Source organism: Methylobacterium aquaticum (assembly GCF_016804325.1).
Lineage (GTDB): Bacteria > Pseudomonadota > Alphaproteobacteria > Rhizobiales > Beijerinckiaceae > Methylobacterium > Methylobacterium aquaticum_C.
In genome coordinates this window covers 4781951-4839621 of sequence record NZ_CP043627.1, presented here as the reverse complement: position 1 = coordinate 4839621, position 57671 = coordinate 4781951, and the positions used below count along the sequence as shown (strand labels likewise).

The following is a 57671-nucleotide window of genomic DNA, read 5'->3' as shown; positions in this document are numbered from 1 at the left end:
CCTGCGCGGCCTGCGACAGCCTCTCGCTGCGCGGCTGGATCTGGCGGCCGGAAGCCGGCCGGCCGGTCGGCACCTGGCTGCGGCTGCGCTCAGGCAGCGCCACGCTTTTCGTCGCTGCCCTCCCCGAGCGCCGCCCGGACCTCGCCGGCCGCTTCGGCACCGGCCGGGCCGAGCAGGCGGGCTTCGCGGCGCAGCTGCGCATGGCGGACCTGCCGGGCGGTCCCTATGCGATCGACCTGCTCCAGGTCTTCTCCGATCACCTCGCGGTGGCCCGGGAGATCGCCTACGTCACCGCCCCGGGTTTCCCCGCGCCGGGACCGGTCACGCCGTGGCGGGTCGGCCTGCCGATGCCGGAGGGCGCGATCCGCCGCGGCGCCGGGCCTGCGCGCGTTGCAGCCCACGGCTTGCCGGTCATCGCGGGCGTGCCGGTGGCGCGCCAGGGCGGTATCACCCGCCTCGTGGTGGAATTGCCCGGCGGCATGCATCGCGGGCCGGCCGTCCTCGTCCTGGAGGGCGAGGCGGGCACGGCCTGGACCCGGGCGGTGTGGCACGACGCGGACGGGACGGATCGAATCGGTGTCGAGGGGCAGATCCGCGACATCCCGCCCGGCTCCTACCGCGTCGGCGTCCTGATCGGCGACGAGACCGGGGCCGACCTTCATGAGACCGGCACGACGCTGTTCGTCGCTCCCACCGCCCGGCCCTGCCTGGTCGCGGCCGAGCCGCCGCCCGCCTTGCGCCGACCCTGGATCAAACGGGTGCGCAGCCGCCCGAGCCTCGACGCCGTCACGGTCGGCGAGGCCTCGCCGCTCCTCGGCACTCCGGTCACCGTGTCGGGCTGGGCCTTCACGCCCGGGCGCGGCCGGCCGCTCGCCTGGATCGCCCGCTGGGGCACGGGGCACGGGCGCCGGTTCATGATCGCCGAGAGCTTCGCCCGCCAGGACGTGGCGGCCCATCTCGAGGATGACGACGCGCTGACCGCCGGCTTCGAGATCCAGCTGCCGCTGGCCGCCCTGCGGGACGGGAGCTTGCGGGTGTTCCAGGTCTACGAGCGCGGCGCCGTCGCCCTGCCGGACTTTCCGCGGCACGTCCTCGGGATGGTCCCGGGGTGACGGGCGGGGCGCAATGTCCCCGCCCCTCCTCTCACCACTTGTAGCTCAGGCTCGCGGTGATGCGGCGCTGCTCGCCGTAGAAGCAGGCGGTGACCGACTGGCACGACGACACGAAGCGCTTGTCGGCGAGGTTGGCGGCGTTGATGGCGAAGCGCCAGTTGTCGCGGCTGTAATGCACCACCGCGTCGAACAGGGCGCGCTCTGGCACCGTCAGGGTGTTGTTCACGTCGGCGAAGGAGCGGCCGACATAGCGCACGCCCGCCCCGAAGCCGAACCCGGCCCAGTCGCCGGTCGGGATGGTGTAGTCGGCGAAGACCGAGGCCAGGGTCTCGGGGGTGTTGGTCGGGGTCCGGCCGATCGCGCCGACATCGCCCTTGGTGATCTCGAGGTTGTAGCTCGTGAACGACGCGACGACGTTGAAGTCCTTGGTGATGTTGGCCACCAGCTGCGCCTCGAAGCCGCGCGAGCGGGTCTCGCCGAGCTGGAGTTGGTTGAGCGGGTTGGTCGGGTCGGCGGTCAGGGTGTTGGCGAGCGCCAGGTCGAAGGCGGCGAGCGTCAGGAAGGCGTTCGCGCCCGGGATCTCGTACTTGACGCCAGCCTCGACCTGGTCGCCGGTCGTCGGCTTGAACGGCTGGCTGAAGAAGTTGGTGCCGACCTGCGGGTTGAAGAAGGTCGAATAGCTGACATACGGCGCCAGGCCGAAATCGAAATTGTAGATCAGCCCGTAGCGCTGGGTGTAGGCATTGGCCGATTGCCGCGTCTGCGTGCTGGCGAGACGGTTGTTGACCTCGTTCGAGGTGAAGTCGCCGCGGCCGGACACGACCAGGGTCAGTTCGGGGGTGAGCTTGACCTGATCCTGGAAATAGAGGCCGAGCTGCTGGAACACGTCGTAATTGACGAGATAGGGCGCGACCGGGACGCTCGGGCTGCCGTAATTCGGCGTGATGATGTTGAAGTTCGCGACCGGCGTGCCGGCAAAGCCCCCGGTGGCCTGGTTGTCATTGAGCTGGAAGTTCTTGTAGTCGAGGCCCATCAGGAATGTGTGCTTGAACAGGCCGTCGTCGAACCGGGCCACCGCCTGGTTGTCGACGTTGAACAGGCGCGCCCGCGATGCCGCACGGAAGCGGTAGCGGGCGATTTCCGTCTGGTTCGCGTCGGCATAGCCGAGCCCGCCCAGGAACGCGTCGTCGAGCGAGTCGCTGAAGGCGTAGCGCAGGTTCTGCCGGAAGGTCCAGGTGTCGTCAAAGACGTGCTCGAACTCGTAGCCGACGCTGGCCTGGGTGCGCCGGTAGGTGTTGTTGAACGGATCCGAGACGTTGTAGTTCTGGGGAATGCGCAGGCCGAGCACCGTCGGCCGCACCGTGCCGTAATAGGGCAGGAACGCATTGAGCCGGCCGGTATCGTCGTACTGGACGCTCGACAGCAGCGTGAAGGTGGTGGCGCCGTCCGGCCGGTAGGTGAAGGTCGGGGCGATGTAGCCGCGGTTCTCGTCTAGCCCGTCGACCTGGGTGCCGCCCTGCCGGCCGATGCCGGTCAGGCGGTAGAACCACTTGCCCTCCGCATCGGCCGGCCCGCCGAGATCGAAGGCGAGGTATTTCTGGCCGAACGAGCCGCCGCCGACCTCGACGTAGCGCAGGGGCTCCAGGGGCGGCTTCTTGCTGACCATGTTGATCAGGCCGCCGGGCCCGCCCTGGCCGAACAGAACCGCGGCCGGCCCGCGCAGCACGTCGATGCGTTCGAGGCCGAACGGATCGACCTTGTAGGCGGCGAAGCCGTAGTTGAAGAGCTGCAGGCCGTCCCGGTACAGGCCGGTATCGTTCGCCGTGAAGCCGCGGATCAGGAAGAAGTCGACCCGCGGATCGGGCCCGAACACGTTGCCGAAGACGCCGGCCGAGTAGCTGATCGCCTCGCCGACCTGCTGCGGCTTGAGGGCGTCGAGCTGCTCGCGCCCGATCACGGTGATCGATTGCGGCGTCTCGATCAGCGGGGTGTCGGTCTTGGTCGAGGTCAGGGTCCGCTTAGCGACGTAGCCCTCGATCGGGCCGCGCGGGTCCTCCTTCGCGCGGGCCGCGACGACGCCCGCCCCGGCCGGCGCACCGTTGCCCGCGACGTCGATCTGTTCGAGTTGGATCGAGCCGCCGGCCGCCGCACCCTGCCGGGGCGGCGTCGCCTCCTGCGCCCTCGCATCCGCGACGACGAGGCCGAGCAGGGAGACGCCGCCGGCGAGCGCGGCGACCAGGCGGCGAGAGGAAGTGGGGAGGCGGGGATGGGAACGCATGGCGTGACCTTCGGGCAACGGCTCGCCTGTCCCGGGGGCTGTGCGCCGCCCAGGCTGGTGCCGCTCTTTAGAATGATACTAAGTTGTTGCATTAGCTCGCTTTTTCCCTAACACGGCCCTTCGGGACGCGAACTCCGAATCGCAGATCGGGCTGTGGATGTCAGGGCTTGTGTCATCCGCGCAACGCCGTCGATCCATGCGAGGCGGCTCGTCCGGCGCGCCGATCATAATCCCGCTTCAAGGCCGTGAAAGATGTCGCGCGTCTTTCGCGGCGGGCGGCGTTCATGCCGGTCGCCCCGCACAGAGCAAGAAGCATTGAATGCGGCCGCCCGGGCCGTTAAGGAACGACTAGACGATCGGGTCCCCGACCGAACGCCGCGACGCAGGTCAGTCCGGTCGGTACCGCCAGAAGCAAACGGCCACTGAGACAATGATTAAAAAACTCGCTCGCAATTTGATGCGTCATCGCGGAGTCGCAGGACTCTTCGATGCCGAGTTCTATCTCAGGATGAACCCCGACGTCGCTGCTGGCGGGCACGATCCGTTCGAGCACTACATGGCGAGCGGATGGCGCGAAGGTCGTGATCCGTCATCGGATTTTTCGACCCTGTACTACAAAGACAAGTATCTTGACCCGGTGCAGCCCGCGGTCAATCCGCTCTTGCATTACTTCGAATTGTCGCCCGATCGGCGCCGGGCCACGTCGACCGGTGCGATGGCGGATTTCATTGAGATCCAGCGGGCGGTCATCGGCGACTACTTCGACGCGGAATTCTACATCCGAACCTATGGTCTGACGGCCGGTATCGACCCGCTGCAGCATTACCTGTCCGGCGGCTGGCGCCAGGGCTGCGAGCCGAACGCGGACTTCGTGGGGTCCGATCACGTCAACCGCAACCTGCACCTGCGCTACAGCGGCCTGCCCCCGTTCTACCATTACGTCTCGACCCACACCCTGCTCGGCCTGACCCAGCCGCTCGTGACGACCGCGGAGCGCAAGGCGGCGGAGGCGGCGGCGCGCGTGGATCGGCCGCCGCCGGAGATCGAAGCCCTCGTCGCGGCGATCGAACCGGAATTCGACGAGAACTACTACCTGTCGAGCTACACCGACGTCCGTGAAGCCGGGGCCGACGCCCTCCTCCATTATGCCCAATACGGCTGGAAGGAAGGACGCAATCCGTCGGAGCTGTTCTGGAGCGAGTATTATCTCGGTCGATACGGCAAGGTCGTGCCGGCGAACGTCAACCCGCTCTACCACTACGTCACCGAAGGGCGGGCGCTCGGGCTGAAGCCGAACCCGTACGGCAAGGGATTGTGGCCGGCGCCGACCGCGCCGACGCAGGCCGAGTGGGCGGCGGCGAGCCCAGCGACGGACCTGGCTTCCGCCGAGGTCGTCGTGGTGATCCCGGTCTACAAGGGCTACGAGGAGACGCTGCGCGCCGTCCACGCCGTGCTCGCGACCCCGCAGGCGAGCCGCTTCGCGCTCCTGGTGGTCAACGATTGCGGCCCGCTGCCCGAACTGAACGACGCGCTGGCCGCGCTCGCCGAGCAGGGCCTGTTCCTCTACGCCGTGAACGAGACGAATCTCGGCTTCGTCGCCTCGGTCAACAAGGCGCTCGCCCTGTGCGAGACGAAGGACGTGATCCTCCTCAACTCGGATGCGATTCCCTACGGCGACTGGCTCGACCGGATGCTGTGGCACGCCCGGGCCAATCCCGACGCCGCGACCATCACGCCGCTGTCGAACAACGCGACGATCTGCAGCTATCCGCAATTCGACTTCAACAACCGCATCCAGCTCGAGCTCTCCCTGCCGGAGCTGGACGCCAGCGCCAGCGCCAGCAACCACCGGCTCTCCTCGGAGATCCCGACCGGCGTCGGCTTCTGCTTCTACATGCGGCGCTCGATCATCGACGCGATCGGCACCTTCGACGCCGAGACCTTCGGGCGCGGCTACGGTGAGGAGAACGATTTCTGCCTGAGGGCACGGAAGGCGGGCTTCCGCAACCTGCTCGCCCACGACATCTTCGTGTATCATTCCGGTGGCGCCTCGTTCGACAATACCTTCAGCAAGAACATGGTGGAGATCGAGAAGCGCCTGCTCGGCAAGCATCCGGACTACACCTCCCAGGTGCTGAGCTACGTGGCGGCCGATCCCGCCCGGGAGGCCCGCATCCGCCTCGATCTCTACCGCCTGGCCAAGAATCTCGGGCCGAACACGGTCGTGTTCGTCACGCATAACCGGATCGGGGGCATCGTCACCCATATCCGCAGCCTGGCGGATCGCCTGGCGGAGGAGGGCCACGAGGTCGTGATCCTGAAGGCCGCGGGCGAGCAGAGCATCGAGATCGAGTGCCTGCCCGATTCGTCGCGGGCGATCCCGCTCTCCTCGTGCGGCGCGCTGCGGATCGACCGGCAGGGCCACCTCATCGCCGCGTTCCTGGACTGGCTCAAGCCCGTGCTCACGCACGTGCATTCCTTCGTCGGGCTCGACTGGGCGTCGACGGAAGGGATGATGGAGATCGTGCGGGCCGCGGGTCCCTACGCCTTCACGCTGCACGACTACGCCGCCGTCTGCCACCGCAACGACCTCGTCACGCCGCTCAACCGTTTCTGCGGCCTGCCGGATGTCGGCGAATGCCGCCGCTGCATCGCCATCGATCACGGCAGCCGCGCGGTGGCCGATCCGGCCGCCCGGCGCGAGACCTATGCGCGCTTCCTCGCCGGCGCCACCTCGGTGCTGTCGCCCTCGCAGGACATCGCCCAGCGCCTCGCCCCGCACCTGCCCGGCAGCCGGATCGTGGTCCGGCCGCACGAGGAAACGCTGGTCGCCCGTCCGCGCCGGGTCGTGATGCGCGCCGGGCGGATGATGAACTCGCATACCTCCCTGCGCATCGCCGCGCTCGGCGGCGTCGGACCGCACAAGGGATCGAACGTCCTGCACGATCTGGCCACCGACGCCCGCCTGCGCGAGTTGCCGATCGAGTACAAGGTGGTGGGCTACAGCAACTTTCCCGACCGCCTGGCGGCCCTGGGCGTGGTCGAGACCGGCCCCTATGCCAGCGACGAGGAGGCGATCGACCTGCTGCACGAGCTCGGCATCGATCTGGTGCTGATCAGCTCGATCTGGCCGGAAACCTATTGCTACACCCTGTCGGTCGCGCTCGCCGCCGGCGTGCCGCCGGTGGTGTTCGATCTCGGCGCTCCGGCCGAGCGCCTGCGGGCCCGCGGCGACGGCGTGATCCTCGATCCCGCCCTGGCCCAGGATGCGGGCGCCCTCAACGACCTGCTGCTCGACCTGTCGCTGCCGGACCTGTATGCGCGGCGCGGCCCCTACGAGCCGCTCGCCTATTCCGACCTCCTGCAGAGCTATTACGGCCTGGCCGGGGACCGCGCCGAGGCGCCGGCCCTGCGCTCGGCCTGAGCCGTCGTCGCGTCGCGGGTCACCGCGACGCGAACGTATCCCGGATCGCCTTCGCGTTGCGGCGAAGCATCGGGCGGAGCCAGGCGCCCGAGGCGATGTAGGCGCCGGGCCGGACCGGAGCGAGGGCGGCGGCGAGGTCCTGCGCCAGGCCGGGTTCGGCGAGACCGGACCCGTCGGACGCGTCGGCCTGCCGGTACACCGCCGTCGTATCCTCGCGCCGATAGGCGGGGTGCGGCACCAATCCGGCGCGGCGTGCGGCGCGGTCGAGGGTCTGGCGGACGAAGCCGTGGACATGGGCGAAGTGGAAACGCTCGTGCGGCGGCTTGCCCGTCGCCGCCATGTTGGGCACCGCGGCATAGAGCACGCCGCCCGGCGCGAGCCGGCCGGCCAGGCGGACCAGGGTGTCGACCGGGTCGCGCAGGTGCTCGAGCACGTGGTGGACCGTCACGACGTCGAAGGTCTCGTCGGGCGCGAGCGCGTCGAGCCGGTGGAGTACCCGCGCGCCGTGCTTGGCGCGGGCATAGGCCGCGTAGGACCGGCCGGGCTCGACCCCGGTCACCTCGCAGCCCCGCCCCCGTGCGGCGGCCAGGAACTCGCCCGAGCCGGCACCGAAATCCAGTACCCGGGTGCCGGGCCGTAGGGCGGGGCTCAGCAGCTCGGCGCGAAACGCCGCCTCGCGCCGGGAGCGGTTGAGGTGGTGGCGCGGCGGGCGCCGGCCGAGGGCGAACTGGTAGGCGGCGCGATAGGCCGAGGCGTAATAGGCGTCGAGCTCGGCTTCCGTCGGCATCGGGTCGGTGCGGATCAGCCCGCATCCGGTGCAGGCGACGGAGCGCAGGCGCTTCAGCCGCCGGTCGGTCTCGGCCACGGTCAGGGTCTCGGAGCCGCCGCAGAGATTGCACGCCATCGCCTCGCCCCGGTACGGGTAGCGGGTGAAGGGGACGGCATGCCGGACAAGGTGGAGCGTCGAGGACATCGGCGGCCTGTCTCTACGTGAAGCGGCGGCCGGCGGATTGCCGGCCCTCGATCCGCGGAAACGGACTAGGCCTTCCGGCCTCGTCCCGCGGAGCGCGTGCGCGGAGTAGCCCGAATGTTCGAATTGAGCCAGTTGCGCTGCTTCGTGGCGGTGGCCGAGGAGCTGCATTTCGGCCGCGCCGCCGAGCGGCTGCACCTGACCCAGCCGCCGGTGAGCCGGCAGATCCAGGTGCTCGAGCGCGTCCTCGACGTGGCCCTGCTCAACCGGAGCAGCCGCGCCGTGCGCCTGACCCCGGCCGGCCGCCGCTTCCTCACCGAGGCCCGGAAAATCCTTCGTCTGGCGGACGAGGCGGCGGCGACCACGCGGCGGGTGGCGGCGGGACAGGCCGGCAGCGTCACCCTGGGCTTTACGGCGGCGGCCGCCTACCGCACCCTGCCCGATCTGGTGCGGGCGGCGCGCACCCGTCTGCCGGAGGCCGACATCCTGCTGAAGGAGATGGTCAGCGCCGCCCAGGCCGAGGCGTTGGGCGCGCACGGCATCGATCTCGGCCTGATGCGCCCGCCCCTGCCGCCCGCCGCCGACGGGAGCTTGCGCATCGCCCGCGAGACCCTGGTGGCGGCGGTTCCCGACGACCATCCCCTGGCGGCGGGCGAGAGCGTGACGGCGCGAGACCTCGCGGCCGAGCCGCTGATCGCCTACGCGCCGGACGAGGCGCGCTACTTCCACGACCTCGTCGGCGACTATTTCGCGGAGGCCGGCCTGCGCCCCCGGGCGGTGCAGCACCTGGCGCAGATCCACACCATCCTGTCGCTGGTGCGCTCCGGGCTCGGGCTTGCCCTGGTGCCGGATTCGGCGGCCTCGTTGCGGGTCGCCGGCGTGACGCTCCGTCCCCTGGTGCCGGCACCGCGCCGGCCGGTGGACCTCTACCTCGTCTGGCGCCGCGGCAACGACAACCCGCTGATCCCGATCCTGGCCGAGCTTGCCGGCACCCTCGACGGATCGATGCCGGAATTGGATTGAACCATGCCGACATGGTGCTGGAACGGCATCATGGGCGGGGGTAGACCTCGCGAAACGCGGGGTCTGCCCCGAGCCCGAGACAAGGTTCACGCTCCGATGGCCACCGCGCTCTCGCCCGTCGACGTCGCCCGGCGCCTCGGCGCCGGCCTGCTCTCCTTCCGGTCACCCCCTTCACCGCCGATCTCGCCTTCGACGAGGCGCAGTACCGCAGCAACCTCGATTGGCTGTGCGGCTACGACGTCGCCGGCCTGTTCGCGGCCGGCGGCACCGGCGAGTTCTTCTCCCTCACCCCGGCCGAGGTCGCCCGCGTCGTCGGCGTCGCGGTGGCCGAGACCCATGGCCGGGTGCCGGTGCTGGCGGGTGCGGGCTACGGCACCGCCATCGCCTGCGAGATGGCCCGCGCGGCGGAACAGGCCGGCGCCGACGGCCTGCTTCTGCTGCCGCCCTACCTCGTCGGCTCGGAGCAGGACGGCCTCTCGGCCCATATCGAGGCGGTGTGCCGGTCGACCGGCCTCGGCGTGATCGTCTACAACCGCGACAACGCGGTGATCGGCCCCGACGCCCTGGCGCGGCTGTGCGACCGCCTGCCGAACCTCGTCGGCTACAAGGACGGCATCGGCGACATCGAGCTGATGACCCGGATCTATTCGCGGCTCGGCGACCGGCTGACCTATATCGGCGGGCTGCCCACCGCCGAGACCTTCGCCCTGCCCTATCTCGAGATGGGCGTGACGACCTATTCCTCGGCGGTGTTCAACTTCGTGCCGGGCTTCGCACTCGATTTCTACGCCGCCGTGCGCCGCCGCGACCGGGCGGCGGTGGCGCAGGGCCTGCGCGACTTCATCCTGCCGCTGATCGAGATCCGCAACCGCCGCAAGGGCTACGCCGTCTCGATCATCAAGGCCGGGATGCGGGTGGTCGGGCGCGATTCCGGCCCGGTGCGTCACCCGCTCACCGACCTCACCGCGGCCGAGCAGGCGGAACTGGCCGCCCTCGTCGCCCGCATCGATCGCGGGCAGGCGCTGGCGGCCGAGTAGGCCTTGACAGACAAGACCGGGCGGCGCCGTCGTCTTTCGTCGAAGAACCGGTCGCGACGCCGGCAGGACCGGGAGGGAGCCGATGCCGGACGAGATGCGGACGCCCGAGGGACGGGCCACCCCGGAGGCCGAACCTGCACGGCGGGGCGACGTCGCCCGCACCATCCGCCTGCACGAGAGCGACAACGTCGCCATCGTGGTCAACGCCTTCGGGCTGCCGGCCGGCACGGTCTTCCCCGACGGCCTCACCCTTCGGGAATTCGTGCCGCAGGGCCACAAGGTGGCGCTCCAGGACATCCCGGAGGGCGGGGAGATCCGCCGCTACGGCGAGGTGATCGGCACGGCGCTCGAGGCGCTGCCCCGCGGCGCCTGGGTCGAGGAATCGCGGGTGCGCACGCCGCTCGCGCCCGCCCTCGACCGGTTGCCGCTCGCCACCCGCGTGCCGGCCCCCCTGCCGCCGCTGGACGGCTACACCTTCGAGGGCTACCGCAATCCGGACGGCTCGGTCGGCACCCGCAACATCCTGGCGATCTCGACCAGCGTGCAATGCGTTGCCGGCACCCTCGAGGTGGCGATCCGGCGGATCAAGCGGGAGCTGCTGCCGCGCTTTCCCAACGTCGACGACGTGATCGGGCTCACCCACGCGTATGGCTGCGGCGTCGCCATCAACGCCCCGCAGGCGGTGATCCCGATCCGCACCCTCCAGAGCCTGGCGCAGAACCCGAATTTCGGCGGCGAGGTGATGGTGGTCGGCCTCGGCTGCGAGAAGCTGGTCTCCGAGCGGCTGCTGCCCGAGGGCCGGGCCGACGGCGTGGTGCGGCTCCAGGACGAGGCGCACCAGGGCTTCGGGATGATGCTCGACAGCATCATGGCGATGGCGGAAGCCCGGCTGACGGTGCTCGACCGGCGCACCCGCGAGACCTGCCCGGCCGCCGATCTCGTGGTCGGGCTGCAATGCGGCGGCAGCGACGCCTTCTCGGGCGTCACCGCCAACCCGGCCCTCGGCTTTGCCGCCGATCTCCTGGTGCGGGCCGGCGGCACGGTGATGTTCTCGGAAGTGACCGAGGTGCGGGACGCGATCCACCTCCTTACGACCCGGGCCGAGACCGAGGAGGTGGCCCGCGCGCTCGTCCGGGAGATGGCCTGGTACGACGACTACCTCGCGCAAGGCGGAGCCGACCGCAGCGCCAATCCGTCCCCCGGCAACAAGAAGGGCGGGCTCAACAACATCGTCGAGAAGGCGCTGGGCTCGGTGGCGAAATCCGGCACCAGCGCGATCCGCGGCGTGCTCGCGCCGGGCGAGCGGGTGCGCCAGAAGGGCCTGATCTTCGCGGCCACCCCGGCGAGCGACTTCGTCTGCGGCACGCTGCAACTGGCCTCCGGCATCACCCTCCAGGTCTTCTCGACCGGGCGCGGCACGCCCTACGGGCTCGCCGAGGCGCCGGTGATCAAGGTCGCGACCCGCACCGAGCTCAGCCGGCGCTGGTCCGACCTGATCGACCTCGATGCGGGCAGGATCGCGACCGGCGAGGCGACGATCGAGGAGACCGGCTGGGAGCTGTTCCACCTGATCCTCGACGTGGCGAGCGGGCGCAAGAAGCCGTGGTCGGACCATTGGGGGCTCTACAACGACCTGACCTTGTTCAACCCGGCGCCGATCACCTGAGAGCCCAGCTCGCCCGACCGATGGAGGCGAATTCCCCCTCGCCGGTCCGGGCTCCGCCTTCGCGGCCCCGGAACGCCGACGCGGCTGCCGAACCGGCCATGCGCCTCGATCGACGATCGGCGAGGACGAACCGCCGCGCGATCAGCGTGCCACCACCACCGCGACCTCCGCCCCCTCCTCCACCGCCCAGGCGAACCGCGCCCCGTCCGGCAGCACCCGAGACGCCGCCCGCAGCGACAGCCCTGCCCGCGCCAGGCGCCAGCCCGCGCCGTCGGGGATCGGCCGGACGGAGCAGGGCTCGGCGACCAGGCCCTCGCCGGTCGCCTTCAGGCAGGCTTCCTTGACCGACCAGAGTTCCAGGGCCCGGCGCGGCCGCGCGCCCGCCGGCAGGCCGCGGTATTCGGCGAGCTCGGCCGGGTGCAGGAAGACCGGCGCGACGCGATCCCAATCCACCGGCCGGGCGGTGCCCTCGACGTCGACGCCGATCCGGCCCGACAGCGACAGCCCGACCGCGACCCAGCCGCCCCCATGGCTGAGATTCAGGTCCAGGCCCGGCATGCCGGGCAGGAACGGCCGGTCGCCGGCATCGCGCGCGAGGACGATTTCTTCTGGGCCACGGCCGAGCCAGGGGCCGAGCAGGTGGCGCAGCAGCCCGTGCGCGGCCGCCCGCTCGTGACGGTCCCGCGGCTGCCGGAAGCGGGCGATGCGCGCGGCTTCGTCCGGCGGCAGATCCAGGCGCCTCGCCGGCAGGGCCGCCACCGTATCGGCCGGTGCCGCCACCGCCAGGGCGCCGCCGGCGAACCTGAGTTCAGAGAGATCCGTCACGTCGCCGCTCCGCCCGTCACGCCCTAAAGCACGGGCGGGAGGGTCGCGTCACGCCTCCTGCAGGTCGTACAGGGCGGCGAGTTCGGCCTCGTCCAGGGTGACGCCGCGGGGCGCGAGCTGCTCGGCGAGCCGGCGCGACGCGAAGGCGATGAAGCTGCGGGTCTTGGCCGGCACGAGCCGCGAGGTCGTGACGATGTAGACCGGGTTCGGCGGGCTGCGCCACTCGGGCAGGACCCGCTCCAGGCGGCCCGCCTCCACGTCCTGTTCGACGTCGATGACCTGGAGAAGGCCGATCCCGTGCCCCGACGTGGCGAGGCGCCGGGCCATGCCCTGGCTGTTGCTGGAGACCGTGCGGGCGACCGAGGTCGAGACCGCCTCGTCGTCGCGCTCCAGCGACCAGATCCCCGGCGACGCGCTGCCCGATGCCGAGGGGGCCACCATGACCGCCTGGTGCCGCTCGAGATCGGCCGGGGTCTCGGGCCGGCCGGCCCGGTCGAGGTAGTCGGGCGCCGCGAACAGGCCGGTCTCCAGCTGCGCCACCTTGCGGGTGATCATCGAGGTTTCCCGCGGGGCGCCGACGGAGAGCGCCAGGTCGTAGCCCTCCTGGGCGAGGTCGACGAGATGCGGCCAGAGATCGAGATGCACCCGCACCTCGGCGTAGCGGAGCGCGTAATCGCCCGCCACGACCGACAGATGGTTCAGGACCCACGGATCGGGCGGCGCCGCGATCTTGAGGAGGCCGATCGGGCCCTTGGCCTGGGCGATCAGCTCGTCGAAGGTCCGCTGCGCTTCCTCCACCAGGCGGGTCGCCTGCTCGTAATAGACCTCGCCATGGGGGGTCAGCACGATCTTGCGGGTGGTCCGGTCCAGCAGGCGCAGGCCGATCGAGGTCTCGAACTGGGTGATGCGGCGGGAGAGGGACGAGATCGGCACGTCGAGCGCCACAGCGGCCTGGCTGAAGCTCTTCCGCTTCGCAACCTCGACGAAGAGCGCCATGTCGCGAAGGACTTGCGGGTGGGCCAAGCGGGAACCTCCGGGCGGCGGATGGGAGCGCGCGACGGCGCCTCCCGAGGCTGACCCTCTAGATAATAATCTGCAACTCTAGATAAGGGAACTCCATGCCGCCCTTGCGTCAGCCCCGCAGCGACAATCATTTTTGCGGCCCTCGCTCTCCTACGCGCGTGGGCCGGCGGGGCTTCGAGCGCCGCATCTCAACTCGAACATGCACAACCGGATATACAACCTGTGCCGCGGCCGCGGCTCCGGCCCGGTTGACGTCAGCCGGCTTCGCGGGGCAACACCGCGGCGCCGATGCGGACGACGAGGCGTCGGCGGACCGGAGCCCTGCATGTCTCACCCCGTCTCGCCGCTCGCGCCCAAGCACCAGCCCGCCCTGCCGCCGATCCCCGGCGTGCGCCTCGCCACTGCGCAGGCCGGCATCCGCTATCGCGGCCGCACCGACGTGCTGCTGGTCCTGCTCGATCCGGGCACCCGGGCGGCCGGCGTCTTCACCCGCTCGAAATGCCCCTCCGCCGCCGTCGACTGGTGCCGCGAGACCCTGCGGGCGGGGCAATCGGCGCGGGCGCTGGTGGTCAATTCCGGCAACGCCAACGCCTTCACCGGCCTCAAGGGCCGCGAATCGGTGCGCCTCACCGCCGAGATCGCCGGCAAGGCCGCGGATTGCGCGCCGGCCGAGGTCTTCATCGCCTCGACCGGGGTGATCGGCGAGCCTCTCGACGCCACGAAGTTCGACGGCGTGCTCGCCGACTGCGCCGGCCGCACCGGCCCGGATGCGGAGCGGTGGACCGAAGCCGCCAGCGCCATCATGACGACCGATACCTTCCCGAAGCTCGCCACCCGCCGGGTGCGGCTCGGCGGGGCAGACGTGACGATCAACGGCATCGCCAAGGGCGCCGGCATGATCGCCCCCGACATGGCGACGATGCTCTCCTTCGTGTTCACCGATGCCGACCTGCCGGCCGAGGTGCTGCAGGCGCTGCTCAGCCGCGGCGTCGCCCGGAGCTTCAACTGCTGCACGGTCGACGGCGACACCTCGACCTCCGACACCCTGATGCTGTTTGCCACCGCCAAGGCCGGCAACGCTCCCGTCACGTCGGCCGAGGATCCGGCCCTGGCCGCGTTCGCGCAGGCGCTCGACGAGCTGCTGGTCGAGCTCGCCCAGCTGGTGGCCCGCGACGGCGAGGGCGCGCGCAAGTTCGTCACCGTCGAGGTCGGGGGCGCGACCGACGACGCCTCGGCCCACCGGATCGCGATGTCGATCGCCAACTCCCCGCTGGTGAAGACCGCGGTGGCGGGCGAGGACGCCAATTGGGGCCGGGTGGTGATGGCGGTCGGCAAGGCCGGCGAGCCCGCCGACCGCGACCGCCTGGCGATCTGGTTCGGCGACGTGCGCGTCGCCGTCGAGGGCGCCCGCGATCCCGGCTACGACGAGGAGGCGGCCTCCGCGGCGATGCGCGGCGACGAGGTCCGGATTGGGGTCGATCTCGGTCTGGGCGCCGGCACCGCCCGGGTCTGGACCTGCGATCTCACCAAGGCCTATGTCGAGATCAACGGGGATTACCGCTCGTGAGGGCCGCCGCGGCGTTCCTCGTCGGCACGCTCCTGGCGGGGCCCGCTCTCGCCGAGGACGCGGCGCCCGGCCGGATCAGCGTCATTGGCCGGGCGAGCCGCGAGGTGGCCCCGGACTTCGCTACGGTGGAGGTCGCGGTGGAGAGCCGCGGCCCGAGCCCGGCGGCGGCCCTCGACCAGAACTCGGCCGCCGCCCGCAAGGTGGTGGAGCTTGCCGGCGAGTTCGGCATCTCCGGCCCCGACCTCGCCACGGCGGCGGTGTCCTTACGCCCGGCCAGCAAGACGGTGCGCGATCCCGGCGGCCAGGTGCGGGACGTGCCCGACGGTTACCAGGCGACCAACTCCGTCTCGGTGCGGGTGCGCGACCTCAAGCGCCTCGGCGCCCTGATGCGCCGCCTGCTCGACGGCGGGGCCGACCGGATCGGCGGCGTCGCCTTCGGTCTGTCGGAGCCGGGCCGGACCGAGGACACCGTCCGGGCCGAGGCGGTGCGGGATGCGCAGCGACAGGCCGAGATCCTGGCGGAGGCGGCGGGCACCCGCCTCGGCCGTCTCGACAGCATCGTCTCGCCGCCGCGGGCCGGCGCGCCGGCTCCGATGCTGGCCCGCGCCTACGCCGCCAAGGGCGCGCCCGGCGGCCTCGCCGTCCCGGTCGAACCCGGCACCCTCACGGTCGAGGCCGCCGTCGAGGTCACGTATCGGGTTGCGCCCTGACGGGCGCGACCTTCCCTCAAGCGAGCCGCCCGGATACCCGAGGACCTCATGGCAGATCCCCTCAAGCTCCTCCTCGTGGTGGCGGTGGCCCTCGTCGATCCGGACGGGCGCGTGCTCCTGGCGCAGCGCCCGCCCGGCAAGCAGCTCGCGGGGTTGTGGGAATTCCCGGGCGGCAAGATCGAGCCCGGGGAACGCCCGGAGGAGACGCTGATCCGCGAGCTGGCGGAAGAACTCGGCATCACCGTGAAGGCGGACTGCCTCGCGCCCCTGAGCTTCGCCAGCCACGCTTACGAGACCTTCCACCTCCTGATGCCGCTCTACGTCTGCCGGCGCTGGGAGGGCTTCGTGCAGTCGCGGGAGGGGCAGGCGCTCAAATGGGTGCGTCCGCGCGACCTCGCGAGCTACCCGATGCCGCCCGCGGACCTGCCGCTGCTGCCCGCGATCGTCGACCTGCTGGGGCCGTGAGAGAGGGTCTGTCTCCTCACCCGAACCGAAACCCTCCGGGTCATCCCGGGGCCGCGCAGCGGAACCCGGGATCCATAACCGCCGACGTTTCAGGATGAAGCGGAACGCTGGCCGCCCTTTCCTCTCCTGTCAGCGGTTATGGATCCCGGGTTCTCGCCTTCGGCGAGCCCCGGGATGACGCGGAGATTTGCATCGACGGGATTTTTGAACAACCGGACAGATCGACGGCCGCCGATTACTCTGTGAACTCCTCGATCGCGTCGACCTTGCTCGGGTAGAAGGCCAGGTGACCGGCAATCGCCGCCACCGCCGGGAACGGCGCCTCGTAGCTCCAGACCGCATTCGCCCGCTCGACCCCGCCGGCAGTGAGCGAATAGTAGCTCGCATCGCCCTTGTGCGGGCAATGGGTGCGGTGCTCGGTCCGCTCGAAGAGGTCCATCGCGGCATCCTCGCGCGGGATGTACTGCACCGGCGCCATGCCGCCCTCGCGCAAGGTGATCGCCCGGGTGCTCTCGGCGACGATCGTCCCGCCGAGCATCACCCGGATGCGGTGCGGGTTCGGGGTGATCGTGATCGGATGATCCGTCATGACGGCTCCTTGCGTTCGACGGTGCCGAGGGCGTCGGCCAGCCGCGCCTGGGCGCTGCCCGGCCGCAGCGGCTTCTGCTGGCTCTCGTGCGGCACCCAGCCCGACAGCCAGATCAGCTCGAAGGTCGCCCGCAGGCGCCCATCCGCGTCGGCGAAGCGCTCGGCATAGAGGCCGGCCGCCCGCATCAGGGTCTCGCGCCGCAAGGTCCCGCGGCGTTCCCGCAAGGCGTTGGAGAGCCCCATGGCGCGCAGGTCGCGCATCAGCCCGAACGGGTCGCCGTAGCGCACCGTGACGGTCTCGACATCGGTGACCGGCAGGGCGAAGCCGGCGCGCTGGAGCAGGCCGCCGAGGTCGCGCACCTCCGCGAAGGGCGCGACCCGCGGGCTCACTCCCCCCTCGATCTCGCTCTCGGCCTGGGTCAGCACCTGGCGCAGCTCCGTCAGGGTGCGCCCGCCGAGCAGGCAGCCAACGAACAGCCCGTCGGGCTTCAGCGCCCGGCGGACCTGCACCAGGGCGCCCGGGAGGTCGTTGGCGTGCTGGAGCGCCAGCAGCGACACCGCGAGGTCGAAGCGCCGATCCGCGAAGGGCAAGGCCTCCGGATCACCGACCGCGACCGAAACGCCGGGGCTGCCCGGCTCGGCCACGGGGGCGAGCCGCGTGACGGCCCCGGCCCGGCCGCTCCGCGCGAGCCAGGTCGCCGCCGCCGGCACCGGGGTCCCGAGGTCGAGGGCGTGGGGAAACTCCCGCAGCACCGCATCGAGGCGGTCCGACAGGTCGTCGACCGCCCGCGCGACCAGGAAATCGGCGAAGCCGGTGCGGCGGGCGCGCGCGAGGCGCTTGCGGATCAGGGCGGAGTCGAACAGGAGCGGCGAGGACATCGCCCGCTAGATGGCGCGCCCGCGCGCCCGGCGCCAGGGCCTCACGCCATGCGGGGACCCGAAACGCCGATCGAGCGACCGAATCCTCCCCCGCGACGATCGCAGCCTACCGAATCGTTCAGCAAATCGGGTTAAGGATGGGCCCGTGACCCGCACGCTCCTCCTCCTCGCGTCCCTCGCCCTCGCCGTCCCGGCGCTGGCCGCCCCCACGGCGCCCGCGCCCGCCGCCCGTGCGGCCGAGAGCAAGGAGGAGACGGTCGAGCAGGCCCTGTGCCGGCTGATCGAGGGCGCCGCACAATCCAAGGGGCTGCCCGTCGCCTTCCTCACCCGGCTGATCTGGCGCGAGAGCAGCTTCCGGCCCAGCGCCGTGAGCCGCGCCGGGGCGCAGGGCGTGGCGCAGTTCATGCCCGGCACGGCGCAGGAGCGGGGCCTCGTCGATCCGTTCGACCCCGAACAGGCGATCCCGGCGGCGGCGCGGTTCCTGATCGACCTGCGCGGCCGTTTCGGCAATCTCGGCCTCGCGGCGGCGGCCTATAACGGCGGGCCCGGCCGCGTCTCGGCTTGGCTGTCGGGCACCGGCGGCCTGCCGGCGGAGACCCGCGCCTACGTCGCGGCGATCACCGGGCGCAGCGCCGAGGATTGGGCCGCCGCCGCCAAGGCGGAGCCGAAGAGCGACCTGAGCGAGCCCGAGGGCACCCGCTGCCTGCAGGTCACGGCCGCCCTGCGCATCCGCGGCCGCACCGACACCTTCTTCGCCGAGACCGCCGCGGCGCTCGCCCCCTGGGGCGTCCAGCTCGCCGGCAATTTCTCGAAGTCGATCGCGCTCGCGAGTTTCGGCCGGGCCCGCGACCGCTACAGCGCGATCCTCGGCGACGTGCGCCCGATGGTCATCGGCACGCGGCTGCGCCACCGCGGCACGCGGGCCTTCTACCGCATCCGCGTGCCCTCCGAGACCCGCGCCAGCGCCGAGGCCCTGTGCAGCCGCATCCGCGGCGTCGGCGGCGCCTGCATCGTGCTGAAAACCTGAGGTTGGCGCAAGGTCACCCAAATGGGTGATGACAGGCGGGGATCGCCCCTGTTTCGTTCGTTTGGCGACATCCGTCGCAGGGTGGGCGAACAGGGAGGGAAGCCGCATGAAGTTCGGCGATGGCGTGCCCCGGTGGGCGCGGAGGCGGGTCGAGCGGCATCTGGCCCGGCACGGCGACGGCAGGATCGTCCGCTGGATGTCCTTCGCGGCGGGATCCCACCGCATCCGGCCCGAGGCGGAGCTGCCGGCGACCGCCGGAAACGTCCTGCCCTTCGTTCGCCGGGTTCCGGCACCGGACTTGGGCCTCGTCGCCCCGCCGCTCGACGCGACGGGGTCGTGATCGACACCTGGAGTTTCAGCCAGGTCCGGTGCCCGATGGCACCGGCTCCTCTCACCCGTGGCTCTGGCCGATGTCGTCCAGCAAGGCGGTGAACCACGGCGTCGACGGATCGAAGGTCTTGCCGCCGCGGATGCGCGGGAACTCGATCGCCCGCAGGCGGCCGCCCTGGTCCTCGTCGTGGCCGATCACGCCCGAGACGCCCTTCAGGCCGCACTCGACCGCGAGGTCGACCATGCCCTGGATCAGCCGCAGGTCGTCGGCATTCGGCGCGGCCGAACGGCAGAAATGGCCGGATTTCAGCACCAGGCTCTTCTCCGCCCCGATCATCGGCGCGAAGCGGTCGGCGAACCACTTGCCGACATTGACCATGTCGATCTTGACGTGGCCGAACGGGTCCCGGCCCAGCACTTCGCCGCGCGCCTCGATCTCGGCCACGATCTCGTCCAGGCCGGCCCCCTCGCTGAGGAAGACCGTGACGCAGTCCTTGGCATCGAGCCGCGCCCGCAGCCGCTCGGCCTCGCGTGCGATGTCGAAGGGCAGTTCCGGCAGGTAGACCGCATCCACCTCCTTGTGCGCCCGGTCGAGACCGAATTCCGGCAGGAAGGCGGTCCGGTCCAGGCGCTCGCGATAGGCCTTGGCCGTCGCGGCGGTGAGCCAGCCGCATTTGCGGCCCATGATCTCGTGGACGATCAGCATGCGCGGGTTGGCGCTCTGCTCGTTGACGATGTTCTCGGCGAAGATCGCCCCCTGCTCCGCCGCGCTCCAGGCGCCCAGGGTCTGGCGGATCGGCACCACGTCGTTGTCGATGGTCTTCGGCAGCCCGACCACGGTCAGGTGGTAGCCGTTCGCCTCGAGATAGGCCGCGAGATCGGCCGCCGTGGTGTTGGTGTCGTCGCCGCCGATCGTGTGCAGCACCGTGACCCGGTCGCGGGCGAGCTGCTCGGCCGCGACCTTCAGGGGATCCTGCCCCTCCTGGACGAGGCCGCGCTTCACGCAATCCTTGACGTTGGTGAGCTTGATCCGGCTGTTGCCGAGCGGCGAGCCGCCGTGGCGCAGGAGGATGTCGGCCTTCGCCCGCACCTCCGGGGTGACGGTGAGGGAATCGCCGAGGAGCACGCCCTTGTAGCCGCTGCGGTAGCCGATGATCTCGGCCTCCGGCGCGAGGTCGGTGTAGCGGGCGATCAGCCCGCCCACCGCCGCGGACAGGCAGGGGGCGAGGCCGCCGGCGGTGAGCATGGCGATCTTCTGCGTGGGCATGATGGGCTCCGCGTTGCGCGATCGGGCCCATCCGTGGGGCCCGCCTGGCGCCGAGGGGGCCGCCGGTCCGGCCCCTTCGTGTCGTCGGGGATCCCCGTTCCGCGCCGGACACGCCGTCGGGGAACGAGACCGGTCAGTCCTTGTCGAGGCTGAGATCCGGCGCCTCGGGGTTCTTCATGCCGACGACGTGGTAGCCGGCATCGACGTGCAGAACCTCGCCGGTCATGCCGCGGGACATGTCGGAGATCAGGTAGGCGGCGGTCTCGCCGACCTCCTCGATCGTCACGGTACGCCGCAGGGGGGCGTTGTACTCGTTCCACTTCAGGATGTAGCGGAAATCGCCGATGCCGGAGGCGGCGAGCGTCTTGATCGGCCCGGCCGAGATCGCGTTGACGCGGATCTTCTGCGGCCCGAGATCGGCCGCGAGGTAGCGCACCGACGCCTCGAGCGCCGCCTTGGCGACGCCCATCACGTTGTAGTGCGGCATCCACTTCTCGGCGCCGTAATAGGTCAGCGTGAGGAGCGAGCCGCCGTTGCGCATCAGCTTCTCGGCGCGCTGGGCGACCGCCGTGAACGAGTAGCAGGAGATCAGCAGCGACTTGGTAAAATTCGCCTCGCTGGTCTCGATGTAGCGCCCGGTCAGCTCGTCCTTGTCCGAGAAGGCGATGCAGTGGATGACGAAGTCGATCCCTTCCGGGAAATGCCGGCCGGTGGCCTCGAAGACCGCGTCGATCGAGGCCGGGTCGGTCACGTCGCAATGGCCGACGACGGCGGCATCGAGTTCGCGGGCGAGCGGCTCGACGCGCTTCTTCAGGGCCTCGCCCTGGTAGGTGAAGGCCAGCTCGGCGCCGTGCTGGTGGGCGCTCTTGGCGATGCCCCAGGCGATCGAGCGGTTGTTGGCGACGCCGAGCACGAGGCCGCGCTTGCCGGCGAGAAGCCCGGTGCGGGGCTGCCCGCCATCCTGTACCTGTGCCCGGTTCGAGTCAGCCATGAGTCACCCAAAGAACAGCCGCCACGGGGGCCGGCGGCAGCCGGTTGGACCCGGCCGTGCATGGCTCCCCAGCGGTTTCCTTAACCGACGCCTGCGGGCGACGGAAGTGCGCCGGCTCCGGTAATGCTGTGAACGTCCCCGTCCGCTCAGCTCGTCGCCGCGGCGGCGCGGCGCTTGCGGGCGAACTCGGTCAGGGCCTCGTCGGCATTCGCCGGCAGGGTCACGGCGACGGTGGCGAGCAGGTCGCCCTTCGTGCCGTCCTTCTTCGGCAGGCCCTTGCCGCGCAGGCGGAAGACCCGGCCCGAGCTGGTCATCGGCGGGATCTTCATCTCGACCGCGCCGGTCAGGGTCTGGATCCGGATCGGCCCGCCCAGGACCGCATCCTCGAGCGCGACCTCCGCCGTGGTGCGCAGGTCCGAGCCCTCGATCTGGAAGCGGGAATCGGGGGCGAACCGGATGGTCAGGAGCGCATCGCCCGGCTCGGCGCCGTGGGCGCCCGGATAGCCGAGGCCGCGCAGGCGGATCACCTGCCCGTCGACCACGCCCTTGGGCACCACCGCGTCGACCTCGCGGCCGCTCGGCAGGTTGAGCCGCAGCTTGGTCTCGTTGGCGACCTGGTCGAGGGTCACGGTCAGTTCGGCGGCGACGTCCTCGCCCTTCTGCGGCGCGGCGCGCCCGGCCCCGCCGGCGGAGCGGAACGCCTCGCCGAACAGGTGCGAGAAGATGTCCTCGCCGAAGCCGCCGGCCCCACCGCCGCCCGCCCCGGCACGGGCGCGGGCCATCGACTCGAAGTCGAATCCGCCGCCGCCGCGGCCGGCCCCGCCGCCGAAGCCCTCGAAGCCGGTGAAGCGGGGCTTGCCGTCGCCGTCGATGGCGCCGCGGTCGAACTGCTCGCGCTTCTTGGCGTCGCCCAGGATCTCGTAGGCCTGGTTGACCTCGGAGAAGCGATCCTGCGCCTTGGCGTCGTTCTTGTTGCGATCGGGGTGGTAGGCCTTGGCGAGCTTGCGGAAAGCCTTCTTGATCTCCGCCTCGTCGGCCGAGCGGCTCACGCCGAGTACGTCGTATGGGTTGCGCATGGCGATCCGATGGCGATTCGAGCGGCCCGGCTCCGGTGCGACGCGCCCGGGCGCGGGTCCGCCTGCGTGAATGGGTTGAGCCCTATCTGGCGACCGTGTTGCCGGATTGCAACGCAGGCGGAAGCGGCAGAGGTCGAAGGTACGTCACTTCCGGAGACGGCGCCATGGTGGGCGACCAGGCAGACACCCACGCCATTCCCGAAACGACGGACGCTCCGCCTCGACGCCGCCCTATCCCGGCTTCGTCGTGGTCTTGAGGCTCTTCAGTTCCCAGGCTCCCCCGACGGGCGGCAGCCGGTGCCGCGCACGAAGCGGTTGCTGCCCGGGCCGATCACCGAGGCCAGGAAGCCGCGGCAGATCTCGTCGTTCTTCACGAAAGGCAGCCCGGTCGGGTTGACCATGCCGCGCATGCCCGAATCGGGATTGTCCCATTTCACCGGCTGGCCGTTGCCCTGGGGGTCCAGGGCGACGGAGAGCGCCGCCTTGGCGCGGCGCCAATCCTCGCCCGAGAGGTCCGGGCCGAAGCTCTTCGGTGCCGCGGGCTCGATGCTGCCGGTGCTCTCCGGCTCCGGCGGCGCGGCATCGACCTGCGGCGCGAACATGATGAGCGGCTGGCTGCAGCCGCCGATCGCCAGGACGCTCGCCAGGGCGCCCGCCGCGACGACGAGCCCGAGCGTCACCGAACCGACTTTACACGCACCCGAACGCATTACACCTGTTCTCACGACCGGGCGGCCGCCGCGACGCACGAGGATGCGACGCCGGCCCGCCCCCGGCTCCGGTTGTCACATGGGCTGGGGGCCATTCGGGCACACAGCCACTTGGGTAAGGACGATGCCGTGGACGGGTTAACGAAAGATGATTTCACCCAGAACCCGGATCCCTGGGGACTGTTCCGGCAATGGTTTGCCGAGGCGCAAGGCGCCGAGCCGGAGGATCCGAACGCCATGGCGCTCGCCACCACCGACGCCGACGGGCTGCCGGACGTGCGCATCGTGCTCCTGAAGGATGCCGACGAGCGCGGATTCGTGTTCTACACCAACACCCTGTCGATGAAGGGGCTGGAGCTCTCGGCCAATCCGCGCGCCGCCCTGGTGCTGCACTGGAAGAGCCTGCGCCGCCAGGTGCGGGCGAGGGGAACCGTGACGAAGGTCGACGACGCCGAGGCCGACGCCTATTTCGCCACCCGCGCCCGCGACAGCCGCCTCGGCGCCTGGGCGAGCCGGCAGTCGCAACCCCTCGACAGCCGCGAGACCCTGATGCGGGCGGTCGAGGAGGTGGGCACGCGCTTTCCCGGCGAGACCGTGCCGCGCCCGCCCCACTGGACCGGCTACCGCATCGCCCCGGTCTCGATCGAGTTCTGGCAGGACGGCGCCTATCGCCTGCACGACCGGGTGCGCTTCACCCGGCGGGGCGACGCCTGGGAGGGCAACCGCCTGTATCCCTGACGCCAGCATCCCTGACGGACACGCTTTGCTGCGGCGCGGCGAACCCCGGCTTGCGAGCCCTGGATTTCCGGGGCCCGGAGCCCTACCCTGGGGCTCTTCGCGCCGCGCCACCTCGAGGCGGCGCCCCGCACCGGACATCCCTGAGGAACGGCCGTGGCCCAATCGAACGAACGCCGCCGCGTGATGCTGCTCACCGGCGCGAGCCGGGGCATCGGCCATGCCACCGTGAAGCGCTTCTCGGCGGCGGGCTGGCGCGTCATCACCTGCTCGCGCCATCCCTTCCCGGAGAACTGCCCGTGGGAGATGGGGCCCGAGGACCATCTTCAGGTCGACCTCGCCGATCCGGAGGACACGGTCCGCGCCGTCAAGGAGGTCGCCGGGCGGCTCGAGGCCGAGGGCGGGCTGCTGCACGCGCTCGTCAACAATGCCGGCATCTCGCCGAAGGGGGCCGGCGGCGCGCGGCTGGGCGCCATCGGCACCCCGTTCTCCGACTGGCAGCGGGTGTTCCAGGTCAATTTCTTCGCACCCATCCTGCTCGCCCGCGGCCTGTGCGACGAGCTGACCCGGGCGCGCGGCTCGATCGTCAACGTGACGTCGATCGCGGGCTCGCGGGTCCACCCCTTCGCGGGGGCGGCCTACGCCACCTCCAAGGCGGCGCTCGCCGGACTGACCCGCGAGATGGCGTCGGATTTCGGGCCGCTGGGCGTGCGGGTGAACGCGATCTCGCCGGGCGAGATCGACACCTCGATCCTGTCGCCGGGCACCGACAAGCTGGTGGCGCAGATCCCGCAGCGCCGCCTCGGCACGCCGGACGAGGTCGCCAAGGCGATCTACTTCCTCTGCACCGAGGCCTCGTCCTACGTGAACGGTGCGGAACTGCACATCAACGGCGGCCAGCATGTCTGAGCGGGCGGCCGTCGCGCTCGCGCTCCTGCTCCTTGCATCGCCCGCCGCCGCCGAGCCGCGCGTCACGCTCCTCGACCTGCCGTTCCGGGTGACGCAATTGCGCGATGCCGGCAGCGAGGCGGCGCTCGCCGTGACCACCGCCGGGCTGCCGCAGCTGCCGCGCAAGGCGGGTCCGGTCGCGGTGGCGTGGGGCGAGGCCGGTGCCGCAATCCTGATGCTGGCGGGGGACAAAGTCACGGCCGTCCCGCTGCCCCTGGACGCGATCGAGGGCCTGACCGCCGGAGAGACGCCGAAAGGCGCGCTGCCGGGCTCCCGCCGGGTGCTGGCGGGGCCGCTCAGCGCCTACCTGTCGGGCCCGAGCCGGGGGCCGGACGGGCGCCCCGGCGCCGCCGGGGTGACCCTGCGCGAGCGCCAGAAGGTGACGATGAGCGCCGATCCCAAGCCCGTGCCGGTGGCGACCGCCACGGTGCCGCCGGGCGTGGGCGCGGTCTTCTCCGCCGACACCCTGCGGCCGGTGGAGATCGACGGGTCGCTGAACCTGCTGGCGCTCAGCGAACGGCCGGAGGGCAACGGCCTTGCGGTGATCGGGCGCCAGGACGGCGTCTGGCGGGTGCGGGCCGAGACGCCCCCCGAGCCGGGTCCCCTGGCGCTCGCCGCCGAGCTGCCCGGGCCGGTGCCGGGCGCCGTGCTGGTGCGCGGCGAGGAGGGCCGGCTCGAACACTGGAGCCTCGCCGGCGGGACACCGGTCCGCACAGGCAAAAGCGCCGACGGCACGGGATTTTCCGCCCCCGGCGCCGTCCTCGGCAGCGAACTGGTGGTTGCGAGCCGCGACCGCGCCGCCCTCGCCTATGTCGCGCTGGGAGGATTGGCGGAGCGCGCCCGCGTCGCCCTGCCGGCACCGGTCGGGGCCGGCCTCGCGGTGCTCGGCGACCGGGTCGTGGTGGCCCTCGCCGATGGGCGGCTCGCCACGGTGCAGGATGGGGATGCACGGCCGTGAGTGCCGGATCAGAGGAGCCAGCCTGGCGCCGCCGCTATCCCGTCCGTCCCTTCATCGCCGCATCCGCGGCTGTAGTGCGTGACGGCCGGGTGCTTCTCGCCGCCCGCGGCCAGGAGCCGATGCGCGGGATCTACACCCTGCCGGGCGGCCAGGTCGAGGCGGGCGAGACCCTGGCCGAGGCGGCCCTGCGCGAGCTGCACGAGGAGGTCGGGGTGGTGGCCGAGGTGGCAGCCGGGCTGACGCCGCTGGAGGTGATCGAGCGCGATGCCGACGGCGTGGTTCTGCACCATTTCGTGATCCATCCCCACGCCGCCCGCTGGCTTTCCGGGGAGCCGACCACCGGGCCGGAAGCCCTGGACCTGCGCTGGGTCACGGCCGAGGAGGCGCACGCCCTGCCGACCACCAAGGGTCTGCACGGGGTGATCGCCCAAGCCCTCGCGGTCATCGGGGACGGGGCATGAGACGCGCCATCATCCTGGCCGCCTGCCTCGTCGCAGCGCTGCCGGCCCTCGCGCAGCAGGCCAAGCCGAAGGCGCCGGCAAAGCCGCCCGAGAAGGAGACCCCCGCCCCGCCCCCGCCCGTCGACACGCCGGCTCCCTACGATCGCGACCTCCTGCGCCTGTCGGAGATCATCGGCGCCCTGAGTTTCCTGCGCGAGCTGTGCGGCAATCCCGACGCGCCGGAATGGCCCGCCCGGATGAAGGCCCTGCTCGATGCCGAGGGCACCAGCCCGGGCCGGCGCGACCGCCTCGCCGGGGCCTATAACCGCGGCTATGGCGGCTACGCCGTGACCTACCGGGTCTGCACGCCCTCCGCGGGCGAAGCCGCCACCCGCTACATCGCCGAGGGCGAGCGCCTGTCGGTCGCACTCGCGGGCCGGTTCGGAGGTTAAGAAACCGCCTGTTGCGGGGCCGCCACGCTGTGGCGCCCGTGTCGAAGAGGGAGGCATTCTCGTGGCGCCGTTAACCTCTTCGCAATTCCTTGCTGGCCCGGGGCCGGCCGAGGGCCTATGAATCGGGACATCACACGAGGCCGCTGCGGAACCGAGACCGCCGTTCTCACCAGAGACCCGATCTCAAGGCTGTCGATGACCGATTTCGAAACCCACGATCCCACGCTCGAATCCGACCAGGATGCGAAGCGCGCCGCCCTGAGCTACGTCTCCGAAGCCTTCGCCGAAGGCTGCCTCGACGGGCTCGACGGCGACTGCATGGCCCAGGCCGCCCTGTTCGCGGCGTTCCAGGAACTGGTCCAGACCTACGGCGAGGAGGCCACCGCCCGCTACGCCGAAGGCTTTCCGGAGCGGATCCGCGGCGGCACCTACACGGTGCGGCCCCAAGCCCGGCACTAATCCCCAAGCCCGGCACTGATCCTCAAGCCCGGCTCTGATCCGCGGCGTCAACGCTTCCCGTCCCGACCGACGACGATCGGGACCCAACGCCCGCCCCCGCGCGTTCGCGGGGCATGACCCTCCACGATCCCGCCCCCGCCCGCGCGGCCCGCCTCTGGCGCCCGCGCCGGGTCGTCGTCACCGCCGCGGCGCGGGAGCACGCCCATGGGCGGGCGATCATGGCGCGGGCGGAGTCCCTCGGCCTCCCGGTCGAGGCGCTGCCCGGCAACCGCCTCACGGGGTTGCGCCACCCGGACCCGCGCCGGGCCTATATCGAGGCGAAGAACACCCTCGCGGTGGTCGTCGCGCCGCCGACCAAGCTGAAGCTGCAGCCGATCCCGCCGAGCGCCGATTGGCGCGTCGACCTCGCCGAGGGCTGCCCGGCCCATTGCCAGTACTGCTACCTCGCCGGCTCGCTGTCGGGGCCGCCGGTGACCCGCGTCTACGCCAACCTGCCCGAGATCCTGGCCAATCTCGCCGGTTACCTCGGCGAGGGCAGCGTCACCTCGGCGAGTGCCGAGCGCGCCCAGGAGGGCACCACCTTCGAGGCGTCCTGCTACACCGATCCCCTCGGGATCGAGCACCTGACCGGCTCGCTGTCCGCGGCGATCCGGCATTTCGGCGCCTGGGACGCCCCGGTCGGCTTACGCGCCACCACCAAGTTCGCCGCGGTCGCGCCGCTCCTCGACCTGGATCATCGGCGCCGCACGCGGCTGCGCTTCTCGGTCAACGCCGCGGCCGCCGCCCGCTACGAGGGCGGCACCGCCCCCTTGCGCGAACGCCTCGCCGCGATGGGGGCGGTCGCCCGGGCCGGCTATCCGGTCGGGCTCACGGTCGCGCCAATCATGCCGGTGCCGGACTGGCGCGCGGCCTATGCCGCCCTGTTCGCGCAGGCGGCCGACGCGCTCGACGGCGTCGAGGATCTCGACCTCACGGCGGAACTCATCACCCACCGCTTCACCCCCGGCTCGAAGGAGGTGCTGGAGGGCTGGTATCCGGGTTCCGATCTGCCGATGCGGGAGGACGAGCGCAGCCGCAAGCTCACCAAGTTCGGCTCGGTGAAGTACATGTTTCCCGCCGAACTGATGCGGGAGATGCGAGGGCAGATCACGCGGGATTTGGCGGAGCGGCTGCCGGCGGCGCGAATGCTTTACTGGACTTAATGCTCGATTGCTTTCAGACGATGAACAATCACATCACCTGCATCCTCCCACCAGCGCCCTCATCCTGAGGTGCTGCTGCTTGCAGCAGCCTCGAAGGAGGGCTCCAGGTATCGCAGAGACTTCTGGAGCCCTCCTTCGAGGTCAGCCCATCCGAGATGGGCTGACACCTCAGCATGAGGTCGAGGGTGGGATGACAACGAACTCGTGCGTCGAGCCAGAAACGAGGAAAAGCTCACCCCTCCGGCTCGAACGCCATCGCCGCCCCGTTCATGCAGTAGCGCAGGCCCGTCGGGGCCGGGCCGTCGTCGAAGACGTGGCCGAGATGGCCCTGGCAGCGGGCGCAATGCACCTCGGTGCGGGTCATGAAGAACGAGCGGTCGGTCTGCGTTTCGACCGCGCCGTCCAGCGGCGCATAGAAGCTCGGCCAGCCCGAGCCGGATTCGTACTTGGTGGCGGAATCGAACAGCGGCTGGCCGCAGCCGGCGCAGGCGAAGGTGCCGGTGCGCTTCTCGTGGTTGAGCGGGCTGGTCCCGGCCCGTTCCGTGCCGTGCTCGCGCAGCACGCGGTATTGCTCCGGTGTCAGGTTCCGGCGCCACTCCGCTTCGGTGCGGGTCTCGGCGGTGCCGGTCTCGTTGGCGGCCATCGGGGCCTCTCCTCGTCACGTCCGTGATGGGCGAGACCCCAAGATAGTCGTGGGCCCCGCGTCGCGCGAGATGGTGCGGCGCGGTAACCCCTCACGCGGGAGCGCCGACGGTATCGGCCATCCGGGCGCGCCGGGTGCCCATCGGCTCCTCGGGCCCCACGGTGGTGTCGCGGGCGGTCTGGTGCTCCAGCTCGGCATTGATCTCGCCGCCGAGCAGCACGATCGTCGACGAGATCCAGATCCAGGTCATGAAGCCGATCGCGGCGCCGAGCGACCCGTAGGTCTCGTTGTAGCTGCCGAAATGCGCGACGTACCAGGAGAAGCCGATCGAGGCGGCGAGCCACACCACCCCGGCGGTGAGGCTGCCCGGCGTCACCCAGCGCCAGCGCGGCAGGTCGCGGCTCGGGCCGTAGCGGTAGAGAAGCGCCAGGGCGAAGAGCATGACGGCGAGCAGGGCCGGCCAGCGCAGGAGCGCGATGTACCACGCCGTCGGGCTGATCCGGATCCCGAAATAGCCGATGAAGTTCAGCGCCACCGGCAGCACCACGATGCAACCGATCGCCAGGATGACGAACACCAGCGCGCCGACGGTGAAGGTGAGAGAGCGCAGGTTGAGCTGGACGAAGCTGCGCTTCTCCTGCTCCTCGTAGACGATGTTGAGCGCGTCGAACATCGCCTTCATGCCGGCATTGGCGCTCCACAGCGAGATCGCGAGGCTGGTGAAGAAGGTGATGCCGAGTGTCGTGCCGCCCTTGGCGGTGATGCGCTTGACCTGGTCGCCGATGATCTCGAGCGCCCCCGAGGGCAGCACGCCCTGGAGCAGGGACAGGTGGTCGTTGATGGTGCTCGGATCGGTGAACAGCCCGTAGAGCGAGACGAGCGCCGCCACCGCCGGGAAGATCGCCAGCAGGGTGTAGAAGGTGACGCCGGCCGCCACCGACAGCACCCGGTCCTTCTGGTATTCGAGATAGACGCGGTAGAGCACGTCCTTCCAGCCCTTGGCCGGGATCTCCGTCGGCGTCTCGGCCTTGCGCCCGCGGTCGACCTCGGTGTCGGCGACCCATTGCGCCGGACGGCCGGAATACGACTTGGCGCCGCCGCCGAGATGCCGGGTCGGGTCCGGCGCCGCATCCGTCACGCCCTCGGCCCGCCGCGCCGTGACGAGGCGGACGAGCGCGAGGCCGAGGAACACGGTCCAGAGGGTCGAGGTCACGCCGGACGAGGCGGGACCGGAGCGGGGTTCGGGCGGCATCACGGCACCGGAAGCAGGAGGATCGCGGCGGGCGCCCGCAAGCGTGGGCGCTCGGAGTCACAACGTGGCGTTCCGGGGGTCGTTCCGTCTCAAGGAAAGCGCCGCAAGGTCAATGGGTTGACTTGCGTCAGGATCACGCCGCCGCGCTGCCGCCCGGCAGGCCGCGGATCAGCTCGGCGAAGCGGTCGCCCTGCACCAGAACGTGGGCGCGCAGGCGCTCGCCGGCCAGCGACTCGTCGCCGGCCAGGATCGCCTCCACCGCCCCCTCGTGCTCGGCCAGCGACTGGCGCAGCCGGTTGCGGGCGCGCAGCTGGATGCGCCGGAACGGCGCCAGGCGCCGGCTCAAGCCCACGGCCTGCTCGCACAGGAAGCCGTTGCGCGAGGCCCGGTAGATCACTGCGTGAAACACTGCGTTCTCGGCGTAATAGGCCGCCATCTCGCCGGCTGCCGCCGCCGCCCGGCAGGCATCGAGTGCCGCGGTGAGTTCGCGCTGATGCTCGTCGGTCAGCCTGCGCGCCGCGAGACGGCCGCAGGCGGCTTCCAGCTCGGCCATGGTCTCGAACATCTCGATCAGCCGCGCCGGCTCGGGCAGGCTCACCACCGCGCCGCGCCGCGGCTTGATCTCGATCAGGCCGGTGACCGCGAGTTGCAGCAGGGCCTCGCGGATCGGCGTGCGCGAGACCCCGAAGCGGGCGGCGAGCGGGACCTCGTCGAGCCGGTCGCCGGGGCGCAGGACCCCGTCCACGATCTCGTCCTCGATCGTCTGCCGCAGCCGCTGGGCGTGACTCATCTGGGCGTGGCTCATGTGCGATCCCGCCTTCCACCTTCGGTGAGTATGCACTGCGGTTGACAAAATATACAAGATCGGCGTCTTCTGAGTGCAGAATACGGCAGGCTTCAACCTGACCGCGCGTCACACCGAACGCACAATCCGGAGCCGACGCGCTCCCCCCAGAGGAAACGCCATGGCCTTCACCCGCCGCCCTCTCTTGTCCCGTCGATCCATCTTGGCCGCCGGCCTCGCCGCCCCCGCCCTGATCGGCCTCGGGCGCGCCGCGCAGGCCGCCACGGTGCTGAAGCTCTCGCACCAGTTCCCGGGCGGCACGATCGACGAGGGGGATTTTCGCGACCGGATGTGCCGCAAGTTCGCGGCGGCCGTGAAGGAGCGCTCGAAGGGCGCCATCGAGGTCCAGGTCTATCCCGGCTCGTCGCTGATGAAGACGAACGCCCAGTTCAGCGCGATGCGCAAGGGCGCGCTCGACATGAGCCTCTACCCGCTGCCCTATGCCGGCGGCGAGGTGCCGGAGACCAATATCGGGCTGATGCCGGCGCTCGTGACCTCCTACCCCCAGGCGATGGCCTGGAAGACGGCGCCGGTCGGCCGCAAGCTCACCGAGATCCTCCAGGCGAAGAACATCGTTCTCGTCTCCTGGGTCTGGCAGGCCGGCGGCGTCGCGAGCCGCGACCGCGCCCTGGTGCGGCCGGAGGATGCCAAGGGCCTGAAGGTCCGCGGCGGCTCGCGCGAGATGGACCTGATGATGAAGGCGGCGGGTGCGGCCACCCTCAGCCTGCCGTCGAACGAATCCTACGCCGCGATGCAGACCGGTGCCTGCGACGCAGTCATCACCTCGTCGACCAGCCTGATCTCGTTCCGGCTCGAGGAGTTGTCGAAGTCGCTCACCTCGGGCCGTGGCCGCTCCTACTGGTTCATGCTCGAGCCGATCATGATGTCGAAGGCGATCTTCGACGGGCTGCCCAAGGACCAGCAGGACCTGATCATGGCGGTCGGCGCCGAGCTCGAATCCTTCGGGCAGGAGGGCGCGCAGGCCGACGACACCCGGGTCGAGCAGATCTTCTCCAAGGCCGGCGCCAAGGTCGAGACCCTCGACGAGGCGACGCTGAACCGCTGGCGCGACATCGCCCGCGACTCGGCCTGGAAGGACTACGCCGCGAAGTCGTCCTCCTGCGCCGAGATGCTGAAGCTCGCGGAGGCGGTCGCGTGAGCCACGCCTTCGACGCGGCCTCCGCCGGGCCTGAGCCGGAACGCGCCGCGGCGCGGCCCCGGCTGCCCGGCCCGCTCGCGGCGATCGACGCCGCGATGGGGGGCCTGAACCGCCTGATCCTGCTTCTCGGCGGCGTCGCCCTCGTGGCCGCCTGCCTGGTGCTGAGCTACAGCGTCGTCATCCGCTACGTCCTGAAGGTCCCGACCGAGTGGCAGGACGAGACGGCGGTGTTCCTCATCGTCGGCGCCACCTTCCTGTCGGCGGCGGGCGTCCAGGCCCGGCGCGGCCACGTCGCCATCGAGGCGCTGACCGGGCTGCTCTCGCCGCGGGTCAACCGCCTGCGCCTGCTCCTTGCCGACGTGGTCAGCCTCGGCTTCGTGGCCTTCTTCGCCTGGAAGAGCTGGACCCTGCTGCACGAGGCCTGGGTCGACGGCCAGATCTCGCAATCGACCTGGGGCCCGCCGCTCTGGATCCCCTACTCGCTGATGGCGCTCGGCATGACGCTCCTGGCGCTGCAATTCCTGCTCCAGATCGCGGAAGCCGTCGCCCGCGGCCCCGAGGCCGCCGGCTTCGCCGATCCGAAGGTCGGGCTCGGCCCCGACCTCGAACGCGCCAAACAGCACGACAAGACGGAGTCCGCCCGATGAGCACCGCGATCATCGGCACGCTCTATGCGGGCGCCACCCTCGGGGCGATGCTCGCCGGCATCCCGATCGCCTTCGCGCTCGGCGCGGTGGCCCTCGTCTTCATGCTGGCCTTCATGCCCGGCGCCTCCCTCGATACGGTGGCGCAGAACGTCTACGAGGAGATGGCCTCGATCACGCTCTTGTCGATCCCGCTCTTCATCCTGAAGGGCGCGGCGATCGGCCGGTCGAAGGCGGGCCAGGACCTCTACTCGGCGATGCATGCCTGGATGCACAAGATCCCGGGGGCTTGGGCATCGCCAACGTGTTCGCCTGCGCGCTGTTTGCCGCCATGGCGGGATCGAGCCCGGCGACCTGCTCGGCGATCGGCTCGGCCGGCATCCCGGAGATGCGCCGGCGCGGCTATTCCGGCGGATTCGCCGCCGGCATCATCGCGGCGGGCGGCACGCTCGGCATCCTCCTGCCGCCCTCCATCACGATGATCCTCTACGCGGTGGCGGCCGAGCAGTCGCTCGGGCGGCTCTTCCTCGCCGGCATCGGCCCGGGGCTGCTCCTGGTGCTGCTCTTCGCCGCCTATTCCGTCTGGCGCTTCCGGCGCGAATTCGCCATGGCGCGCGCCGCCTACGTCACCGGCGGGCCGGAGCATCCGATCCTGGCGGAAGACCGCTACTCGATGGCAGAGCGCTTCTCGACCCTGCCGCGGGTGCTGCCCTTCGTGGTCCTGCTCACCGGCGTGATGGTGGCGCTCTATGGCGGCTACGCCACGCCCTCCGAGACGGCGGGCCTGGGCGGCCTCCTGGCGCTGGCGCTCATCGCGGCGATCTACGGCGTCTGGCGCGCCCGGGACGTGAGCCCGATCCTGATCGCGACCCTGCGCGAATCGACCATGCTGATGCTGATCATCGGCATGTCGCTGCTCTACGCCTACGTGATGAGCTATCTCCACATCTCGCAGGCCGCGGCCGCGGCGATCGTGGCGATGCACCTCTCGCCCTGGCTCCTGCTGCTGACGATCCTGCTGCTGGTCGTGGGCCTCGGCTTCTTCCTGCCGCCGGTCTCGATCATCCTGATGACCGCGCCGATCATCCTCCCGCCGCTGCGCGAGGCGGGCTTCGACCTCGTCTGGTTCGGCGTCGTGATGACGATCACCATGGAGATGGGGCTGATCCACCCGCCGGTCGGCCTCAACATCTTCGTCATCAAGAACATCGCCCCCGACATCCCGCTCTCCGACATCATCTGGGGCACCCTGCCCTTCGTGATCCTGATGGCGGTGGCGATCCTGGTGCTCTGCCTCGTCCCCGGCATCGCCCTTTGGCTGCCGGATCTGCTCTTGCCCTCGACCAAGTAGAGGCGCCACCATGCGGGCGCCGCGGCCGGGCACCGCGCGGGTGCGGCGCTTCTCCCTCCTCTCCGCTGACCCAGCGGAGCCCACTCTTCCGAAAGAGCGGCGCCGACCCCGACGAGCGGGGACGGCCCGGACGTGATGAGAGCGATATGGCGGCGATCTCGTTCCTCGGCGACCTCCTCCAGAGCATCTCGGACCGGGGCCGCGGCCTGATCGCCTTCGGCCGCGACGACCCGGCCAAGGCCAGCGTCGCCGACGTGGTCAAGCTCTGCGAGGACCTGATCTCGCGGCGCGGCGAGGCCTCGGGGGTGGCGCTCGCCCGCATCATCCTCGACCGCTACGACAGCTTCTCCGGGCCGGACCGCCACGAGTTCCTGCGCCGCATCGCCCTCGACTTCGGGGCCGACCACGCGGCGGTGGAGAGCGCCATCGCCGCCTACGGCAAGGCGCCGTCCCGGGCGGCGCTCGGCCGGCTGCACGAGGCGGCCGAGCCGCGCTCGCAGGAGCTGATCCGCCGCCTCAACCTCGCCCGCGACGGCACGATCGCGCTGGTACGGATGCGCGAGGACCTGTTCTCGGTGCGCGATGCCGCCCGCAAGGCCGACAAGCCGGATCCGGCGCTGGCGGAGGCCGTCGACAGCCTCGATTCCGATTTCGAGCACCTGTTCGCGTCGTGGTTCAACCGCGGCTTCCTGGTCCTGCGCCGGATCGACTGGACCACGCCGGCCCACATCCTCGAAAAGATCATCCGCTACGAGGCGGTGCACGCGATCTCGGGCTGGGACGACCTGCGCCGGCGCATCGAGCCGCCGGACCGGCGCTGCTTCGCCTTCTTCCACCCGGCGCTCCTCGACGAGCCGCTGATCTTCGTCGAGGTCGCGCTGACCACCGGCATCGCGGCGGCGATCGACCCGATCCTCGCCCACGAGCGCCAGCACACCGCCACCCGCGAGGCGACGACCGCGATCTTCTACTCGATCTCGAACTGCCAGAAGGGGCTCGCCGGCATCACCTTCGGCAACTTCCTGATCAAGCAGGTGGTGGAGGACCTCTGCCGCGAGATGCCGGCGCTGAAGACCTTCGTCACCCTGTCGCCGGTGCCGACCTTCCGCATCTGGCTCGACCGCGAGCGCCGCTCCGACGCGCCGCAGGGCCTGACCCGCGAGGATGTCGAGACCCTGCGCGCCCTCGACCAGCCCGACTGGCACGCCGACAAGGCCAAGGCCGACGCGGTGAAGAAGGCGCTGCTGCCGGCTGCCGCCTATTACTTCCTGCGGGCGAAGACCGCCCGCGGCAAGCCGGTCGACCCGGTGGCGCGGTTCCATCTCGGCAACGGCGCGCGGCTGGAGCGCCTGAACTTCCTCGGCGACGTCTCGCCCAAGGGCCTGTCGCAGGGCTACGGGCTGATGGTGAACTACCTCTACGACCTCGCGGCGATCGAGAAGAACCACGAGACCTATGCCAATCTCGGCACCGTCTCGGCCTCGCTCACCGTCAACCGCGAGCTGCGCCAGAACCTGCCGCCGGCCCGCGCGGTGGCTTTGGCGGAGGCGTGATGAGCATTCCCCTTATCTCTGCCAGCGGAGGGCTGTCCGGGAAAGGAATGACGCGGGTTCTTCCCTCCCCCCTCTGCGGGGGAGGGTGCCCGGCGGAGCCGGGCGGGAGAGGGGACGCCGCTTCCGGAGAAGTCGCGACCGTGATGACGGGTGCCCCCCTGGATCAGCGTCGCGCTGCCCCTCTCCCGACCCCTGCTGACGCAGGGGCCACCCTCCCCCGCAGAGGGGGAGGGAAAACCCGCGTACTTCCTTTTTCCCCGGACAGCCTAGCCGCCCGCGGGGAGAGGAGACACCCGCATTCTTCGAGTGGACGGTCTACCCGTTCACCTCGCCGACGACTGAAGAGTCCCCCATGTCCAACCACTTCTTCGACATCGTCCGCTCCCGCCTCCCCGCCGACCCGGCGGCCAAGGTCTTCCTCGAAACCCCCGAGGGCCTGCGCTGGAGCTACGCGGATCTGATCGCCGAATCCGGCCGCTACGCCGCGGCGCTGGTCGGTCTCGGCGTCGCGCCCGGCGACCGGGTGGCGGTGCAGGTCGAGAAGAGCCCGGCGGTGATCGCGCTCTATCTCGGCTGCGTGCGGGCCGGCGCCGTGTTCCTGCCGCTCAATACCGGCTACACGCCCTCCGAGATCGCCTACTTCCTCGGCGATGCCGAGCCGTCGCTGTTCGTCTGCGATCCGGGCAAGCGCGATGCCCTCAAGGTCGTGGCGGAGCAGGCCGGCGTCGCCCAGGTCGGCACCCTCGACGCCAGGGGCGAGGGCACCATGGCGTCCGAGGCCGCGGGCCAGACCGGCGACTTCGCCGATGTCCCCCGCGCGTCCGACGATCTCGCGGCGATCCTCTACACCTCGGGCACCACCGGGCGCTCGAAGGGCGCGATGCTGACCCACGACAACCTGTCGTCGAACGCCCTCACCCTGGTCGAGTACTGGCGCTTCACCGACGAGGACGTGCTGATCCACGCGCTGCCGGTGTTCCACACCCACGGCCTGTTCGTCGCCACCAACACGGTGCTGATGTCGGGCGCCGCGATGATCTTCTTAGCCAAGCTCGATCCGCCGCTGATCCTGTCGCTGATGGGCCGGGCCACCGCGTTGATGGGCGTGCCGACCTTCTACACCCGCCTGCTCAAGGAGCCGGGCCTGACCCGGGAGGCGAGCGCCGGGATGCGCCTGTTCGTCTCCGGCTCGGCGCCCTTGCTCGCCGAGACCCATCGCGAGTGGCAGGAGCGGACCGGCCACGCGATCCTCGAGCGCTACGGCATGACCGAGACCAACATGAGCACGTCGAACCCCTATGACGGCGACCGGGTCGCCGGCACGGTCGGGTTCCCGCTGCCGGGCGTGTCGCTGCGGGTGGTCGATCCGGAGAATGGCCGGCCCATGGCGGCGGATCAGGTCGGGATGATCGAGGTGCGCGGGCCCAACGTGTTCAAGGGCTACTGGCGCATGCCGGAGAAGACCGCCGCCGAGTTCAAGGCCGACGGCTTCTTCATCACCGGCGATCTCGGCAAGGTCGACGAGCGCGGCTACGTCCACATCGTCGGCCGCGGCAAGGACCTGATCATCACCGGCGGCTTCAACGTCTACCCGAAGGAGGTCGAGACCGAGATCGACGGGCTGCCCGGCGTGCTGGAATCGGCGGTGATCGGGGTGCCGCACCCGGATTTCGGCGAGGGTGTCACCGCCGTGGTGGTGCCCCGCGGCGCGGAGGCGCCGAGCGAGGCCGCCATCCTCTCGGCGCTGGAGGGCCGTCTCGCCAAGTTCAAGCTGCCCAAGCGCGTCATCATCGCCGACGAGCTGCCGCGCAACACCATGGGCAAGGTGCAGAAGAACCTGCTGCGCGAGACGCATAAGGGGTTGTACGAGGGCTGATCCCGACAAACGACAGTCAGCCTCATTTCCCCACCCTCGACCTCATCCCGAGGTGCTGCCGCGTGCGGCAGCCTCGAAGGAGGGCTCCAGATGTCGCTGCGGTCCCTGGAGCCCTCCTTCGAGGCCAACCGATCTTCGATCGGCCGGCACCTCAGGATGAGGTTCGGGGTGGGAGCAAAGGCAGGAATCAGGCACACAGCCCCCTGGTCGCATCGGCCGCTGCCCGGAGACCCGCCATGACCGTCCGCTTCGCCCTGGTCGACGTGTTCCACGACGGCGCCTTCACCGGTAACCCGCTCGCCGTGGTGAGCGGGGCCGATCTCGACACCGCGTCGATGCAGGCGATGACCCGCTGGTTCAACCTGTCGGAGACGGCCTTCCTGCTGCCCCCGACCGATCCGGCGGCGGATTACCGGGTGCGCATCTTCACCTTGGCGCACGAGCTTCCCTTCGCCGGCCACCCGACGCTCGGCGCCTGCCATGCTTGGGCGGCCCTCGGCGGCACGCCGCGGCAGCCCGGACGCATCGTCCAGGAATGCGGCGCCGGCCTCGTGCCGATCCGGCAGGACGGCGACCGCCTCGCCTTCGCGGCGCCGAAGCTGCTCCGCGAGGGGCCGGTGGACGAGGCGACGATGCGCGACATCCTGGCGGTTCTGCGCATCGACCGCGCGCGGGTCGTCGAGGCGCGCTGGGCCGATAACGGCCCCGGCTGGGTCGGGGTGATGCTCGCCTCCGCCGAGGAGGTCCTGGCGGTGGAGCCGGTCCGCCATCACGAGGGCCGGATCGATATCGGCCTCGTCGGCGCCCATCCGCCCGGCGCCGAGGTCGCCTGGGAGATCCGCACCGTGTTCGGCGACGGCACCGGCGCGCTCGTCGAGGATCCGGTGACCGGCAGCTTCAACGCAGCGGTCGCCGGCTGGCTCCGGGAGACCGGCCGTGCCACCGGCTCCTACGTCGCCGCCCAGGGCACGCGGCTCGGGCGCCGCGGCCGGATCTTCGTCGATTACGACGGCGCCGACTGGATCGGCGGCCGCACCCTCACGGTGGCGGAGGGCACCATCCCCGACGGGGCCCTGCCGCGCGCCGCCGGCCTCTGACCGTCCCGCCGGGCGGCGTCGAGGTCAGGCGGCCCGCACGCCGGACAGGAAACGCCCGATCGACGTCGTCAGGGCCGAGGTGTGGCGGCCGAGATCCTGGACGACGTGCAGCATCGCGGACGCGGCCTCGCCGGTCGCGCCCACATCGTTGCGGACGGCGTTGATGTTGCCGGAGACCGACCGCGACCCGGTCGCCGCCTGCTGCACGCTCTGGGCGATCTCGCCGGTTGCCGCGCCCTGCTCGCGCATCGCCCCCATCATGCCCGAGGTGGTGTCGCGCAGTTGCGTGATCGTCGTGCCGATCTCGCCGATCGCCGAGACGGCGCTCGCGGTGGCCTGCCGGATCTCCGCCACCTGGGCGCCGATCTCGTCGGTCGCGCGGGTCGTCTGGCCCGCGAGCGCCTTCACCTCCGCCGCGACGACCGCGAAGCCCTTGCCCGCCTCGCCGGCCCGGGCCGCCTCGATCGTGGCGTTGAGCGCCAGCAGGTTGGTCTGGCTGGCGAGCGAGTTGATCATGCCGACGACCGCGCCGATCTTGTCCGCGGCCTGCGAGAGCGCGTGGACCAGGCCGTCGGTCTCGCTCGCCTTCTCGGCCGCGGTCGCGGCGAGGTCCGAGGTCTGGGCGGCCTGCTGCGAGAGGGCGCGGATGGCCGCCGCCAGCTGCTCCGTCGCCGCCGCCACGGCATCGACGTGGCTCGACGTCTCCTCCGCCGAGCCCGCCACATCGGCGGAACGCCGGTTGTTCACCTCGGCCACCGACGCGACCTGCCCGGCCGAGGCCTGGAGCGTGGCGGCACTGGCCGACAGGCTGCCGATCACCGCATCCGTGTCGTCGCCGAACGCCTTGATCAGCCCGTCGATCGCCGACGCGCGGCGCTTGTCCTGAGTCGTCGCCTCGACCGCGGCATGGATGTCGACCAGCGAGCCGCAGGCGCGCAGGGGCCTACCGGCCGGATCGTGCACGACGCCCCCCGTCGCGCGAAACCACCGATAGCCGCCGTCGCGGCATTTCAGGCGGTAGGTGACGTCGTAGGCGCCCTTGTTCGCCACGTTGACGAGCGCCGCCCCGAAGGCCGCGAAGGTCGGGTCGATGTCCTCCGGATGGAGCAGGTCGCTCCACGACGTCATCAGGTCGGGGAAATCGTCCTTCGAGGTGTAGCCGAGGAGCCGGCGAAACTCCGGCGACCATGTCCAGCGGCTCTTCGGATGCGCGGCGTCGCCCTGGTGCAGGATGGCGTCCCACAAGCCGACGCCGGCATGCCTGCCGAGGATGTCGAGCCATTCGTCGTTGGCGGAGCGGCGCTTGAACATCGGGATCGTTTTCCGTTTGTCGTTGACGTCGATCCTGCGCGGTCTCCGTAAAAAAATCCTCACGCATTCCAAAATATTGCCTGCAATCGAACCGGCACGATCTCTTGCCGGCAGCAGGACAATCCTTGCGTGTCTCGCAGGGGAAGGACCCGGATGACGGGCGGCAAGCGCGGTCTGCCCCGGATCACGACGGGACGCCGCCGGGGTCTCGGGCTCACCCCTCCGCCCTCAATTCGCGTAGGTGAAGACGCCGTCGCGCCAGACGTAGAGCACGTAGCCGGGTGCCGTCACGTCGCCCTTCTGGTCGAACCCGACATTGCCGAGCACCAAGTTGAACCGCTCGGCATGCAGGGTCTCGGCGATCGCCTTCGGGTCGGTGGATTTGGCGAAGTTGCCGGCCTCGACGAGAGCCTGGAGCGCGGCGTAGCCGTAGAGGGTGAAGCCGGCGGGATCGATTCCCTCGGCCTGCAGCGCCTTCACGGCGGCGGCGGCCTCGGGCTTGCGGCGCAGGTCCGGGTTGAAGGTCATCAGCACGCCGTCGCTCGCCGCGCCGGCCAGCGCCCCGAATTCCTTGGTGGCGATGCCGGAGGTGCCGAACCATTGCGGGCGATAGCCGGCCTCGGCCGCCTTGCGCACCAGCTTGCCCATCTCCTGGTAGTGGCCGCCGTAATAGACCACCTCGATCCCCGCCGCCTGGAGGCGCTTGATCAGGCCTGCATCGTCGGTCTGGCCTGGCACGATGGCGGAGAACAAGGTCTCGTTCTGGCCGATCTTGTTCAGGTTGGCCTTGGTCGATTCGGCGAGGTTCCGCGACAGGGGCGTGTCGTCGTAGAGGATCGCGATCTTCTTGTCGCGGAATCGCTCGGCCAGGATCGTGGCCGAGAGCCGGCCCTGGTCGTCCTCGCGTCCCGAAACCCGGAAGATGGTCGGCAAGCCGCGATCGGTCAGGCGCGCGGCGTTGGAGGCCGGGCTGATCATCACCGCGCCGGCCGCCGCGTAGACGTCGGAGGCGGCGAGCGAGGCGCTGGAGCAGACATGGCCGATCACCAGCCGCACGCCGGCGCGCACGAAGCGCTCGGCCACCGCCATCGCCTGGCCCGGCTCGCAGGCATCGTCCTGCACGTCGAGCACGATCGGCTCGCCGGCGATGCCGCCGCGGGCGTTGGCGTCCCGGATGGCGGCCTGCACGCCCTGCAGCACCTGCTCGCCGATGCCCGCGACCGCGCCGGTGCGCGGGACCGCGACGCCGATGGTCACGTCGGCGCGGGCGGTCGCCGCCCCGCACAGCAGCGCTCCGATCGCCAGCCACAGGGCGGCGCGTGCCCTGGTGCGCGTCATCCCGGCGCTCCCGCATGGTTCAGAACCACTCCGTCCTCCGGCCTCGATCCTCGACGGCCGCTTCGCGCGGCCGTCGCCCTTCCTGCATCCGTGCGGACCCGCGAGGGCGCCCGCTCTATCGGGCGCGAGCCCGCAGGGGCGCAAGGGGGCGATAGCGCGCAAGGGGGCGATAACGCGTAACAGGGCCGCGGCGCATCGGGGTGCCGGGCCGAGCATAGCACGGACGCCCCGGCTGGAACGTCCATCCGCCGCCGGATATTGACGGAATCATGACCGGCCGAGCTTCGATGCGGCCCGAGCGAGGGGGACGAGGACGATGACGCAGGGTGGCGCAATCCGGGTCGCGGTGCTCGACGATTACCAGGGCGTGGCGGCCGGGCTCGTCGACTGGGGCGGCCTCGGCCCGGAGGTCGCGGTGGACTTCCTGTCCGAGCCGGTGCCGAGGGCGGAGGCGGCGGCGCGGCTCGCGCCCTACACCGTGCTGTGTCTCATGCGCGAGCGCATGCCCCTCGACGCCGAGTTGATCGCCGCCCTGCCCGCTCTCCGGCTCGTGGTGTTCACCGGCGGGCGCAACCCCTCGGTCGATACCGCGGCGTTGCAGGCCCGCGGCATCACGGTCTGCAACACCCGCAACGGCGAGGGCGGCATCGCCACCGCCGAACTGACCGTCGCGCTGATGCTGGCCTGCGCCCGCCATCTGCCGCGGGAATTCGCCAACATGGCGGGCGGGCGCTGGCAGGAGACCCTGGGCGAGGGGCTGGAGGGCCGCACCCTCGGCCTCGTCGGCCTCGGGCGGATCGGTGCCCGGGTCGCGGCGGTGGGCCGGGCGCTCGGCATGCGGGTGACGGCCTGGAGCCCCAACCTCACTCACGCGCGGGCGGAGGCCGGCGGCGCGGACCTCGTCTCGCGCGAGGCCTTGTTCGCGGAGAGCGACGTCGTCAGCCTGCACATGGTGCTGGCGGCTTCGACCCGTGGCATCGTCGGGCAAGCCGAGATCGCCCGGATGCGCAAAGGCGCGATCCTGATCAATACCTCCCGCGGCCCGCTGATCGACGAGGCCGCGCTGATCGCGGCCTTGAGGGAGAACCGCATCCGTGCGGGGCTCGACGTGTTCGACCGCGAGCCCCTGCCCGCCGATCATCCGCTGCGGGGCCTGCCGAACGCGGTGCTGACGCCGCATCTCGGCTACGTCACCGGGAGCACGTTCCGGATGTTCTACGAGGACACCGTCGAGGCGATCGCGGCCTGGCGCCGTGACGCGCCGGTGCGGGTGGTGACGGCCTGACGCGAAGGGGCGGGCCTGACGCCCGCCCCTTCGCCCCTACCTCACGCCGGCATAGACCGAGGCGCCGGCCGAGACCGGCGCGGTGATGGTCGAGAACACGCCGAGCACCTTCTGGACCTCGGTGAAGGGGGCGTTCGAGACGTAGACGAGGTCGCGGTTGCGCATCCGGAACGCCTGGGAGACGAACAGGCTGTTGGGATCGCGCATGTTGATCCGGTAGACCACCGGCACGAAGTTCGAGGACAGCAGCGGGCTGTTGGGGCGCAGGCGGCGAACCACCGAGGCCGGCTCGAACCGGAACAGGAACACGCCGGCCGGGTCGGCCTGCACGTCCGAGAGGCCCCGCGCCTTGGCGAGCGCCTGGGCGAGCGTGATGCCTTCCGCCGCGAACGGAATCTCGGATTGCGCGCCGAGCGCGCCGACCGCCAGGAAGGTCTGGGGGTCGCGCACCAGGGTCAGCGTGTCGCCCGGGCGCAGGAAGATGTTCTCGCGCGGGTTGGAGACGACCGCCGTGAGCGGCACCGTCGCGGTGGTCGAGCCGCGCGAGAGCCGCACGAAGGTCTCGGAGACCGGGGCGCGCACGCCCCCGGCTCCCGCCACCACGTCGAGCAGCCGGTCGCCCTTGGTGGAGAGCGGCACCCGGGCGCCCGCGGTCACTTCGCCGGTCACCGTCACGGCGGTGCTGGTCGGCTGCACCACGGTGACGATCACCTGCGGCTCGATCGCCTTGCCGGCGAGCTCCTGCTCGATCTGGGCCTGCACGTCCTGGACGCGCTTGCCCGCCACCTGGATGCGGCCGGCATACGGCACCGTGATGGCGCCGTCGCGGGTCACGATCTGGGGCGGGATGGTGGCCGATTTCGAACCCGAGGAGAACCGGTCGACCGACAGGGAGCCGGAGAACAGGCCGCCGGTGCTGGCCTCGTAGATGGTCACCGCCACGGTGTCGCCGACGCCGATCACCGGCTCGACGGAGGGGCGGCGGTCGCCGAAGGAGGCGAGCAGGCTGTCGAGGGGTCGGCCGCGCAGGGCCTCGACCACCGGGGCGTTGACGTCGATGATCTCGTAGCGGGCGAGCAGGCCCTGGTCGGTCGCCACGTCGGCGCCCGATGCGACCGCGCTGGCCGTCGGGCCGGCCGCCGGCAGGAAGTTGGAGCAGCCCGAGACCGCGAGGGCGGTGCAGAGGGCGATCGGGAGTGCGCGCATCGGCGAGAGTGCTCGTCCTTACCTTGAGAGTGGTCCGTAGCCGAGTCGGAGGCCCCTGTCCGTGGCCCTCGTGTCACACTGCCCTCGGGAGCCCTCCTCCACCGCCGCCTTCCCCGTTAGACACAGGGCCGGATGCCCGGCGCGGGGCCTGTCGTGGTGTGCGACGCACTCTCTTGGAAGCACGACAAGGGTTACCAAATTGCGGCGGTCAGGACGGGACGATGCGGATGACAGGGCAGCGATGACCACAGAGATCGGCTTCACGCCGCCCGAGGCGGCCGTGCAGGGGTCGGACCCCGTGCGGCGGCGCCACGTCGTCTACCTGCCGGGCTACGACCCCGACTCGACCAAGCGCTACCGCGCCCTGTTCGCCCGGGAATTCACCCGCTACGCCAAGCGCTTCGCCATCGGGCGGAAGTCGATCACCCGGGCCGAGACCCGGGCCGACGGCCTGGTGCAGACCTGGACCGTCGAATCCGGAGAGCCCGGCCACGAGACCCGCACGACCTACGAGGTGCTGCTGTGGGACGACATCGTGCGCGCGGATTTCCGGCGGCCCCTGATCGCCTCGATGGCGCTGCTGACCGCCGGCATCCTGCACAGCCTCCTGACGGGTAAGCTGTTTCGGCTCTACGGCCTGAACTGGAAGTACGGCAACGTCATCCTCTATCCCTTCGGCATGACGGTGATCCTGGGGGGGCTCGCGGCCCTGCTCGGCACCGGCGTCGCGCATCTCCTCGCCGGCTGGCTGCCGGGCCTCGCCGCGGGTGCGATCGGGGCGCTCGCGGGGATCGGCCTCGTGCTCGCCGCCACCCCGCTCCTCGACCGGATCTTCCTGCGCCAGCTCATCAACGACTGGGTGTTCAACTGGCAGCACAGCAACGGCTGGCGCGCCGATTACGAGGCGCGCCTCGACCTGTTCGCCGATCACGTCGCGGATGTCTGCCGGGCGGGCGAGGTCGACGAGGTCCTGATCGTCGGCCATTCCTCCGGCGGGCTGACCGCCGCCGAGGTCGCCGCGCGGGTGCTGGAGCGGGAGTTGCCGCTGACGCCACGCCTCTCGCTCCTGACCCTGGGGGCCGGGCTGCCCCTCGTCACCATCAATCCGCGGGCGCGCCGGGCGCGGGCCGACGTGATGCGGCTCGTCGGCAGCGGCCGGGTGGTCTGGGTCGATTACCAGGCACCGCAGGACTGGATGAACTTTCCCGGCTTCAACCCCGCGCGGGACCTCGGCGAGACGCCCGAGGGCCCGGTGCGCAACCCGCTGATCCGCTCGACGAAGTTCCGCGAGATCATCGTCCCGGAGGTGTACCGGCGGATCTCGTTCCGGCCGTTCCGGATGCATTTCCAGTTCCTGATGGCCAACGATCTGCCCGGCGAATACGATTTCTTCGCCCTGACGCTCGGGCCGCAGGCCCTGCGCGACCGGGTGACGAATCCCCGGATCGTCCCCCTGCGGCCCGAGGCCGCCCCCGAGCCGGTGCCGGTGCACCGGGAAATCTGAGGAGGCTCAGCCCTTGCCCGTTTCCCTCGTGGTCACCGACGTCGACGGCACCCTCGTCACCGGCGACAAGCGGCTGACGGCGCGCACGATCCGCGCCGTCGAGGCCCTGCGTGCCCGCGGCATCGCCTTCACGGTGGCGTCGAGCCGCCCGCCGATCGGCCTGCGCCCGCTGGTCGAGGCCCTCGGCCTCGCCCTGCCAATGGGCGCCTTCAACGGCTCGACGGTGGTGCGGCCCGACCTGTCGCTCATCGACGAGACCCTGATCCCGGAAGCCGCGGCGCGGCAGGCCGCCGCGCGCTTCGCCGCCGAGGGAATCGATCTGTGGGTCTTTGCCGAGGGCGCGTGGCTCGTGACCGATCCGGACGGCCCCTACACGGATCTGGAGCGCCGCACCCTCGAGGCCGAGCCCCGCGTCGTCGACGACCTCGCGCCGCATCTCGCCGGCGCGGCGAAGCTCGTTGGCGTCTCCCGCGACCACGCCCGGCTCGCCGCCCTCGAACCGCGTCTGGCCGACGAGATCGGCGACGGCGCGGCGGTCCACCGCTCGCAGGCCTACTACCTCGACGTCACCCCGCCCCATGTCGACAAGGGCCATTTCGTGGCCCGCATCGCCGGGGAGATGGGCATCCCGCTCGACCGGGTGGCGGTGCTCGGCGACATGGCCAACGACACGGCGATGTTTTCCCGCGCCGGCCTGTCGATCGCGATGGGCAATGCGAGCGACGCGGTGAAGCGGGCGGCGACGCAGGTGACGGGGACGAACGAGGCGGAGGGGTTTGCGGAGGGGATCGAGCGGTTCGTGCTGGGCTGAAAGCCTGTTTGAGCAGAGTAATTTGACAACAACTGAGAGGAATCAGGAGATATCCCACCCTTCCACCTCATCCTGAGGTGTCATACCAACGGCCGGTGAGTGTGACTCGGCGTGTTGCTCCGCGGCTTGGCTTCTGATTCGGTTGCCGGATCAGGAGAGATCGCCATGGCCGGGATCGCTATCACCCGCACGGATTTGACCGCCGAGGAGTTGCGCGCGGCCTCCTCCAAGGCACCGAGCATTCCGGCGGCCCGTCGGATGCTGGCGCTCGCTCTGGTGCTGGAGGGCGCCGACCGCACCAGAGCGGCCCGCTCCTGTGGGATGGACCGCCAGACCCTGCGCGACTGGGTGCATCGCTACAACGCCGAGGGTCTGGCGGGTCTGCGCGACCGTAAGGCGCCGGGCCGCGCCGCCAAGCTGACGCCCGAGCAGATGCAGCAACTCGCCGCCCTGGTCGAGGCGGGGCCGGACGTGGACACGGATGGCGTGGTGCGCTGGCGCCGGGTCGACCTGCAGGCGCGCATCAGGGAGCTGTTCGGGGTCGAGATGCACGAGCGTACGGTCGGCAAGCACTTGGCCAAGCTCGGCTTCGTGCGGCTCTCGGTGCGCCCGCAGCATCCCAAGGCCGACGAGGCGGCACAGAAGGCTTTTAAAAAACCTTCGCCTCGCGGGTGACGGAACTCCTCCCCGAGACCGCCCACGGCAAGCCGCTCGAGATCTGGTTCCAGGACGAGGCCCGCGTCGGCCAGCAGGGCACGCTGACGCGGGTCTGGGCGCGCAAGGGGACACGCCCGCGAGCGCCGCGCGACCAGCGCTACAAGTGGACATACCTGTTCGGAGCGGCCTGCCCGGCGCGGGGCACCAGCGCGGCTCTGGTGCTGCCGACGGTCAACACCGCGATGATGTCGCTGCATCTGGCCGAGATCAGCCGGCAGGTGGCGCCCGGCGCGCACGCGATCCTGGTGCTGGACGGGGCTGGCTATCACGGCACCGCCAAGAAGCCTCGCCCGCGCGGCCTGGTGGTGCCGGACAACATCACGTTGCTACACTTGCCGGCCTCGTCTCCAGAGCTGAACCCGATCGAGTTGGTCTGGCAGTACCTGCGCCAGAACAAGCTCGCCCACCGGGTCTACCGCACCTACCAGCAGATCGTCGACGCCTGCTGCGACGCCTGGAACTTCTTCGCCAACGACCCAGACCTCGTCACCTCCATCACCGCGCGGGACTGGGCACAGGTCAAACTTTAGGGCCGTTGGTATTACAGGTGGCACGCCCCCTTCGCCTACAATTCCAGAAAGGAAATCGCAGCGAATGTGTGAGAGTTTTGGCCGACCATAAGAAGACCGTGTGATGCCGCCCGACGATCTCGACATCTTCGCCGCCGATTGGGTCTGGGAAACCGATGCGGACCTGCGGCTGACCAGCGTGCGCGGGCGCTACGGGGCGCTGACCGGAGAGGCCGACCCGGTCGGGCGACCCTGGCCGGGGCTCGCCGGCGAGGGACCGGCCGATGACGGGCCGCTGCGGAGCCCGGTGCCGTTCCGCGACCTGGTCCTGCCGCACAGGCACCCCGACGGGCGGACCCGGTGGTTCCGGTTCGGTGGGGCGCCGCAGCGTGCCACGGACGGAACGGTCGCGGGCTGGCGCGGGGTCTGCGCCGAACTGTCCGGGCCGGCGCTGGCGCAGGCCGAGGCGGCGCGACGCCTCGAAGACGAGAGGCGACGCTGCGAGGAGCAGACGCGACGCTTCGAGGCTGTGGTGGAGCACATGCCCATCGGCGTCAGCCTGTTCGACGCCGACCTGACGCTGATCGCCGTGAACGGGCGGCTCCACGAGATCTTCGGGCTGCCGCCGAACCTGCTGTGCCTCGGCACGCCGCTCGAATCCATGATCCGCACCAGCGCGGGCAGCGGCAACTTTCCGCAGATGAGCCCCGACGAGGCCTGGGCCTACGTATCGGCACGCATCGCGCAGCGGGTCCGCCTGCAGCGCGAGCGGCAGTTACCGGGCGGCGTCCTGCTCAAGACCACCATCATGCCGCTGCCCGACGGCACGACCCTGGTGGTCCACGAGGATGCCACCGACCGGGCGCGGGCCGATGCGCGGCTGGCCGAGCAGAAGAACCGCCTCGACCATGCGCTCACCCACATGTCGCACGGGCTCGTCCTGTTCGACGCCGATCACCGGGTCACCGTCGTCAACCGGCAATTCCTCGACCTCTACGGCCTGTCGGCCGAGACGGTGCATCCGGGCATCACCGCCGAGGAGCTGATCCACCGCCGCACCGAGGCCGGCAACTTCCCGGGCCTCCAGCCCGAGGAGGCCTGGCAGCAGGTGCGCGAGCGGCTGGCGAGCCGCACCCGCTACCGTCTCGACCAGACCCTCGTCGACGGGCGGGTCATCGCCGTGACCTACGCGCCAACCCCCGAGGGCGGCTTCGTGACGGTGCACGAGGACGTGACGGCGGCCAAGCGCGCCGAGGCGCAGATCGTCCACATGGCCCGCCACGACGCCCTGACCGGACTGCCCAACCGCAACTTGCTGCACGAGGGATTGGCCGAGGCGCTGGCCGGGGAGCCAGGGGTGCGCGGCGGCCCCACGGCGGTCCTGTGCCTCGACCTCGACCGCTTCAAGACCGTCAACGACACCCTCGGCCACGCCGTCGGCGACAAGCTGCTGCGCCAGGTGACCGCGCGCCTCACCGCGGCGATCCGCGACGAGGCGGAGGCCGGCCGCGTCACCCTGGCCCGGCTCGGCGGCGACGAGTTCGCGGTGATCCTGCACCCGACCTCGCGCTTCAAGGCCGGGCGCCTCGCCGCCCGGCTGATCGAGGCGGTCACCCGCGACTACGAGATCGACGGCAAGCGCGTCGCGGTCGGCCTCAGCATCGGCATCGCGCTCACGCCGACGGACGGGCAGGACGCGGAAGGGCTCCTGCGGGCCGCCGACATGGCGCTCTACCGCGCCAAGGCCGAGGGGCGGGGCATCCACCGCTTTTTCGAGCCCGCCATGGACGTGGCGGTCCAGACCCGGCGCGGCGTCGAGCTCGATCTCCGGGCGGCGCTGGCCGAGCGGCAATTCGCCCTGGCGTTCCAGCCGTTCCTGGACCTGTCGGACAACCGGATCGCCGGGTTCGAGGCCCTGGTGCGCTGGCACCATCCCGTCCGCGGCGTAGTGAGCCCGGCCGCCTTCGTGCCGATCGCCGAGGAGACCGGCATGATCGTGCCGCTGGGCGAGTGGGTCCTGCGCCAGGCCTGCCGCGAGGCGGCGCGCTGGCCGAACGGAGTCCGGGTTTCGGTCAACCTCTCGCCGGTGCAGTTCCGCAGCGGCGACATCGACGCCACGGTGATCGCGGCGTTGCGCGACGCCGGCCTCGACCCGCACCGGCTCGAACTCGAGATCACCGAGGGCGTGCTCCTCCAGGACAACGCCTCGACGCTCGCCATCCTGCACCGGCTGAAGGGGCTCGGCGTGCGCATCGCCATGGACGATTTCGGCACCGGCTATTCGTCGCTCGGCTACCTGCGGGCCTTCCCGTTCGACAAGATCAAGATCGACCGCGCCTTCGTGGCCGATCTCTCGGTGCGCCCCGACGCGCTCGCCATCGTGCGGGCGGTGACGACGCTCGCCGACAGCCTGGACATGACCACCACCGCCGAGGGCGTCGAGACCGAGGAGCAGCTGTCCCACCTGCGCGGGGCGGGCTGCACCGAGGTGCAGGGCTACCTCATCAGCCGGCCGGTCCCGGCCGAGGCGGTGGCGCCGATGCTGGCGGGCGAGTGCGGGGAGATGGCGCGTCGATGCGGGTGACGTCCTCGGGATCGTCCCGGCTTCTCGCCCTCGACGAGTCCGGGGATGATGGGAGCCTGGTCCTCGCAAGGAGCGCGTGTGCGAACCCCTCGGTGCCCCGCCGTCGTCCTCGTCCCCTCACGGGGGCGGCACGATGGCATCGAAGGACGGAGATGCCCGTCCTTGAACCGACCCGCCCACACCGATGCCCGTCACCCCCCGCGAAACGGGGCCGTCCATCCGTGACGCGGAGGGTGTCGATTTCCCGGACGATGTCGAACGGGCTTTCGGGTAACATCCGCAAGTGCTTCTCTGGATGTCGCCTTACTCCTCCCCCTCGATCAGCGACCATTCCCTGACCCGCGCCAGGTGATCGTAATCCGAATACGCCTTGGCGTATTTCGGATAGGGCCGCGACAGGTAGGAGGCCTCGCCCGCCATGAACGCCCCGACGAGCTGGCGCAGGCCCGCGACATGGGCCTCGACCAGTTCGGGGAGCGTCCGCCCGTCGCCCCGCGGGGGCTTGAGCGGCGCGGGGTCGAGCGGCGTCTTGCCGCCGCCGGCGCGGATGTAGAGCAGGTCCGGCGTCTCGGCGGCGCGCTCGACCCCCTTGAAGGCACCGGCGCGCAGCATCGCGGCCTCGAGCGTCAACTGCGGCGAGAAGCCGGCGAAGACCTCGCGGGCGCTCGGCGGCTGGCCGGTCTTGAAGTCGATGATGGTGTGGCGGCCATCGCGATGCGTCTCGATCCGGTCGGCGCGGGCGCGCAAGGTCAGGACGTGGCCGCCGGGAATGTCGAGCGCCCAGCGCCCGCCGGATTCCGCCGCGACGCGGCGGATGCCGGGGCGGCGCTCGGCCTCCCAGGCGAGGAAGGCTTCGGCGAGGCGCTGAAAGCGCGGCCACCACTCGGCGTAGAGCTCGGGATAGGCGTCGGCGATCGGCCCGAAGGCGTCGGCGGCGAGCGCGTAGAGAACCTGTTCGGCCTCGTCGAGGGCTGGCAGGCCTTCCGGGAAGCGCTCGGCGAAGCCGCCGAGCACGGCGTGAACGATGGTGCCGCGGTCGCTGGCGCTCGGCTGCACCGCCACCGGTTCGAGGGCGTCGAGGCCGAGCACGTGGCGGGCGAAGATCCCGTAGGGATCGCGCACCAGGGTCTCGATCTCGGTGACGCTGAGCGACCGCGGAAAGAGCGCCGGGTCGGGCCGGGGCGCCGGGCGGCGCAGGCGCGGCGGCAGGGGCGCGGTGCCGGCATCGATGGCGGCTGCGAGCGACCGGAAGCGCTGCCCGCCCTTCACCAGCCCCTTCCAGGCCTCCTCCCCCGCAAAGGCGCGCAGGCGTTGCAGGAAGCGCGACGGCACGGTCGGCGCGCCCTCGCGCTTGTGCGCCCGGGTGACGATCGCGTCCGGGCAGCCGAGCGCCTGGACGAAGTCGTGCGCGGTCTGGCCCAGGCGCCGCTCCGGCGGCGGCAGCCCGACCCGGCCGCGCATCGGCCGGTTGAGGAAGGCGTCGGTCTCGGCCTTGGGCGGCCAGACGCCCTCGTCGAGGCCGCCGAGCACCACCCGGTCGACCGAGAGCAGCCGCGCCTCGAGCAGACCGAGGATGCGCAAGCGCGGATGCGGGCTAGCCTTGCGGCGCGACACCACCCGCTCGCGGGACAGCGCGGTGAAGAAGGCGGGGTAATCGGAGAAGCGGCCGGCGAGCAGGCCGGGTTCGGCCAGCTCCATGTCGTCGAACAGGGCGTCGAGCACCGCCACCGAGGCGTCGCATTCCGCCTGGTCCTCCTCCGGCCCCTCCATCAGGAGGTCGCAGGTGGCGCGGTGGTTCTTCGCGATGGCGATCAGGTCGTCGGGGGCGTCGTCCTCGTCGGCGACGAAGTCGCGGAAGGCGACCGAGAGGCGCAGCAGCACGTCCTCCGCCGCCTCCCAGTCCTCCGGGGTGAGGCGCCGGCGCGGGCGGGGATCGTGCGGGCGCTCCTCGGTCCGGGCGAGCCGCAACGCCTCCTCGATGCCCGAGAACCCCTTGGCGGGGGCGGGACCGCGCAAGACTCCGATCTCGAGGGCGGCGGCCGCCCGTTCGACCTCGTCCCGGGTCAGGCCGAGGCGCACCAGGGGATGGGCGAGCAGCGCCAGCACCCTTTCGGGCTTGGCGTCGAGGGCCGCGACGTCGGCGGCGAGCCGCGCGAGGCGCCCGGCCGGGCTGCGGGCCAGGGGCTCGCCGGCGGAATCGTCGGCGACGATGGTCCAGCGCCGCAATTCGGCGGCGACCCGGAGCGCCAGGGCGCGGTCCGGGGTGATGAGGGCGGCGGTGCGGTCGGGCTCGTCGAGGGCCTCGCGCAGGGCGACCGCGATGGCGAGCGCCTCCTCGCGCTCGTCGGCGGCCTCGACCACCCGGATGCCGGCAGCACCGTCGCGGGCGAGCCTTTCGCGAATAGCCGGATCGAGATCGGCCCAGGCATCCGTCGTCTCGGCCGGGCGCAGAGCCTGCGACAGCAACCCGGCCCGGGCCGCGGCTCCGGGCGTCGGCGTGCCGAGGGGGATGATGGCGGCGCGGTCGAGGGCGAGGAAGTCCTTCCCCACCAGCCGGTGGAGCACCGCCTGCGGGTGGGCGTGGGCCGCCGCAACGCCGTCGCCGGCCGGGTCGATCGCGGTCCAGCCGGCGGCGTCGAGGTCGCGGTCGAGGCCCGGCAGCACGACGGCGCCGCGGGGCAGGCCGGCGATGGCCGTGATGAGCCGGGCGGTGGCCGGCACCGAGCCGGTCGAGCCGGCGACGATCACCGGGTCCGACGGGCGCTCGCGGGTGAGGCGCGCGGCCTCCGCCAGCACCAGGGCGCGGCCGCGCTGGACCGGATCGGCGACCCCACGATCGGCCAGGATCTTCGGCCAATGTTCGGCGGCGATGCGGACGAAATCGAGGGTGAGGGAGAAGTAGCGCGAATGCTCCGCCTCGACGGCGCCGGCGATGTCGTCCCAGGGCAGGCCCTCGACGGCGAGCGAATCCATCAGGCCTTCGAGGTCGGCGGCGAGCCCGATCGCGTCGGCCGGCGAGGACGGCACCCGGAACGGCACCTCGTCGCCGAGCGGCAGGAGCTGGCGGTCGACGGTGCCGGCCCAGGCCTGGACGAGACGCGCCAGGATCAGCCGGCGCTCCAGCGACGGAATCGGCGGGCGCAGGACCTCGTCGCGGCGCTCGCCGGGTGGCGCCGACAGCAGGTCGAGCTCGGCCTCGTCGGCCTCGCCGAGGGGAACCATGCGCGGCAGCAAGGCCGCCGGGCCGCATTCCCGCGCCAGGATGGCGGCGAGCGCCCGGGCGGCGCGGCGGGTCGGCAGGTAGAGGGTGACCGCGGCGAGCCCGAACGGTCCGCCGGCCAGATCCCCGACGAGGCGGCCCGACAGCAGCGCCTCGGCCAGGGTGTCGAGGAAGCGCAGGCCCGGCGCGATGGTGAAGACGTGGCCTTCGCTCATCGTCCGGCCTCGCGCAGGAGGTAGCGCACGGTCTTCGCCCCGCCGTGGATCTCGGCGCTGCCGACCTCCCGGAAGCCGAGGGCGGCGTGGAAGGCGTCGGAGCCGGGATTCGGCGGCACGATGTTCACCTCGCAGGCGGTCCGGTCGTGGCCGGCGGCCCCGGCCTTCGCGAACAGCCCCTCGTAGAGCGCGCGGGCGAGCCCGCGGCCGCGCTGGCCCGAGGCGGTCACGATGCGGTCGACATAGACGAAGCGCGGGTAGCGGGCCTGGAACCAGCGGAAGTTCGGGCTGGCGTAGGACGCGTCCTGGTCGAGGGCGATCAGGAAGGCGGCGAGACCGTCGGGACCGGTGATTGCGGCGGAGAGGAAAGCCTGGTCGACGAGCGCACGGAGGGCCGGTTCGTCGAGGGGGGAGGTCTCGGTGGCGTTGGCGGCGTTGAGCGCCAGCACGGCGGCGAGGTCGTACAACGGGCCAATCGAAAAATCGGAGTTCATACGGGTTCCGTCCAGCCAACTCCGACGATGAAGGCGCGGGATCCCCTCTCCCGTGTGGGAGAGGGGTAGGGGTGAGGGTGACACGTTTCAGCAAGTGATCTGAACCGTTGAGCTGCCAGCACGACGCTCAAAGCTACACGCTGAAGCGTGTCACCCTCACCCCCGGCCCCTCTCCCACACGGGAGAGGGGGGATGTGCGCTACTTCGACAAGGACAGATCAGCCCCCACCCTCACGGCTGCGTCGCGCTCGCCTTCACCCGCTCCTCGGCCTCGCGCAAGGCCTCGGGCGTGCCGACATGCAGCCACTGGCCGTCGAGGCGCAGCCCGAACAGGCGCTCGGCCGCGATGGCGCGGTCGAACAGGAGGTTGAGGGAGAACGAACCCTCCGGCGTGTCGGCGAACAGCTCGGGCTTCAGGATCGCCACGCCGGCATAGACGAAGGGCGAGACCTCGCGCTCGGCCCGGCGGGTCAGCCGGCCCTCCTTGTCCATGTGGAAGTCGCCCGGCCCGTCATAGCCGAGGCTGGTGGCGGCGGAGGCCAGCAGCAGCAGCATGTCCATCCGCTCCGGGTCCCAGGCGGCGACCAGACGGCGGAGATTCGGCTGCGGGCCTTCGAGCCAGAACGAATCGGAGTTCAGCACCATGAACGGCGCTGCGCCGAGGAGCGGCAGCGCCTTCTTCACCCCGCCGCCGGTCTCGAGCAGCCGCTCGCGCTCGTCCGAGACGACGATGTGCGGCGGCCCGCGGCGGCGCACCAGATGCGCCTCCATCAGGTCGGCGAGGTAGTGCACGTTCACCACCGTCTCGGGGATGCCGGCCTCGGCGATCCGGTCGAGGGCGTAATCGACCAGCGACTTGCCGGCGACCTCGACCAGGGGCTTGGGCGTGGTGACGGTGATCGGGCGCATGCGCTTGCCGAGGCCCGCGGCCAGCACGAAGGCGCGCGTCACGGCGGGGGCAGGTGTGTCGGTCATCGCGGGCGGGGTTTCGTCACGGTTCGGGACAGAGGCGCGGCAGGTGCGCCGCGTACCAGGCCCGGACACCGGCGAGCGCCGGATGGGCGAGGTTGCGGGCGAGGTAGCCTTCGATGCGCGGCAGGTGGGCGAGGTAGCCCGGCTTGCCGTCGCGCCGGTCGAGGCGGGCGAAGATGCCGAGGATCTTGGTGGCGCGTTGCGCCCCCAGGACCGCATAGGCCCGGGCGAAGCCCTGCATGTCGAATTCGGCGTCGCGCAACTTGCGCTCGCGGGCGTAGAGGCCGAGCAGGCGCAGCTCGAACTCGGCGCTGGCATCGACCCGCGCATCCTGGAGCAGCGAGGCGACGTCATAGGCCGGATGGCCGAGCACCGCGTCCTGGAAGTCGATCAGGCCGATGCGCTCGATCCCGTCGCGCTCGGGCAGCCAGATCAGGTTGGGCGAGTGGTAGTCGCGCAGGGTCCAGGTCCGGGCCTCGCCCTCCAGGCCGTCGAGCGCCTCGCTCCAGGCGGCCACGAAGGCGGCCCGGGCCTCCGGTGCCAGGGGCGAGTTGGCGACGAAGGGCGCATACCAGTCCGGCAGCAGCTCGGCCTCGAACAGCAGGGCCTCGCGGTCGTAGGGCGGAATCACGTGGTCGCGGCCCTCGGCCACCGGCAGCACGCCGGGCAGGGTCGTGCCGTGCAGGCGCGCCAGCACCTTCACGGCCTCCGCGTAGCGCTCGGGGCGCGGGCCGTTCTGGTCGGCCACCGGCTCGGTGCCGAGGTCTTCGAGGATCAGGAGCCCCGCCTCCAGATCCTCGCCGAGGATCTTGGGGGCGGAGAGACCCAGCGCCCGCAGGCCGCGATCCACGGCGACGAAGGCGTGGACGCTCTCGGCGAGATGGACGATGGCGCTGTAGGGCTTGCCGTCCCGCACCGGCGGCCCGTCGGCCTTGGGCGGCGAGACCATCAGCACGGCCTTGGCGCCGTCCGGGTTGACAAGGCGCTCGTAGGACCGGCTCGACGCGTCGCCCTGCATGTGGAAGCGCTCGGCCTCGCCCCAGCCGGAGCGGTCGAGGAGGACGCGCAAGGCCCGGGCCCGCATCAGCCGGCCGCCGAGACCCCCGCCGCCGATCAGGCGGGCGAGGCGGGCATCGTCGCCGAATTCCGGCTTGAGCGAGAGGTCGATGGCAAGCGTCGGGCCATGGCGCGGCGGCAGCCGGTCGGGCCACTCGACCAGGGCGATCGCCCGCTCGGTCATCTCGTCGAAGCCGAGCTCGACCAGTTCGTCGGGCCCGCGCAGCCGGTAGAGATCGGCATGGACCACCGCCTGCCCGCTGCGGCCCTCGTAGGGCTGGATCAGCGTGAAGGTCGGGCTCGGAACCTCGAGGTCGGGGTCGCCGACGATCTCGCGGATGATTGCCCGGGCCAGCGTCGTCTTGCCGCCGCCGAGTCCGCCGGACAGCGCCACCAGGTCGCCGGGCCGCAGGATCTCCGCGAGGAAGCGACCGAGATCCTCGGTCGCGCTCTCGTCCGGCAGCACGATCTCCCAGGGTGTGCGCTCGGCCATGCCCTCCTGGTCCACTCCGCCATCCTCGCTCACGGGCCCGTCCGGGGCTGAAGGCCTCGGTGATAGCCCATGAACCTTAACCCTTCCCGGCTGTCTCCGGGGTCCCGCTACACGCGCGTCCGGCCCGACATGCGCAGGGTGCCGGATTTTCCCGACTCCGTCACCCACCGGCACGAACCGAAGTTTTTCGCGGCGGCCGCCCTGCCGGCTATTCGGCCGCCGCCAGATGGGCCTCCCCGTCCCCGACCGGGAAGGTGCAGGTGACCCGGGTGCCGGATCCGGGCGAGGACGCGATGTCGATCCGCCCGCCATGCAGCTCGACGAAGGAGCGCACGATCGACAGCCCGAGGCCCACGCCGCGGTGGCGGGTGCCGAGGGTGTTGCTCTCGAAGCGCTCGAAGACCCGGGCCATCACCTCCGGCGGCATGCCGCGGCCCTGGTCGATCACCTCCAGCACCAGGCTCTCGCCGTCCTTGCGGGCACAGACCCGGACCTGCTGGCCCGGGGCCGAGAAGCCGACGGCGTTGGAGAGCAGGTTGAACAGGATCTGGCGGACGCGCTTGCCGTCAGCGACGAAGGTGCCGATGTCCGGCGGCACGTCGAGGACGAGGGCGATGTCGGCCTCCGCCAGCCGGTCGCCGATGCCGCGCACCGCCGCCGCGATGGTGGTCTGCACGTCGACCCGCTCGCGCGTCAGCTCCATCGAGCCGGCATCGATCGAGGCGAGGTCGAGGATGTCGTTGATGATGACGAGGAGCGCCGCCGAGGAGCGCATGATGTGGTCGGCATATTCGCGCTGGCGCGGGTTGAGGGCGCCGACGGTCTCGTCGCCGAGGAGTTCTGTGAAGCCGATGATGTTGGTGAGCGGCGAGCGCAGTTCGTAGGAGACGTGGTGCACGAACTCGTCGCGCAGCCGCGTCGTGCGCTCCAGGGCGTCGTTCTTGTCGGTCAGCGCCCGCTCGACGTTGACGCTCGCCGTCACGTCGATGTGGGTGAGCAGCGTCGCGCCGTCGGGCAGCGGCTCGGCGGCGCAGTCGAGCATCGTGCCGTCGGCGAGCGCCAGCCGGCAGGCGAGCCCGCGGCGGGCGTCGACGAGGCCGGTCACCGCCTCGCGGATCTGCGCCCACGGCTCCTCGGCCGGGCTCAGCGTCCGGCAGACCGCGATCACCTGGTCGATGTGGGGCTGGACCTCGACCATCTCGGGGCCGATGCGCCAGATCTGGGTGAAGGCCCGGTTGGCGAATTTCAGCCGCCCGTCGGTGCCGAACACCGCCACCGGCTCGCGCAGGGTGTCGAGCGTCTCGCTCTGCACCTGCATCAGCACGTTGTAGCGCGATTCGAGGTGGACGCGCTCGGACACGTCCTCGAACAGGTA

At 71.3% G+C, this 57671-nt stretch carries 47 protein-coding genes and 2 pseudogenes (2 of these 49 running past the window's edge); 28 read left to right on the top strand and 21 right to left on the bottom strand.

The window, feature by feature from the left end; translation table 11 throughout:
- Positions 1-1112: the end of a glycosyltransferase gene (locus F1D61_RS22070; protein ID WP_348649467.1), read on the top strand. The gene continues 1261 nt to the left of window position 1, outside the view; the window shows 1112 of its 2373 coding nt (coding positions 1262-2373); its start codon lies beyond the left edge, outside the window; the stop codon is at positions 1110-1112.
- A 31-nt stretch (positions 1113-1143) separates the two neighbouring features.
- On the opposite strand, the gene F1D61_RS22065 is transcribed toward F1D61_RS22070, so the two are convergent.
- Positions 1144-3390: a TonB-dependent siderophore receptor gene (locus tag F1D61_RS22065; protein WP_203154262.1), complete on the bottom strand. Its 2247-nt coding sequence runs from the start codon at positions 3388-3390 to the stop codon at positions 1144-1146.
- A gap of 508 nt (positions 3391-3898) precedes the next feature.
- Here F1D61_RS22065 and F1D61_RS22060 point away from each other — a divergent pair.
- Entirely contained in the window at positions 3899-6814 is a 2916-nt protein-coding gene (locus F1D61_RS22060) for a glycosyltransferase (RefSeq protein WP_203154260.1), read from the top strand.
- A 19-nt stretch (positions 6815-6833) separates the two neighbouring features.
- Here F1D61_RS22060 and F1D61_RS22055 read toward each other — a convergent pair whose 3' ends face one another.
- A complete protein-coding gene (locus tag F1D61_RS22055; RefSeq protein ID WP_203154258.1) occupies positions 6834-7787 on the bottom strand; it encodes a class I SAM-dependent methyltransferase in 954 nt (317 codons plus the stop codon).
- 114 nt (positions 7788-7901) lie between these two features.
- Here F1D61_RS22055 and F1D61_RS22050 point away from each other — a divergent pair, with 114 nt between their 5' ends.
- The 3 genes and pseudogenes from F1D61_RS22050 to garD all read left to right on the top strand — a co-directional run bounded on the left by F1D61_RS22050 (position 7902) and on the right by garD (position 11510).
- Entirely contained in the window at positions 7902-8807 is a 906-nt protein-coding gene (locus tag F1D61_RS22050; protein WP_203154256.1) for a LysR family transcriptional regulator, read from the top strand.
- Between the two features lie 96 nt (positions 8808-8903).
- Positions 8904-9844, top strand: a pseudogene (gene kdgD / locus F1D61_RS22045) (5-dehydro-4-deoxyglucarate dehydratase).
- 82 nt (positions 9845-9926) lie between these two features.
- Positions 9927-11510, top strand: coding sequence for a galactarate dehydratase (garD, locus tag F1D61_RS22040; RefSeq protein WP_432443162.1), 1584 nt, complete (start codon positions 9927-9929; stop codon positions 11508-11510).
- Between the two features lie 141 nt (positions 11511-11651).
- On the opposite strand, the gene F1D61_RS22035 is transcribed toward garD, so the two are convergent.
- Positions 11652-12335 carry a 4'-phosphopantetheinyl transferase family protein gene (locus tag F1D61_RS22035; RefSeq protein ID WP_203154254.1) on the bottom strand — a complete coding sequence of 228 codons (684 nt, stop codon included), beginning with the start codon at positions 12333-12335 and terminating at the stop codon, positions 11652-11654.
- Between the two features lie 48 nt (positions 12336-12383).
- On the bottom strand, positions 12384-13358 hold the full coding sequence (locus tag F1D61_RS22030) for a LysR family transcriptional regulator (protein WP_203154252.1): 975 nt from the start codon (positions 13356-13358) through the stop codon (positions 12384-12386).
- A 325-nt stretch (positions 13359-13683) separates the two neighbouring features.
- On the opposite strand from F1D61_RS22030, the gene argJ reads away from it, so the two are divergent.
- The 3 genes from argJ to F1D61_RS22015 are packed head-to-tail and all read left to right on the top strand — an operon-like array spanning position 13684 to position 16100.
- Complete coding sequence (gene argJ, locus F1D61_RS22025; protein ID WP_203154250.1) at positions 13684-14925, top strand: bifunctional glutamate N-acetyltransferase/amino-acid acetyltransferase ArgJ; 1242 nt, start codon at positions 13684-13686, stop codon at positions 14923-14925.
- Positions 14922-15635, top strand: coding sequence for an SIMPL domain-containing protein (locus F1D61_RS22020; RefSeq protein WP_246775464.1), 714 nt, complete (start codon positions 14922-14924; stop codon positions 15633-15635). The genes argJ and F1D61_RS22020 overlap by 4 nt, the downstream gene beginning before the upstream one ends.
- Before the next feature lie 48 nt (positions 15636-15683).
- Positions 15684-16100 carry a (deoxy)nucleoside triphosphate pyrophosphohydrolase gene (locus F1D61_RS22015; protein WP_203154247.1) on the top strand — a complete coding sequence of 139 codons (417 nt, stop codon included), beginning with the start codon at positions 15684-15686 and terminating at the stop codon, positions 16098-16100.
- Between the two features lie 235 nt (positions 16101-16335).
- Here the strand turns inward: F1D61_RS22015 and F1D61_RS22010 are convergent, their stop codons facing one another.
- Positions 16336-16689, bottom strand: a complete 354-nt coding sequence (locus F1D61_RS22010; RefSeq protein WP_203154245.1) for a DUF427 domain-containing protein — start codon at positions 16687-16689, stop codon at positions 16336-16338.
- Positions 16686-17567, bottom strand: a complete 882-nt coding sequence (locus F1D61_RS22005) for a methyltransferase domain-containing protein (RefSeq protein ID WP_203154243.1) — start codon at positions 17565-17567, stop codon at positions 16686-16688. The genes F1D61_RS22010 and F1D61_RS22005 overlap by 4 nt, the downstream gene beginning before the upstream one ends.
- Positions 17568-17712: 145 nt before the next feature.
- Here F1D61_RS22005 and F1D61_RS22000 point away from each other — a divergent pair, with 145 nt between their 5' ends.
- Positions 17713-18594, top strand: coding sequence for a lytic transglycosylase domain-containing protein (locus tag F1D61_RS22000; RefSeq protein ID WP_246775463.1), 882 nt, complete (start codon positions 17713-17715; stop codon positions 18592-18594).
- A 106-nt stretch (positions 18595-18700) separates the two neighbouring features.
- A complete protein-coding gene (locus F1D61_RS21995) occupies positions 18701-18934 on the top strand; it encodes a hypothetical protein (protein ID WP_203154239.1) in 234 nt (77 codons plus the stop codon).
- Positions 18935-18985: 51 nt separating this feature from the next.
- On the opposite strand, the gene F1D61_RS21990 is transcribed toward F1D61_RS21995, so the two are convergent.
- The 4 genes from F1D61_RS21990 to F1D61_RS21975 all read right to left on the bottom strand — a co-directional run bounded on the left by F1D61_RS21990 (position 18986) and on the right by F1D61_RS21975 (position 22938).
- Complete coding sequence (locus F1D61_RS21990) at positions 18986-20191, bottom strand: pyrophosphate--fructose-6-phosphate 1-phosphotransferase (protein ID WP_203154237.1); 1206 nt, start codon at positions 20189-20191, stop codon at positions 18986-18988.
- Positions 20192-20324: 133 nt separating this feature from the next.
- A complete protein-coding gene (gene fabI / locus F1D61_RS21985) occupies positions 20325-21182 on the bottom strand; it encodes an enoyl-ACP reductase FabI (protein WP_203154235.1) in 858 nt (285 codons plus the stop codon).
- Positions 21183-21328: 146 nt separating this feature from the next.
- A complete protein-coding gene (locus F1D61_RS21980; protein WP_203154233.1) occupies positions 21329-22258 on the bottom strand; it encodes a DnaJ C-terminal domain-containing protein in 930 nt (309 codons plus the stop codon).
- Positions 22259-22521: 263 nt separating this feature from the next.
- Positions 22522-22938 carry an RT0821/Lpp0805 family surface protein gene (locus F1D61_RS21975; RefSeq protein WP_348649383.1) on the bottom strand — a complete coding sequence of 139 codons (417 nt, stop codon included), beginning with the start codon at positions 22936-22938 and terminating at the stop codon, positions 22522-22524.
- A 159-nt stretch (positions 22939-23097) separates the two neighbouring features.
- On the opposite strand from F1D61_RS21975, the gene pdxH reads away from it, so the two are divergent.
- The 7 genes from pdxH (at position 23098) to F1D61_RS21940 (ending at position 28162) form a co-directional block, all read left to right on the top strand.
- Positions 23098-23706: a pyridoxamine 5'-phosphate oxidase gene (pdxH, locus tag F1D61_RS21970; protein WP_203154222.1), complete on the top strand. Its 609-nt coding sequence runs from the start codon at positions 23098-23100 to the stop codon at positions 23704-23706.
- A gap of 183 nt (positions 23707-23889) precedes the next feature.
- The gene (locus F1D61_RS21965; RefSeq protein ID WP_203159204.1) at positions 23890-24612 is read left to right on the top strand and encodes an SDR family NAD(P)-dependent oxidoreductase; all 723 of its coding nucleotides are present in this window, start codon (positions 23890-23892) and stop codon (positions 24610-24612) included.
- On the top strand, positions 24605-25609 hold the full coding sequence (locus F1D61_RS21960) for a hypothetical protein (RefSeq protein ID WP_203154220.1): 1005 nt from the start codon (positions 24605-24607) through the stop codon (positions 25607-25609). The genes F1D61_RS21965 and F1D61_RS21960 overlap by 8 nt, the downstream gene beginning before the upstream one ends.
- Positions 25606-26070: an NUDIX hydrolase gene (locus F1D61_RS21955; RefSeq protein WP_203154218.1), complete on the top strand. Its 465-nt coding sequence runs from the start codon at positions 25606-25608 to the stop codon at positions 26068-26070. The genes F1D61_RS21960 and F1D61_RS21955 overlap by 4 nt, the downstream gene beginning before the upstream one ends.
- Positions 26067-26501 carry a TIGR02301 family protein gene (locus F1D61_RS21950; RefSeq protein ID WP_203154216.1) on the top strand — a complete coding sequence of 145 codons (435 nt, stop codon included), beginning with the start codon at positions 26067-26069 and terminating at the stop codon, positions 26499-26501. The genes F1D61_RS21955 and F1D61_RS21950 overlap by 4 nt, the downstream gene beginning before the upstream one ends.
- A 195-nt stretch (positions 26502-26696) precedes the next feature.
- Positions 26697-26960: a hypothetical protein gene (locus F1D61_RS21945; protein WP_203154214.1), complete on the top strand. Its 264-nt coding sequence runs from the start codon at positions 26697-26699 to the stop codon at positions 26958-26960.
- Positions 26961-27073: 113 nt separating this feature from the next.
- Positions 27074-28162 (top strand): SPL family radical SAM protein, encoded by a 1089-nt coding sequence (locus tag F1D61_RS21940; protein WP_203154212.1) that lies wholly within the window; start codon positions 27074-27076, stop codon positions 28160-28162.
- Positions 28163-28394: 232 nt separating this feature from the next.
- On the opposite strand, the gene msrB is transcribed toward F1D61_RS21940, so the two are convergent.
- The 3 genes from msrB to F1D61_RS21925 all read right to left on the bottom strand — a co-directional run bounded on the left by msrB (position 28395) and on the right by F1D61_RS21925 (position 30847).
- Positions 28395-28805, bottom strand: a complete 411-nt coding sequence (msrB, locus tag F1D61_RS21935; protein WP_203154210.1) for a peptide-methionine (R)-S-oxide reductase MsrB — start codon at positions 28803-28805, stop codon at positions 28395-28397.
- A 91-nt stretch (positions 28806-28896) separates the two neighbouring features.
- Positions 28897-30057, bottom strand: coding sequence for a YihY/virulence factor BrkB family protein (locus F1D61_RS21930; RefSeq protein ID WP_203154207.1), 1161 nt, complete (start codon positions 30055-30057; stop codon positions 28897-28899).
- Between the two features lie 133 nt (positions 30058-30190).
- A complete protein-coding gene (locus F1D61_RS21925) occupies positions 30191-30847 on the bottom strand; it encodes a GntR family transcriptional regulator (RefSeq protein ID WP_203159203.1) in 657 nt (218 codons plus the stop codon).
- Between the two features lie 175 nt (positions 30848-31022).
- Here F1D61_RS21925 and dctP point away from each other — a divergent pair, with 175 nt between their 5' ends.
- The 6 genes and pseudogenes from dctP (at position 31023) to F1D61_RS21895 (ending at position 38581) form a co-directional block, all read left to right on the top strand.
- Entirely contained in the window at positions 31023-32060 is a 1038-nt protein-coding gene (gene dctP, locus F1D61_RS21920; protein ID WP_203154205.1) for a TRAP transporter substrate-binding protein DctP, read from the top strand.
- The gene (locus F1D61_RS21915; RefSeq protein ID WP_203154203.1) at positions 32057-32707 is read left to right on the top strand and encodes a TRAP transporter small permease; all 651 of its coding nucleotides are present in this window, start codon (positions 32057-32059) and stop codon (positions 32705-32707) included. Before dctP ends, F1D61_RS21915 begins: the two co-directional genes overlap by 4 nt.
- Positions 32704-34055, top strand: a pseudogene (locus F1D61_RS21910) (TRAP transporter large permease). Before F1D61_RS21915 ends, F1D61_RS21910 begins: the two are co-directional and overlap by 4 nt.
- A gap of 146 nt (positions 34056-34201) precedes the next feature.
- Positions 34202-35608, top strand: coding sequence for a malonyl-CoA decarboxylase (locus tag F1D61_RS21905; protein WP_203154202.1), 1407 nt, complete (start codon positions 34202-34204; stop codon positions 35606-35608).
- Positions 35609-35960: 352 nt separating this feature from the next.
- Positions 35961-37484 (top strand): malonate--CoA ligase, encoded by a 1524-nt coding sequence (locus F1D61_RS21900; RefSeq protein ID WP_203154200.1) that lies wholly within the window; start codon positions 35961-35963, stop codon positions 37482-37484.
- A 236-nt stretch (positions 37485-37720) separates the two neighbouring features.
- On the top strand, positions 37721-38581 hold the full coding sequence (locus tag F1D61_RS21895; RefSeq protein WP_203154198.1) for a PhzF family phenazine biosynthesis protein: 861 nt from the start codon (positions 37721-37723) through the stop codon (positions 38579-38581).
- Positions 38582-38605: 24 nt separating this feature from the next.
- Here the strand turns inward: F1D61_RS21895 and F1D61_RS21890 are convergent, their stop codons facing one another.
- A complete protein-coding gene (locus F1D61_RS21890; protein ID WP_203154196.1) occupies positions 38606-39892 on the bottom strand; it encodes a methyl-accepting chemotaxis protein in 1287 nt (428 codons plus the stop codon).
- 228 nt (positions 39893-40120) lie between these two features.
- Positions 40121-41230 (bottom strand): branched-chain amino acid ABC transporter substrate-binding protein, encoded by a 1110-nt coding sequence (locus F1D61_RS21885; protein WP_203154188.1) that lies wholly within the window; start codon positions 41228-41230, stop codon positions 40121-40123.
- A 316-nt stretch (positions 41231-41546) separates the two neighbouring features.
- Between F1D61_RS21885 and F1D61_RS21880 the strand changes: the two genes are divergently transcribed.
- Positions 41547-42515 (top strand): D-2-hydroxyacid dehydrogenase family protein, encoded by a 969-nt coding sequence (locus F1D61_RS21880; protein WP_203154186.1) that lies wholly within the window; start codon positions 41547-41549, stop codon positions 42513-42515.
- Between the two features lie 36 nt (positions 42516-42551).
- Here the strand turns inward: F1D61_RS21880 and F1D61_RS21875 are convergent, their stop codons facing one another.
- Entirely contained in the window at positions 42552-43721 is a 1170-nt protein-coding gene (locus F1D61_RS21875; protein ID WP_203154184.1) for a polysaccharide biosynthesis/export family protein, read from the bottom strand.
- Between the two features lie 241 nt (positions 43722-43962).
- On the opposite strand from F1D61_RS21875, the gene F1D61_RS21870 reads away from it, so the two are divergent.
- From F1D61_RS21870 to F1D61_RS21855, 4 genes are all read left to right on the top strand, one after another.
- Positions 43963-45225 (top strand): alpha/beta fold hydrolase, encoded by a 1263-nt coding sequence (locus F1D61_RS21870; RefSeq protein ID WP_203154182.1) that lies wholly within the window; start codon positions 43963-43965, stop codon positions 45223-45225.
- Between the two features lie 13 nt (positions 45226-45238).
- A complete protein-coding gene (locus tag F1D61_RS21865) occupies positions 45239-46036 on the top strand; it encodes a Cof-type HAD-IIB family hydrolase (protein ID WP_203154180.1) in 798 nt (265 codons plus the stop codon).
- 165 nt (positions 46037-46201) lie between these two features.
- Positions 46202-47283, top strand: a protein-coding gene (locus tag F1D61_RS21860; protein ID WP_203152705.1) for an IS630 family transposase whose coding sequence is annotated in 2 segments (ribosomal slippage) — positions 46202-46694 and positions 46694-47283 — 1083 coding nt in all. Because the reading frame shifts where the segments join, the coding sequence is not laid out codon by codon here.
- 103 nt (positions 47284-47386) lie between these two features.
- Positions 47387-49846, top strand: a complete 2460-nt coding sequence (locus F1D61_RS21855) for a sensor domain-containing protein (protein ID WP_203154178.1) — start codon at positions 47387-47389, stop codon at positions 49844-49846.
- A gap of 303 nt (positions 49847-50149) precedes the next feature.
- Here F1D61_RS21855 and addB read toward each other — a convergent pair whose 3' ends face one another.
- The 5 genes from addB to F1D61_RS21830 form a co-directional block, all read right to left on the bottom strand.
- Complete coding sequence (gene addB / locus F1D61_RS21850; RefSeq protein ID WP_203154176.1) at positions 50150-53281, bottom strand: double-strand break repair protein AddB; 3132 nt, start codon at positions 53279-53281, stop codon at positions 50150-50152.
- On the bottom strand, positions 53278-53775 hold the full coding sequence (locus tag F1D61_RS21845; RefSeq protein WP_203154173.1) for a GNAT family N-acetyltransferase: 498 nt from the start codon (positions 53773-53775) through the stop codon (positions 53278-53280). The genes addB and F1D61_RS21845 overlap by 4 nt, the downstream gene beginning before the upstream one ends.
- Before the next feature lie 231 nt (positions 53776-54006).
- Positions 54007-54750 (bottom strand): nucleotidyltransferase family protein, encoded by a 744-nt coding sequence (locus tag F1D61_RS21840; protein WP_203154171.1) that lies wholly within the window; start codon positions 54748-54750, stop codon positions 54007-54009.
- Between the two features lie 16 nt (positions 54751-54766).
- Entirely contained in the window at positions 54767-56296 is a 1530-nt protein-coding gene (tsaE, locus tag F1D61_RS21835; protein WP_203154169.1) for a tRNA (adenosine(37)-N6)-threonylcarbamoyltransferase complex ATPase subunit type 1 TsaE, read from the bottom strand.
- A 208-nt stretch (positions 56297-56504) separates the two neighbouring features.
- Positions 56505-57671: the 3' end of a sensor histidine kinase gene (locus F1D61_RS21830; protein WP_203154160.1), read on the bottom strand. 1305 nt of this gene lie beyond the right edge of the window; only the last 1167 of its 2472 coding nucleotides appear in the window; its start codon lies off the right edge, out of view — the gene reads right to left on this strand; its stop codon occupies positions 56505-56507.

Bases quoted from the DNA above. Each gene is read 5' to 3' on its own strand.
- F1D61_RS22065 (WP_203154262.1), bottom strand. From the start codon at position 3,390: ATGCGTTCCCATCCCCGCCTCCCCACTTCCTCTCGCCGCCTGGTCGCC.
- F1D61_RS22060 (WP_203154260.1), top strand. From the start codon at position 3,899: ATGAACCCCGACGTCGCTGCTGGCGGGCACGATCCGTTCGAGCACTAC.
- F1D61_RS22055 (WP_203154258.1), bottom strand. From the start codon at position 7,787: ATGTCCTCGACGCTCCACCTTGTCCGGCATGCCGTCCCCTTCACCCGC.
- F1D61_RS22050 (WP_203154256.1), top strand. From the start codon at position 7,902: ATGTTCGAATTGAGCCAGTTGCGCTGCTTCGTGGCGGTGGCCGAGGAG.
- garD (WP_432443162.1), top strand. From the start codon at position 9,927: ATGCCGGACGAGATGCGGACGCCCGAGGGACGGGCCACCCCGGAGGCC.
- argJ (WP_203154250.1), top strand. From the start codon at position 13,684: ATGTCTCACCCCGTCTCGCCGCTCGCGCCCAAGCACCAGCCCGCCCTG.
- F1D61_RS22015 (WP_203154247.1), top strand. From the start codon at position 15,684: ATGGCAGATCCCCTCAAGCTCCTCCTCGTGGTGGCGGTGGCCCTCGTC.
- F1D61_RS22010 (WP_203154245.1), bottom strand. From the start codon at position 16,689: ATGACGGATCATCCGATCACGATCACCCCGAACCCGCACCGCATCCGG.
- F1D61_RS22005 (WP_203154243.1), bottom strand. From the start codon at position 17,567: ATGTCCTCGCCGCTCCTGTTCGACTCCGCCCTGATCCGCAAGCGCCTC.
- F1D61_RS21995 (WP_203154239.1), top strand. From the start codon at position 18,701: ATGAAGTTCGGCGATGGCGTGCCCCGGTGGGCGCGGAGGCGGGTCGAG.
- F1D61_RS21990 (WP_203154237.1), bottom strand. From the start codon at position 20,191: ATGCCCACGCAGAAGATCGCCATGCTCACCGCCGGCGGCCTCGCCCCC.
- fabI (WP_203154235.1), bottom strand. From the start codon at position 21,182: ATGGCTGACTCGAACCGGGCACAGGTACAGGATGGCGGGCAGCCCCGC.
- F1D61_RS21980 (WP_203154233.1), bottom strand. From the start codon at position 22,258: ATGCGCAACCCATACGACGTACTCGGCGTGAGCCGCTCGGCCGACGAG.
- F1D61_RS21965 (WP_203159204.1), top strand. From the start codon at position 23,890: ATGCTGCTCACCGGCGCGAGCCGGGGCATCGGCCATGCCACCGTGAAG.
- F1D61_RS21960 (WP_203154220.1), top strand. From the start codon at position 24,605: ATGTCTGAGCGGGCGGCCGTCGCGCTCGCGCTCCTGCTCCTTGCATCG.
- F1D61_RS21950 (WP_203154216.1), top strand. From the start codon at position 26,067: ATGAGACGCGCCATCATCCTGGCCGCCTGCCTCGTCGCAGCGCTGCCG.
- F1D61_RS21945 (WP_203154214.1), top strand. From the start codon at position 26,697: ATGACCGATTTCGAAACCCACGATCCCACGCTCGAATCCGACCAGGAT.
- F1D61_RS21940 (WP_203154212.1), top strand. From the start codon at position 27,074: ATGACCCTCCACGATCCCGCCCCCGCCCGCGCGGCCCGCCTCTGGCGC.
- msrB (WP_203154210.1), bottom strand. From the start codon at position 28,805: ATGGCCGCCAACGAGACCGGCACCGCCGAGACCCGCACCGAAGCGGAG.
- F1D61_RS21930 (WP_203154207.1), bottom strand. From the start codon at position 30,057: ATGCCGCCCGAACCCCGCTCCGGTCCCGCCTCGTCCGGCGTGACCTCG.
- F1D61_RS21925 (WP_203159203.1), bottom strand. From the start codon at position 30,847: ATGAGTCACGCCCAGCGGCTGCGGCAGACGATCGAGGACGAGATCGTG.
- dctP (WP_203154205.1), top strand. From the start codon at position 31,023: ATGGCCTTCACCCGCCGCCCTCTCTTGTCCCGTCGATCCATCTTGGCC.
- F1D61_RS21905 (WP_203154202.1), top strand. From the start codon at position 34,202: ATGGCGGCGATCTCGTTCCTCGGCGACCTCCTCCAGAGCATCTCGGAC.
- F1D61_RS21900 (WP_203154200.1), top strand. From the start codon at position 35,961: ATGTCCAACCACTTCTTCGACATCGTCCGCTCCCGCCTCCCCGCCGAC.
- F1D61_RS21895 (WP_203154198.1), top strand. From the start codon at position 37,721: ATGACCGTCCGCTTCGCCCTGGTCGACGTGTTCCACGACGGCGCCTTC.
- F1D61_RS21890 (WP_203154196.1), bottom strand. From the start codon at position 39,892: ATGTTCAAGCGCCGCTCCGCCAACGACGAATGGCTCGACATCCTCGGC.
- F1D61_RS21885 (WP_203154188.1), bottom strand. From the start codon at position 41,230: ATGACGCGCACCAGGGCACGCGCCGCCCTGTGGCTGGCGATCGGAGCG.
- F1D61_RS21880 (WP_203154186.1), top strand. From the start codon at position 41,547: ATGACGCAGGGTGGCGCAATCCGGGTCGCGGTGCTCGACGATTACCAG.
- F1D61_RS21875 (WP_203154184.1), bottom strand. From the start codon at position 43,721: ATGCGCGCACTCCCGATCGCCCTCTGCACCGCCCTCGCGGTCTCGGGC.
- F1D61_RS21870 (WP_203154182.1), top strand. From the start codon at position 43,963: ATGACCACAGAGATCGGCTTCACGCCGCCCGAGGCGGCCGTGCAGGGG.
- F1D61_RS21855 (WP_203154178.1), top strand. From the start codon at position 47,387: ATGCCGCCCGACGATCTCGACATCTTCGCCGCCGATTGGGTCTGGGAA.
- addB (WP_203154176.1), bottom strand. From the start codon at position 53,281: ATGAGCGAAGGCCACGTCTTCACCATCGCGCCGGGCCTGCGCTTCCTC.
- F1D61_RS21845 (WP_203154173.1), bottom strand. From the start codon at position 53,775: ATGAACTCCGATTTTTCGATTGGCCCGTTGTACGACCTCGCCGCCGTG.
- F1D61_RS21840 (WP_203154171.1), bottom strand. From the start codon at position 54,750: ATGACCGACACACCTGCCCCCGCCGTGACGCGCGCCTTCGTGCTGGCC.
- tsaE (WP_203154169.1), bottom strand. From the start codon at position 56,296: ATGGCCGAGCGCACACCCTGGGAGATCGTGCTGCCGGACGAGAGCGCG.